Genomic DNA, 57,671 nt, shown 5'->3' with positions numbered 1-57,671 from the left:
CAACAGGCCATTCGCGACAGTGAAAACCGTGTGCGCTTCTCCGGTTATTCCACCACAACTTACAAGCTGTTCATCTTCATCGTGGCGGGCGTCATGGCGGGCATCGTTGGCGCGCTTTATGTGCCGCAGGTCGGCATCATCAACCCCACGGAAATGCGTCCCGACAAGTCGCTGGAGATTGTCGTGTGGGTCGCCGTCGGCGGTCGCGCAACGATCATTGGGCCGGTGATTGGCGCGGTGTTCGTCAACTGGCTCAAGAGCTTCACGACTTACCATTACCCGGATTATTGGCTGATCATTCTTGGTGCGATGTTCGTCTTCGTCGTGCTCTTCATGCCCAACGGCATCGTAGGCCTGCCCGCGCAGCTCAAGGCGCTGTGGGCGAAGCACAAGCACCGCTTCATTAAAGCCGAGCCCAACGGCGACACCGCCAAAGCATAACTCAAATTTTAAAAACACATGTCTGAAACTGAGGAACACAAAGACAAAAAGGAGTTCGTCCTGACGGTTGAGGGGCTGAACAAAAGCTTCGACGGCTTTCAGGTGATCAAGGACCTGAATCTCTACATCGACCGCGGCGAGCTGCGCACCATCATTGGTCCTAACGGCGCTGGTAAAAGCACGTTTCTGGATTTGATTACCGGGCGCACGCGGCCCGACTCCGGCATCATCGAGTTCGGTCCCGACCACAAAACTCAGCTCACCAAAATGCAGGAGTATGAGATCAACCGCCTCGGCATCAGCCGTAAGTTTCAGACACCCACGGTTTACTCGCAGCACACGGTTTACGAGAACCTCATGCTTTCGCTGAACTTGAAACGCAGCGTCTTCGCCACCTTGTTTTACCGCGAGAGCAAAGCCGACAAGGAGCGCATCAACGAGATTTTGGAAACGATCCGTATGACCGAGAAAAAGAACCTCATCGCGGGTTCGCTTTCGCACGGTCAAAAGCAGTGGCTGGAGATCGGCATGCTGCTGGCGCAGGACCCCAAGCTCTTGCTTGTGGACGAGCCTGCCGCCGGCATGACCGACGAAGAAACCGAGCGCACCGGCGAGCTGCTGCTCAGCCTCGCGGGCAAGCACAGCTTAATCGTCATCGAGCACGACATGGTCTTTGTCCGCCAGATCGCAACGAAGGTTACCGTGTTGCACCAAGGTTCGGTTTTGCGCGAAGGCACGATCGACCAAGTGCAAGCCGACCCGAAAGTCGTCGAAGTTTACCTGGGCCGTAGCGCCGCTCGCGGCGACGAAGAGGAGAAGGCATCATGAGCGTCGAGACCGCAGAACCCGCAACCGACACCGTGCTCTCCGTGCGCGGCATGAAGGCCTACTACGATCAGTCGATCATCCTGCGCGGCATCGATTTGGATGTTCCGGAAAAGAAGGTCGTCTCACTGATGGGCCGTAATGGCGTCGGTAAAACGACGACACTCAAGTCGATCCTGGGCCTCGTGGAATCGGTCGAGGGCGACATCATCCTCGCTGGCAAAAAGCTCAATGGACAGGCCCCGGAAAAGCGCGCGCGCCAAGGCATTGCCTACGTGCCGCAAGGCCGCCACATCTTCCCGACGCTGACGGTGTGGGAAAACCTGCAAACTGCGATCGTCGTCCACGGCGACAAGGCGCGCGAGCAGCTGGACTTTGTTTACGAACTGTTCCCGGTCATCAAAGAGATGGGCAAGCGCAAAGGCGGCGTGCTTAGCGGCGGCCAGCAGCAGCAGCTCGCGATTGCGCGCGCGCTCCTCACGTGCCCGAAACTCCTGATCCTAGATGAGCCCACGGAGGGCATTCAGCCCAACATCATCGATCAGATCGAGGACACCATCAAGCTGCTCCGCGACTCCGGCCGCATGAGCATTCTGCTGGTGGAGCAGTATCTGGACTTTGCCAAATCGGTGAGCGACGCGTTCTACGTGATGGACCGCGGCATGGTGATGGCCCAAGGGGACATCGCCGAGCTCTCCGAAGAAATCGTTACGAAATACCTGACTGTTTAAGTTGCTATGCTGAAAAAAGTTTTAATCGCAAACCGCGGCGAAATCGCCTGCCGCATCATTCGCTCTTGTCAGAAACTCAACATCCCCACGGTCGCCATCTACTCGGAGGCGGACCGACACACGCCGCACGTGGCGATGGCCGATGAGGCGTTTTACATCGGGCCGGCCGCGGTCTCCGAGAGCTACCTGAAGGCGGATAAAATTCTCGAGCTCTGCCTCGAGCATGGCGTCGACGCCGTGCACCCGGGCTACGGTCTGCTTAGTGAAAACTTGCACTTCGCCAAGGCCTGTGAAGATAAGGGCATCAAGTTTGTTGGCCCCTCGCCGGAGCAGATTGATCAGTTTGGCCTCAAACACACCGCGCGCGATTTGGCCGAGGCGTCCAACGTGCCGATGCTCACGGGCACGGGTCTGCTGGAGTCGGCGGATGAAGCCCTCGAAAAGGCCGAGGCGATTGGCTATCCGGTTATTTTAAAGAGCGTCGCGGGCGGCGGCGGCATCGGCATGCGCGTGTGCGAAGAGCCGGGCATTTTGCGGGCGGCCTACGAGCAGGTGGAGCATCTGAGTATGGTGAACTTCGGCCAGGCGGGCATCTACGTGGAAAAGTTTGTCAGCCGCGCGCGCCACATCGAAGTGCAGATTTTCGGTAATGGCAAGGGAGGCGTCGTCACGCTCGGTGAGCGCGATTGTTCCTCTCAGCGTCGCAATCAGAAAGTGATTGAGGAGACGCCGGCGCCGAACATTTCGGAAGCCTTGAGAGACGGCCTGGCAGACGCTGCCCGCCGGCTCGCTTCCTCGATCAACTACCGCTCGGCGGGCACGGTTGAATTCCTGGTCAACGCCGAGACCGAGGAGTTCTATTTCCTCGAGGTCAACACGCGCTTGCAGGTGGAGCACGGTGTGACCGAAGAGGTGACGGGCGTTGACCTCGTCGAGTGGATGCTGCTCCTGGCCGCCGGTGAAGATCCGACGCAGGGCCAGGAAAGCATGCCGACCTCGGGCCACTCGATCCAGGTGCGCATTTACGCTGAAGACCCGCGCAAGGATTACCAGCCGTCCTCCGGTGTCCTCAACGAAGTCATCTTCCCGGAAGGCGTGCGCTGCGATACATGGATCGAGCGCGGCACGGACGTTTCGCCGAACTACGACCCCTTGCTCGCCAAGCTGATCGTGAAGGGCAGCGACCGCGCCGACGCGATTGCGCGCATGCTCGACGCGCTGGAGAAGTCGTCGCTCTGCGGCATCGAGACGAACCTCGAATACCTCGGCAAGATCGTGGCCGATGCGACCTTCGGCGAAGGCAAGATGACCACGGCCTTTCTCAAGACTTTTGCTTACGACACGACCGCGGTCGATGTCATTGCGCCGGGCACGCAAACGAGCATTCAGGACTACCCGGGCCGTCTTGGTTACTGGGATATCGGCGTGCCGCCCTCGGGCCCGATGGACAGCCTGGCCTTCCGTTTGGCCAACCGCGTTGTGGGCAATGAGCCCGGCGACGCCGCGCTGGAAATCACCCTCATGGGGCCGACGCTCAAGTTTAACCAACACGCCACGCTGGCGCTGACCGGCGCGCCGATCACGGCGGAGCTGGATGGGCTGCCCGTGCACCTTTGGCAGGCTTTTACGGTGGAGCCCGGCTCGGTGCTCAAGATCGGCAAGGCAACGGAGACGGGTTGCCGTTCCTACCTTGCGGTGGCAGGTGGTTTCAACGTGCCGGACTACCTGGGCAGCAAGTCGACGTTCGCTATGGGCCACTTCGGCGGCCATGCCGGGCGTACGCTTTTGCCCGGTGATGTGCTGCACCTCAACGAGGGCGCGACGACTTGCGAATCCCACGCGAAGTTGGAGGAATCGCTCATTCCGACCTATGAGAGCGAGTGGGAAATCCGCGTGACCTACGGTCCGCATGGCGCGCCCGATTTTTTCACGGAAGAGGACATCGATGTATTCCTCGGCTCGACCTTCGAAGTGCACTACAACTCCGCGCGCACGGGCATCCGACTCATCGCACCGCACAAGCCGAAGTGGGCGCGCAAGGACGGCGGCGAAGCCGGCCTGCACCCCTCGAATTTGCACGACACGCCGTATGCGATTGGCGCGATCAACTTCACTGGCGACATGCCAATTATCCTCGGGCCCGACGGCCCCAGCCTCGGCGGCTTCGTTTGCCCGGTCACGATTATTCAGGCCGATTTGTGGATGATCGGCCAGCTGCGGCCCGGCGATAAAATCCGCTTTACCTGCGTCTCGCAGTTTGCGGCCAACGAGCTGGAGGCCAAGCAGGACGCCGCCATCGAGTCCATGTCGACGGCCCCGGTCACGGCGTCGAAGCCCGAGTATGTGAAGCGCGGTTCGTGCATCGCCGCCACGCTCAGCGAGGACGAAAACCCGATGCAGGTCACCTACCGCCCATGTGGCGACAAATACCTGCTGATCGAATACGGGCCCATCGTGCTCGACCTCAATTTCCGCTTCCGCATCTACGCGCTCATGCGGTGGCTGCACGCGAACCCCGTGCCCGGCCTGATCGACGTGACGCCCGGCGTGCGCTCGCTGCAGCTGCACTACGATTCGCGCATCACGCCGCTGGACAAACTCGTCGCCACGCTGGTGGCGGCCGAGCAGGAACTGCCTGCAATCGAAGACATGGTCGTGCCGACGCGCGTCATCCACCTGCCGATGAGCTGGAACAACGAGATCACGCAGGAGGCTGTCCGCAAGTATGAGAAGTCCGTGCGCAAGGACGCGCCGTGGTGCCCGAGCAACATCGAATTTATCCGCCGCATCAACGGCCTGGATTCCGAGGAAGAAGTGCGCAAGACGGTCTTCGACGCGAGCTACCTCGTCATGGGCCTGGGCGACGTTTATCTGGGCGCGCCAGCAGCGGTGCCGGTCGATCCGCGCCACCGATTGCTGACCACGAAATACAACCCCGCGCGCACGTGGACAGCGGAGGGCACGGTCGGCATTGGCGGCGTTTACATGTGCATTTACGGCATGGATAGCCCGGGCGGTTATCAGTTGATCGGGCAGACGCTGCCCATCTGGAATCGCTACCTGAGCACCGGCCCCTTCGAGGAGGGCAAGCCCTGGCTGCTGCGCTTCTTCGACCAGGTGCGCTACTACCCGGTGGAGGAGGAAGAGCTCGTGGAAATGCGCCGCGACTTCCACTCCGGCAAGTTCCAGATCAAGGTCGAGCAGGAGGACTTCAGCCTGCGCGACTACAACCAGTTTCTCGCCGACAACGCGGAGTCCATCGCCACCTTTAAGGCGCGCCAGCAAAAGGCGTTCGAGGAAGAGCGCGACCGCTGGGAAGCCGCGGGCCAGAGCGCCACGGTGGACTCGTGGGACACCTCCGAGGCGGAGGAAGTCACGCTGCCTGATGGCCATGAGGCCGTGGCCAGCCACATCAACGGCAACGTCTGGAAGATCGTGGCGAAGCCGGGCGACAAGGTCGAGGCCGGCCAAACACTGGTCATTCTGGAGGCGATGAAGATGGAAATTTCTGTGCAGGCGACATTGACCGGCGAAGTCACGCAGTTATTCGTGGAAGAAGGCGCGGCGGTGAAATCCGGACAGCAATTGCTCGCACTAGCGCCAACCTAATTGCTTCGAGGAGGACGATGCGAGCAATGCTATTTTCTTAATTGTAACAAAATTTGTTTATAATGGATTTTTCGATACCCACATTACGCAAGCAATACGCCGATGGCGCGCTGACTCCAGGCGCCGTGGTGGAGCAGGTCTTGGCGCTGATCAAAGCCGAAGACCCCAAGATCTGGATTCATGTGCTCTCGCACGAGGAGCTGGCGCCCTACGTGGATGCGCTGGCGGGCAAGTCGGTCGACGATCTGCCGCTCTACGGCATCCCGTTTGCGATCAAAGACAACATCGATTTGGTCGGCGTGCCGACCACAGCGGCGTGCCCGGAGTTTTCCTTTATCCCGGAAAAGTCGGCCTTCGTCGTCGCGCGGTTGATCGCCGCCGGGGCCATTCCCATAGGCAAGACGAACCTCGATCAGTTCGCCACAGGGCTGGTGGGCACGCGTTCGCCCTACGGGATTCCGTCCAACTCGTTTGACCCGCGTTATATTTCCGGTGGCTCCAGCTCGGGCTCGGCCGTGTCAGTCGCCAAGGGGCTCGTGTCCTTTTCCCTTGGCACCGATACGGCGGGCTCGGGCCGGGTGCCGGCATCTTTAAACAACCTCGTCGGCCTCAAGCCGAGCCGCGGCCTGCTGAGCACCACGGGGCTGCTCCCGGCGTGCCGCAGTCTGGACTGCATTTCGATCTTCACCCTTAGCTGCAGCGACGCCAGCACGGTGCTCTCGGTGGCCGGCGCCTTCGATGCGGAGGACCCGTATTCCGTTGATTACGAGCTGAGCATCGCCGAGCCAAAGCGCGTTATCGGCATCCCACAGGCGGATCAGCTGGAGTACTTTGGCGACCAGGAAACGGAAGCCATTTTCCTCAAGGCCGTCGACATCCTGCGCGAGCTGGACTACGAGGTCGTCGAGATCGACTTCGCGCCATTCCAGGAAGCCGCGCGCCTGCTCTACCATGGCCCCTGGCTGGCCGAGCGCTACCTGGTGCTGCAGGACTTGATTGAGAAAACGCCTGAGCACTTGCACCCCGTCACGCGGGAAATTGTCTGCCAGGGCGGCAACTCGACGGCGGTGGATTTCTTCCGCGCCGAGTATCAGCTCAAGGCGTTCAAGCGCACAGCCGACGAAATCCTGACCACGGTCGACGCAGTCATGACGCCCACTTGCGGCACGGTTTACACGATCGAGCAACTGCTCAAGGACCCGATACAGCTCAACACGAACTTGGGCTTCTACACCAATTTCATGAACCTCTTGGACCTCTCGGCCATCGCGGCGCCAGTCGGGTTCCGCAGTGATCGTATTCCCCACGGCGTGACGTTCTTTTCGTTCGCCGGTGAAGATGCGAACCTGCTGGCGCTCGCCGGAGAGTTTCACGCGAAGACGGGGCTCAGCATGGGCGCGGGCAAGGTGCCCGTCCCGGCCTACACGCCCGCGATTGCCGACTCGGAAGACACCGGCACGCTGGTCGTCTGCGGCGCGCACTTGAGCGGCATGCCCTTGAACTACCAGCTCACTGAGCGGGGTGGCGTGCTCCTCGAAGCCACGGAAACCGAGCCGGTCTACCGCATGTATGCTTTGGATGGCAAAGTGAAGCGTCCGGCGCTGGTGCGCGTGCCCTCAGGCGGCGCAGCAATCGAGGTGGAGGTGTGGCAACTGCCCCTGGAAACGATTGGCAGCTTCCTGGCGGGCATTGGCGAGCCCTTGGGACTGGGGAAGGTCTTCCTGAGCGGCGGCCGCCAGTCGATGGGCTTCATTGCCGAAGCCCATGCCCTCGGCGACGCCGAAGAAATCACTGAGCTGAAGTCCTGGCGCAATTACATCGCCCGCGGCTAAGCAGATGAGGGCGATACCTTGAACCGACCGCCCCCCGCCTACACCTCGAACGCCCGCAGGAGGACGTCTTGTAGGGCGGCTTTAACGTTGTCTTTGCCCATGCGGATGTTGGAGCGGACGGTGGCGACGGCCAGCTCTGCGTCGCCGGCCAGGATGGCGTCCATGATCGCGAGGTGCTGCTTACTGCTATCGGCGAGGACCTGGGCGTTCGTGATGTCTTTGACGCGCAGGAACCGCAGGCGGGAATTGATGTCGCGCAGCATGTTCAGTATCTGCTGATTGCCCAACGCAATGACTAGGCTTTCGTGAAATGCTTCGTCGGCCTTGAACCAGTTTTTTTCAGGAAAGCCTTTGCGCTTGGATGCTTCCAGGTGCTGCCGCCAGGCGGCTTGTTGTTCGACAAAAGCTTCCTCGGGTGGCGGGTCCTTGGCCAGCGTTTCGGCCACATAGCTTTCCAGGGCGATACGCAGCTCGTAGAGGTCGTTAATCTCGCTGACGCTCCAACGCTTCACCGTGCAACCGACGTTGGGCTTGCGCTCGACAAGGTGAATTTGGCTCAGGCGGCTAAGCGCCTCGCGTATGGGGATTCGGCTTACGTTAAACTCTTTGCAGAGCTCGTCTTCTTTAAGCCGGTGACCGGGAGGGTATTCCCAGGCGAGTATGCGTCTCTCCAAGGTATTATAAACATCTTCACTGCGGTTACGGCGTGGGGTCTTGCTCCGGGATTGCAAAGGCATTACACTACAGATATTGTATACGATCTCGTTCGCAACGCAAAATTGTCCTTCTCGATGCTTCAACCAGGAGAAATTCCCAGCTCGATTCCTGAAGCGGTTAGCCGGCCATAATAAGCTGGCCGGCCCAAAGACCGCACTTCAAGGCCAACGATGGACTCAACAAGAAGGATCGGCGTCCCGAGCGAACCCATCAAGCTGTTTGTAACTGCTTGGCCAGTTGAGCGAGCCCTAGTGACTCCGCCCGGCTAAGCGGAGTGGCGCCCTCTTCGCAGGGCGCATTAGGCTGAGCACCCGCCGAGAGAAGGCGTTGGGCGATCTGGCTTATGACTTCGGCAGAAGCAAAACCACCCACGGCAAACCAGAGCGGCGTGTTGCCCAATCGATTCGGCGCGTCCGCGGGGCAACCCTCAGCGAGCAGCGCGTTGACGACTTCCAGTCGACCCGCAACGCAGGCGACGGAAAGCGGGCAAAGGTCGTCTACCGGAACCCGCTGTTGTAAAAGCGCGGGTTGATCGGCGATGGCATCTTTCAATGCCCCCAGCGAGCCCGATCGAATCAGGCTAAAGATGCTTTCCTCGGCCCCTGTGGAGAGCAGCCGTTCACGGATCGCGAGGACAGCCGGGTCGTTGATTGGGCGCGGATCATAGACGTTGAGCAGCTCCAGCGGAGTTTCGCCGAGCGGGTTGCGTTGATTGGGGTCGGCACCCGCTTCCAAGAGGTAGTCGACGAGTTCCGTGGCATACTGATAAACTGCCAGGTGCAAGGGCTTACGCGGTGCGGTGCATTCATCCACCGAAAGACCGGCCTGCGCCAGCAGCTTAGTGGAAGCGAGGTTCTTTCCTTGAAAAATCGCTGCTGGCCAAAGGTCGGCACCGAGGCTTTCCGGATGGGCCGCCAGCAGCGCTTGCGCCGCAGTGGTATCGCCCTTGCGCAGGGCCTCTTTCAAGCGGGTTTTAATATCGAGCGGTTCGAGCAGCGCCATCACTTCTTTCTCATCCTTAAAGAGCTCCATAACGCTGACTTGGCCAACGACTTTGCCATGCTGCTTCACGGTTGCCCGGATCGACGTGTCCAGCCACTCCCCTACCCGCTTGACCAGATAAGGTAACGCATCGGTTTTCCAATATGGATAGTTTTGCGCCGCGTGAAAAATGGGCGTGTGCCCGCCTACGCCGTCGATGACTTCCGCGCGGATGTTGATGTCCGCCCCCCGGTCGATCAGGACATCGAGGCACTCCATTTCGGCATACTCGGCAGCCATATGGAGCAACGTGCCACCCGCCAGACCGATGTTCCCATAGTCCATTTGCGGGAAGGTGCGCGTCAACAGGCTACGGTCTTGATCAATGAAGCGAGCAAGCACTTGGGCATCCCCTTTGTGAATGGCCCACATGGCAGGCGTAACCTGGTCGGCGGGCGGCATCCATGCACCGTGCTGCTCCAGCAGTTGGATACAGCGATGCTTCTTCTCGTTGCGGGCGCGCATGTAAGTTTTCAAAACGCTCAGCATTGGGCTGGCTGGCCCGTATTTCGACGACAGCGGCGAGAAAGTGAGGTCGCAACCATGATCAGCCATAAACTGGAACCCGTCCGGCTCCTGACATTCGCCATAAACGAGGACGATGGGCCCGTAGTCACTGCCATACTGGCCGTCGACATCCGCGCCGTGCTCGATGAGCAGCTCTGCCAAATGAGGAGCCGGGATCACCGTTTGCACCAAGGCGACATCCAGATCGTGCTGCGTGAACTCACCCGAAGCCAGAATTTCTCGAATGCGCGCTTCGTCGCGTTCCTTGGCAGCCTTGGGCAGGGCTTCCCATTCGTATTTCACGTTGGAAAGCTGGTCGGAGCCCCGGAGCATGGTCTCGACCATGTGCATGAGCTGCGCCCAGCTTTTGCAGCCATATTCATAGGCCAGCGCGTGCTGGTGCTCAGAGAGCGGTTTTTCGGGGGCCAGCTTGTGGCGGCGCTTGGCCTGCTTGCGCAGGTGTTCGGCGGAGGGCTTCACGGGAAGCCGCTTGCGTGGTGTGGACATAATAAACCCTTTCTGGTAAAACCCGGCGTCCGCTAAGACGGGCAGAAACGGTTTATGTAACTGTGTTTTGGATAAGGTGGGTTGAACCCTTCCCGCGGACAGGATGCGTCCTCAAACGCGGTTACGATTCAGCGCTTTCCAGCCGGTTGGGTCAAGGGCAAAGGGAGGTTCGGCTCAACCTATTGTCTTTCTACTCGCCCTCAATTGGCGCGATGACGGTGCGGATGCCAGCGTTGCGGTAGGCTTGGAGGTCGGTGTCACGAGCGTGGCTATCGGTGACAAGGACGTCGAACTGATTGACCTGCGCAAAGATGAACGGGCTCTTGCGGCCAAGCTTCGTCGAGTCGCAAACAATGCAGACGTGTTCCGCGCGCGGGAGCAGTCGCTCTTTGAGGACGGCTTGGCCGGGGTTGACCTCGCTCGCGCCGAACTCCGGGTGCAGGCCGTCTACCCCCAAGAAGAGCCACTTGATCGCAAAGCGTTTGAGGGCGTCCTCGGCCATGGCCCCTACGTAGGAGCGTGAGCGGTCCTCGTAATTGCCGCCCGTGCAAATGAGGTCGCACTGGCTGCGCCCGCCGAGCGCGACGACAACATGGTGCGCGTTGGTCAGGACCGTTAGCGGGATCTCCGGCAGATATTCCGCGATGAGCAGGACCGTCGAGCTGGCGTCGAGGAAGATGGTATCGTTGGGCTGCACGAGGGCCGCCGCCGCACGCGCGACGATAATCTTCTCCTCGCGGTTGACCCATTGTCGCGCTGGCAGGGGGAGATCGTGATGGGCGTCGGTGGCGCGGGTCGCCCCACCGTGGGTACGGATTACGCGGTTGGTCGACGCCAACTGCTCCAGATCCTTGCGAATCGTTTCCGGGGTCACGTCGAGCGATTTCGCGAGCTGAAGGCTGCGAACCGATCCCTCGCGTTCGATCTGGCGAAGGATGGTTTCCTGGCGCTGTTGGGGGGACATTTTACGAAAAAAGCTTCTGCCCAACATTAGAGCCCAATTGGGAAACAAAAGCAAATCGTTTGGGCTTTCTTGGGAAAATCTGAGTTTTCGCATTTGTTCGCTTCGTTTTGCAGCGAATTGGCAACACCAGCCAGGTCTTCTTTTGGGATTCGCAAGAATTTAAATTACATAACAAAATGAATATAAACGACTTGCAAAACTAATAAGTGCGTGTTTCGTTGTTAGTCGTTACCCTGCTTCAATCTCGAAAACCCAACCCATCCCCTCATGAATGAATACCTCGCCGAATATATCGGAACGGCAATTTTGATTCTTTTCGGCAACGGCGTTGTTGCCAACGTCCTGCTCGCCAAGTCCAAGGGACAAAATGGCGGCTGGATCGTCATCACGGTCGGCTGGGGCTTTGCGGTCGCCTGCGCCGTGTATGCAGTCGGCCGGATTTCCGGTGCCCACATTAACCCGGCTGTATCGGTCTCACTGGCTAGCATTGGCGCGTTTGAATGGGCCAAAGTCCCGGGCTACATCGCTGCCCAGATCGCGGGCGGCTTCACTGGATCAGTCTTGGTCTATCTGACCTATTTCGCACACTGGCGCGAAACCGAGGACGCCGGGCTCAAGCTGGCCTGCCACAGTACCTCGCCCGCCATTCGCAAGTTTGGCCCAGCCTTCATGACGGAAGTCATCGGCACGGCCGTGCTCATGTTTGGCATCCTGTCATTTGGTAAAATCGGCCTGGGCGGTGACGCCAGTGCGGACGCGTGGGAGGCCGCCGTTGGCACTTGGTTTGGCCCGTTCCTCGTTGGTCTGCTCGTGCTCGGTATCGGTCTTTCGCTAGGCGGCCCGACCGGCTACGCCATTAACCCCGCGCGTGACCTCGGTCCGCGCATCGCACACGCTGTCCTGCCAATTCATGGCAAGGGTAGCAGTGACTGGGCCTACTCTTGGGTGCCGATTGTTGCGCCCCTGATCGGCGGCGTAATCGGCGCACAGCTGTTCCACGCACTCGGTTTTTAAATCACCCCTAAATCTCGACCACGCAACCCTATGAAAAACGAACAATTCATCCTCGCCTTCGACCAAGGCACCACCAGCTCACGCTCCATCATCTTCGATCAGTCTGGCACGATTCGCTCGATAGCACAGAAGGAATTTCGCCAGATATACCCTCAATCCGGCTGGGTGGAGCACGACGCCATGGAAATCTGGTCCAGCCAAAGCGCAACTGCCGTGGAGGCACTATCGCGCATGGACCTTACCGCCGATTCCATTGCCGCCATCGGCGTGACGAACCAGCGCGAGACCACCATCGTCTGGAATCGCGAGACCGGCAAACCCGTTTACAACGCCATCGTTTGGCAGGACCGCCGCACGGCTGACTATTGTCGCGAGCTGCGCAACGCCGGCCATGAGGAGCGGGTGTCTCAACTGACCGGCCTGCGCATTGACCCGTATTTCTCCGGCACCAAGATCCGCTGGATTCTCGAAAATGTAAAAGGTGCCCGCGAGCTCGCCGAGCAGGGCAAGCTGCTCTTTGGCACCGTCGACAGCTGGCTCATCTGGCAACTGACCGGCCACAAGGTCCACATGACCGATGTCACGAACGCGTGCCGCACCCTCCTCTACAATCTCGAAACCGGTGACTGGGACGACGAGCTGCTAGAGCTGTTTGACATCCCACGCAACATGCTGCCCGAGGTGCGCTCGTGCTCCGAGGTCTATGGCAAGGTCGACGCGAAGCTTCCGCTCGGCGGCATCCCCATCGCGGGCGTCGCGGGTGACCAGCAAGCCGCGCTGTTCGGCCAGGCCTGTTTCACTCCGGGCATGGCAAAGAACACCTACGGCACGGGCTGCTTCCTGCTGATGAATACCGGCACGGAAATCCCGCGTTCCAAGAACAACTTGCTGACCACCGTCGCCTGGAAAATTGGCGACCGCACGGAGTATGCGCTGGAGGGCTCGGTCTTCATCGGGGGTGCCGTGGTGCAGTGGATTCGTGACGAGCTGCAGATGGTCCGCACCGCGCAAGAGCTGGATGAATTGGCGGCCACGGTGCCCGACGCCGGTGGACTGTTTCTCGTGCCCGCCTTCGCCGGCCTCGGCGCGCCTCACTGGGACCCCTATGCCCGCGGTGCCGCGCTAGGCATCAGCCGTGGTACGAACCGCGCGCACATTTGCCGCGCTGCGCTGGAAGCCATTGCTTTCCAAAGCGCCGATCTGATCACCTGCATGGAGAAAGACTCCGGGCTAAACCTGAAGGAGCTCCGCGTCGATGGCGGTGCCTCGCGCAGCGACCCACTCTTGCAGTTCCAAGCCGACCTACTTGGCAAGCAAGTCGTCCGCCCGAAAAACACCGAAACTACCGCCATGGGGGCCGCGTATCTCGCCGGTCTCGCCGTTGGTTATTGGAAGAGCCGCGACGACATTACCAACAACTGGCTCGTGGACGAAAAATACGATTCGGAGCGCGACCCCAAAGACATGGACACCCTGCGCCTCGGCTGGAACAAGGCCCTCGAACGCGCCAAAGCCTGGGAGGAATAAAACCGGCCCGCTGGCAACCCAACCCCCAACACCCCACCCATGAAAAAACATCTAATTCCCATGGCCTGCCTGGCGACATTCGTCGGCAGCGCCGCCGCCGACGACCAGGACTTCTTCACCCGCGATCACATGCTGGGTGACTGGTATGGCGTGCGCACCGACCTCGAAGACGAAGGCGTGAGCTTCGACTTCAACAACACCTTCGATTACTACGACGACATCGCCGGCGCCCTCGCCAGTGGCGGCACGTATTTTGGACGCGCCCGCGCCACGATCAACCTCGACCTCGACAAACTCGTGGGCTTGCCAAACGCCAAAGTCTCCGTGGGTGGCGTCTCGCAATATGGCAAAAATTACAACCGCAGTCGCTTTGGCGTGTTGACGAATCCCAGCTCGATTGAAGGCGTCGATACCACGCGATTTGCGAACATCTGGTTCGAGCAATCGCTCTTCGATAACTTCGTGACTTACCGTGTGGGCAAGGTCGACGGCGTGGGCAACTTCGGTGCGCAGCCCTACGGCGGCACGTTTATGAACGATGAGCTCGTTTACATTCCCAACTTGCTCTTCGCCGCCGGTTTGCCGTTTGACCCCGCGCAGCAATTGGGTGCGGTGGTCACGCTGCGTCCGTTTGAGGACACCGACGCCGCTGGCCTGTATTTCAAAGGTGGTGTATTCAACTCGAACAATCTGAACGCAATCATCTTTGACGACATCGGCACGGACTTTACCTGGGACGGCCCGGTTGCGATCGCTGGCGAAGTTGGCTACGATTTTGGCGACGAGTATCCGGGCTACGCCAAGGCTGGTCTGCACCACAACTTCGGCACGTTTGACGAGGTCAACTCCGCCAACCGCAGCCGCGGCAACACCTTGTTTTACGCCAACGTCGGGCAGACGATTTGGAACCTCAACGATTCCGGCGAACGTCATGTGGACGCCTCGTTTTCGCTGAACTATGCGCCGAAGGAAGAGGTGAATGTTTACCACTTTGAAACCACGGCGATGATCCGCGCAATTGGCCCGTTTGAAGCGCGGCCGATTGACGAAGCAGGCGTGGGACTCATCGCCGCTTGGCTCAGCGACGACTATTCAAACTCGCTCGCCGCGCCGGGCTATGATTCGTCCGGCAACGAGTTCACGGTCGAAGTCACTTACAAGGCGCGCGTGACGCCATGGTTCACCGTGCAGCCGGATTTCCAGGTGGTCGTGAACCCCAACGGCAATGCCGCGCGTGATCCCGTTTACCTCGTCGGCGTGCGCAACGTCATCGATTTCTAAGACTCGCCTCATACACGATCATTCAATCAACAACGAAAGATTCTCATGAATCGCAATAGCTCAATCAACCGCATCCGCAACGCCAGTGAGCCGTTCGATGTGGTCATCATCGGCGGCGGGGCATCCGGCCTCGGTGCCGCAGTCGACGCCGCCGCCCGCGGCCACAGCGTCGCGCTTTTTGAACAGGCCGACTTCGCCAAAGGCACGTCCAGCCGCTCGACCAAGCTCGTGCACGGTGGCGTGCGTTACCTGCAACAAGGCAACGTCTCACTCGTGCTCGAAGCCTTGCGCGAACGCGGCCGCCTGACCCGCAATGCGCCGCACCTCGTACACTCGCAGTCGTTCGTGATCCCGAACTACTCCTGGTGGGAGGGCCCGTTTTACGGCATCGGCATGAAGGTCTACGACCAACTGGCCGGCAAGCTGGGCCTCGCGCCTTCGCGCCATTTAAGCCGCGAAGAAACCATCAAGCAGATCCCGACCGTGGAGCAAAAAAATTTGATCGGCGGCGTCATTTACCACGATGGTCAGTTCGACGATTCGCGCCTCGCAGTCAACCTCGCGCAGACGGCTTCCGAGCTCGGCGCGGTCATGGCCAACTACTGCAAGTGCGTTGGCTTGATGAAGGAAAACGACGTCGTGTCCGGCGTCATCGTGAACGACATCGAAACCGGCGAACAACACGAAGTGCGCGCCCGCAGCGTGATCAACGCGACCGGCGTTTTCGTCGATGACGTGCGCCGTATGGATGACGCCAAAGCATCGAACATCGTGGCCGTCAGCCAGGGCATTCACATCGTGTTGCCCAAGGAATTCCTGCCGGGCAACGCCGCGATCATGATCCCAAAGACCGCTGACGGCCGTGTGCTGTTTGCTGTGCCGTGGCACGATCACGTCGTCGTCGGCACCACCGATACGCCGCTGGACAGTCACTCGCTCGAACCGCGCGCCCTGCAAGAAGAACGCGACTTCGTGATGAGCCACGCGCGTAAATACCTGGCCAAGGACCCAACCGATTCCGACGTGCTCAGCATCTTCGCTGGCCTGCGCCCGCTGGTGAAAGCCGGCGATGGCTCCGACACCGCCGCTCTGTCACGCGACCACACCATTATGGTCAGTGGCAGCGGACTCATCACGCTGACCGGCGGCAAGTGGACGACCTACCGCAAGATGGCCGAGGACGTCATTGACCAGGCTGAAACGCTTGGCGGGTTTGAAAGCAAACCATGCCAAACCAAGGAGCTGCAAATCCACGGCTGGACTCAGGCATCGATCAAGGAAAGCAACCTGAAGCCCTACGGTGCTGATGCGCAACCGATTCGCGAGCTGATGAATGCCGACGTTACTTTGCAGGACAAAGTTCACCCGGCGCTCAACGTCACGAAGGCCGAAGTCGTCTGGCACGCACGGCACGAAATGGCGCGCACGGTGGAAGACGTCCTCGCCCGCCGCACGCGTTCGCTCCTGCTCAATGCCAAGGCTTCCATCGAAGCGGCACCCGCCGTCGCCGAGATCCTTGCTCAAGAGCTGGGCCAGGATCAGGCATGGCAGGCCACGCAGGTCACCGAATACCAAGCGTTGGCCAAGGGTTACGTGTTTGCGAACTAGCCGTAATCAGTCGGCAACGGACGGATAAATCTTCGCCCAGTCGTTCTTCATATCCACAATCAGCCAGCCGCGATCAGGGCCTTCGTCAAGGCCGCGGTTGAGCTGGCCGACGTGCGACTCCCGGTCGTAGGCCCACTCGCGTTGACTGTCGTTGTGGTGGACGAGCATGCCGAAGCGAGGGCCCTCCCCCGTGGTCGTGTATTCCAGCATTTCAAAATCGCCGTCGGAGTTACCCGCGGCAAAGATCGGGCGACGACCGATAAACTGATAAATGCCCACCGGCTTGCCCGCCTTGTCGTCGATCAGTGCGATCTCGGGCTCTTTGACGAGCACGCCTTTGCCATCGCGGACTTCGTATTTCGCCTTGAGCGTGGTGCCGACAACTTGCTCCGGCGGGATGCCGTAGGTTTCCTCAGCAAACACACGGATGAAATCCACGCCGCCACCGGACACGATAAAAGTCTTAAAGCCCTTGGCTCGCAGGTAGGCCAATAGCTCCAGCATCGGCTGGAAGACCATCTCTTTGTAAAGCATGCCCGTCTTGGGGTGCTCGGCGGAGTCGAGCCACGCACGCGCGGCCTGCTTAAATTCCGCGCCCGTCATATTGCTGTGGGCCACGAGGGCCATCTCGACCAGCGCTTCTTCCTTGGCCGAAAGCGCTGACTTGTAGTCGCCCTTCAACACTGATGCATACGGCTCCTGGGTCTGCCACTCCGGGTGATCTGGTGCCATTTTCTTGATCTGATCGAAGATGAAAATCAGTTGGAAATAGACCGGTCTTTCCGACCACAGCGTGCCGTCATTATCGAAGACGGCGATGCGCTCATCTCGCGGGACAAAGTCCGGCGACTTCGGATCAGTGACCTTCTCGACGAAGCCGATAATCTGTTTCTTAGAGTCAGTTTTATTCCACGAGGGCAACGGGTCGGCGCAGAGCGCAACCGCACAAAAGAGAACGGCTATCAGGTATTTCATAACGGATAAAAAAATGGCCGCAGTCCGAAGACTGCGACCGTGGTTAAAACGAATTAGTGGCCGGTCATATTGGCTTCGATCTGCTCCTGAATTTTAGACAGGTTAAAGGAGCCGGCGGTCTGGCTGGGCGGGTAGTCCGCCATGCTCTGGAGGAACTTCGCTCCCATGCCCTGCATCGGCACGAGCACATAGGCGCGCTCGAGGAGCCAGTCGTAGTAAGTGTTGGAATTGTGCTGGGCCTTCTCGAATGGATCGCGGCGCAGGTTGAAGATCAGCGGCACGCGCAGCTCGACCCACGGCTCCATCCACACGCCGAACTTCTCGCCACGGTTTTCGAGGAAGACAGCCTTCCATGCGTCATAGCGCATGGCCACGATGGCACCGTCGTCGTTGACGTAGAAGAACTCTTTGCGGGGCGATTCTTCGACCTCGCCTGTGAGGTACGGCAGCAGGTTGTAGCCATCGATGTGGTTGCGGTAGGAACGCCCATTAAGGTCCACACCGTCGAGCAGCTCTTGTTTAATCTCCGTGTTGCCCGCAGCAGCGGCAAAGGTCGGCAGCCAGTCTTCGTGCGAAGCAATGCCATTGAGCCACTCGCCTTCACGGAAAGTTCCGGGCCAGCGAACGAAGCAAGGCACGCGGTAGGCGCCCTCCCAGTTGGAATTCTTCTCCCCGCGAAATGGCGTGGTGCCGGCGTCGGGCCAAGTGTTGTAGTGCGGGCCGTTGTCCGTGGAATACATGACGATGGTGTCGTTAGCAATGCCGAGCTCGTCGAGAAGAGCCAGCAGCTCGCCCACGTGCATGTCATGCTCGACCATGCCGTCGGAATACTCGTCCTGGCCGGAAATGCCACGGTGCTCTTCCTTCACGTGCGTGCGGAAGTGCATGCGCGTGCCGTTCCACCAGCAGAACCAAGGCTCGCCGGCGGCGTTCTTGCGCTTGATGAAGTCCTTGGCCAGCGCGAGGGTTTCCTCGTCGATGGTTTCCATGCGCTTCTTGGTGAGAGGGCCGGTGTCCTCAATGGTCTGGCCGCCCTTGCCGTCCGAGAAGGACTTGATGACGCCGCGCGGGCCAAATTTCTCAATAAAAGTTTGGCCGTCGGCCATGACCATGTCCGCCGGGTAGTCTGCATTTTCCGGTTCTTCCTCGGCGTTGAGGTGGTAAAGGTTGCCGCAAAACTCGTCAAAGCCGTGCATCGTCGGCAGGTGCTCATCGAGGTCGCCCTGGTGGTTTTTGCCGAACTGCCCCGTGGCGTAGCCCTGGCTCTTGAGGACAGTGGCCATGGTGCAGTCGGTCTTCTGCCAGCCTTCCTTGGCGCCCGGCAGCCCAACCTTGGTCATGCCCGAGCGCACCGGCACCGAGCCGCTGATGAAGGCCGCGCGACCGGCGGTGCAGGATTGCTGACCGTAATAGTCCGTGAAGCCGATGCCTTCGCTGGCGATGCGGTCGATATTTGGCGTCTGGTAGCCCATCAGCCCGTGGCTGTTGTAGCTGATATTGGTGATCCCAATGTCGTCGCCCCAGATAACGAGAATATTCGGTTTTTTCGCGTCTTGGGCTGATGCGCTTAGCGCAGTTAAGCCAGCGCACAACGCCAGCAGTAGGGGTTTCATTTTCATAGCAATGTAACGTGTAGGGTTCGTTTGGCCCCGCCATTATTACTAACTAAACGATAGATTCGACCCTAAAATACGCACATAAGCATTATTCATGCTGTTTCTAACTAAAACCACCTAAAACAGGCCTAAAAAACATTCACCATCCAGCCGCAGGATCGCTATTTTTCATTTCATATTGCAATTGCTGAGCGCATTCGGCAGGCTAAAGTATTCATTTAATCCGGTTTTCGCGGAACTGACTTCGACTATTCGAATCTAAGCAACACATGCCGTCCCAGAGTCCCAATCGTCTGCGCCACGTTGCCATCATCATGGATGGGAATGGCCGCTGGGCGCGTCAACGCGGGCTCCCGCGTATTGAGGGCCACCGCCGGGGCGTGGACAATGTCCGCCAGATCATCCGCGTGGCGAAAGATCTGGACTTGGAGCATTTGACGCTGTTCGCCTTTTCCGTGGAGAACTGGCAACGTCCGCCGGACGAGATTGCCTCGCTGATGGATCTGCTGGAGCTCTTCCTGAAGCGCAACCTCAAGGACCTGCTCAAAAACGAAGTCCGCCTGAACGTCATTGGCCGTCCCGAGGAGCTGCCCGAGCGCGTGCAAAAGCCGCTGCAAAAGGCCCTCGACGAGACTGCCCATTTCACCGAACGCCAACTCAACGTGGCGCTCAACTACGGCTCCCGTACCGAGGTGCTCGACGCCGTGCGTGCCTATTCCGAGGCCGTCGTCGCGGGCAAGGAAGACCCCGGCAACCTCGACTGGCCGCACTTCGAGAAGTACCTCTACACCAAGGGCGTCCCCGACCCCGACCTACTGATCCGCACCTCCGGCGAAAGCCGCATTTCCAATTTCCTGCTCATGCAATGCGCCTATTCGGAACTTTACTTTAGCCCGGTCTTTTGGCCGGAATTCGGCCGCGAGCACTTCATCGAAGCGGTCGAGTCTTACCAGCAACGCGAGCGCCGCTTCGGCAAGACCGGCGAGCAAGTCCAGCAACCATCGGACCACGCGATTGCTAATTCGTGAAGGCGCGCATCCTCAGCACCGTCGGCCTGTGGTTAGGCATCATCCTGGTCCTGGTCATCTTTAAGAGCTTCGGTGGCCTCGTGCTGCTCGCGGCAATCACCGCGCTCGCGCAATACGAGCTCTACAACCTGCTCGAAATCGGCGGCAAGGCGCGCCCGCTCAAGGTCCTGGGCCTCGTGCTCGGCGTCTGCGTGATCCTCGCCTCGTATTTTCTGCCCGTCAGTGGTGCCATGGAAGCGCCGGCCATCGCGCTGATCATCCTGTCGCTCTCGCTGCTGTCAGCACCCAAGATCGGGCAGACCTTCATGCCGACCCTCTTCGGCCTGGCTTACCTGCCGTTCCTGCTCCAGTTCTACGGCCTGATGCTCGCCGAGTGGGGCTCGCTATTCCTGCCGGTATGGGTGATCGCCGTGGCGAAATTCTCCGACGTCGGCGGCCTGCTGGTCGGCAAAAAGTTCGGCAAAAACAAGCTCGCGCCCGCCATCAGCCCCGGAAAAACCATCGAGGGCGCGATAGGCGGCGTCATTGCCTCGGCGCTGGTGGGGATCATCCTTTCGCTCGCCTTCAAGAGCCTGATCCCGTTCGACATGCCGATCTTCAAAACGATTTTCATCGGCGCAGCCATCGGCGCGATTGCGATCATCAGCGACCTGCTGGAATCCCAGCTCAAGCGCTGGTCCGGCGTCAAAGATTCGGGCAACGTCATCCCCGGCATCGGCGGCGCCTTCGACCTGATCGACAGCCTCGTCCTTTGCGGCCCCGTGGCGTTTCTGCTGTTTAAATACGTGTATTGAGCTGAACACGATTTAGCCTCATTTCAGAACACGTCGTAATGTAGGGCTCGCGCTTGCGCGACGCCGCCATTGCCTCTTAGCCAGCAGGATGCGGCGGCGCGCAAGCGCGAGCCCTACATTACGACGTGACCACCTAATGCGCCCAGATTACAATCTGTGCGAGTCAGTGCATCCCACGCACTCTCCCCTCTACAGCTACCTTTGAAGCGCAGAAAAAAACCGTTGCCACCGGGCGCTGACTACTGATCCTCTGAAACCGCATGGCTGCAAAGAACATTGTATTACTCGGGGCCACGGGGTCCATTGGCGAAAGCACGCGACGCGTCGTCGCCAAGCACCCGGACAAGCTGAACATCGTCGGCATCGCCGGGCGTAACCGCTGGAAAGAGCTGGCCGAGATCGCCCACGAGTTCGATGTGAAGCACGTCGCCATTTTCGACGAGGCAAACTGCCGCGCCGCCGAGCAGAGCGGACTCTTCCCCGAGGGCACGACTTTCTATCCGGGGCTCGAAGGCCTCACCGCCATTTCCTGCCTCGCCGAAGCGGATATGCTCGTCACCGCGATCGTCGGCACGCTCTCGCTCAAGCCCACCCTCGCCGCAATCGAATGCGGTAAAGACGTTGCCCTCGCGAGCAAGGAAATCCTCGTCATGGCGGGTAAGGTCGTCATGGCCGCCGCCAAGGCCAAGGGTGTGCGCATCCTGCCGATGGACAGCGAGCACAACGCCATTTTCCAATGCCTTCAGGGCGAGCGCGATATCGACGTCGCCAAGCTGATTTTGACCGCCTCAGGCGGGCCGTTCCGCGAGTTTACCGCCGAGCAAATGAAGTCGGTCACCAAGGCCGACGCCCTCAAGCACCCGAACTGGGACATGGGCCCGAAGATCACCATCGACTCCTCCACCATGGCTAACAAAGGCCTGGAAGTCATCGAGGCGCATTGGCTTTTCGGCAAGGGCCGCGACCAGATCCAGGTCGTCGTGCACCCGCAAAGCATCGTCCACTCGATGGTGCAGTATGTCGACGGCTCCATCCTCGCGCACCTGAGCCCGCCGTCGATGACCTTTGCGATCCAGCACGTGCTGCTCTATCCGGAGCGCGCGGAGGGCGTGGACGCGACCGTTGACTTCACGAAAATGCTCAGCCTCGACTTCCGTCCTCCGAACTACGAGCTCTTCCCCTGCCTGCGCCTCGCGATGGAAGCCATGGACGCCGAAGGCATTGCACCGGCCGTGTTTAATGCGAGCAACGAGATCGCCGTCGACGCCTTCATGGCGGATAAAATCGGCTACTGTGACATCCCGCGCATCATCGAGCAGACCCTAGCCGCCGTCCCCGCCTGCGACCCGCAAGGCCTTGACGAAATCCTCCACGCCGACGCCGAAGCGCGCCGCCTGGCCCAGACGTTTTTCACCAGCGTTCACGCGTAGCGGCAACCTGCGGTTGCATCCATAGATTTGCGCATTGCGCAAATGGGAAGTAGAAGCGGCCTCTTACCGCTTTGCCGACTCCAACTGACAAAACTGCTCGAAGCCCTTCTAGGTTCTCCGCCGCCAGAGTGACAACGGCTGAATGCATGACCTACACCGATCCGACCTATATTGGACAGCTGGATCAACAGAGGCCAAAGCCAACGGAGAGTCGCCTTATTAAACATTTGATTTGGCTACAGGCCGTCATCAAGCCGTGCATACACATGAGCATGAGAGCGACCAGCCGAGTGATTAAAGCAGCTAATCATGTCGGCAAAGTGTATGCGAATCCGCGAATAATGAGCGAATCACGGATTGACGAATCAACCGTTAGCTAACAAGATTGGTAAGTCGCTACATTAGCGCACATACCTCTCAAAAAGTTAACCAACTCCCCTGATATGCACACTCCCCTTCCCCGCTGGAAAGCGGCTATTGGGGCGCTGGCTGGGCTTTGCCTGGGCGCCCCGACTTACGCGACGATTGACGTCACCGGAGATCAAACCATCTGCCAATCGGGCAACACGATCACCGACACCCAAGTCGCCATTAATAACACCGATATCGCCCGTGTAACCGGTGGCGACCTGACCCTGACTGCCGGCCCCTCCATAAACCTCTCCGACAGCGGCAGCTACATTCAAACCGGCGGCAACGTCGATGCTGCTGGCGAAGTGCAGATCAACCGCAACGTGGCGACTGGCGACGTCGTCTTCGAAATCCACGGTGGTAAATTCAACACCGCGGAAAACACCGGCGTCCACCTGACCATGCCCTATGCGGCCAACAGCAATGGCGGCACGACCGGCACGGCGCTCGTTACCGGCGGTGAGCTGCACCTGGACCGCCTGAGCCTGTCCCACGTGGGCGGTGCCAACAGCGGCACCTCCTACAGCTTCACGCAAACGGGTGGCAAAACCGTCTTCCGCTCAATGAATCTTGGCACGGTCACCAGCCCCGCAGCCGTGAGCGTTGAAATCTCCGGCGGCGAGTTCCTTGACGACCATCAATGGCACAGCAGCACCGTCGACCAGGCGACCTTCCATGTGAATGGCTCAGGCGCGACCACCATCGATTTCACCGGCAACCTGACCACCACCAGTAACGCCACGCTCAAGTTCACGATTGATAGCGGCGGCGTTACCCCGATCGAACTCAACGCGGGCGCGGGCGACTCACTTGCGGGCACGGTTGACCTCGACCTCAGCGGCGCAGCCCCGACCAACGGCGCAACCTTCACGCTATTTGCGGCGGACAGCGGCGGCGATATTTACAGCGGCCTCAGCCTCGACTCCGCCGACGCCAGTGACTGGTCGCTACAGGTCAATGGCAATAACCTGGAAGCGGTTTACAACGGTGCTCCGCCACCGGTTACCACCATGGAGGTCTTTGCCACGTACCGTGACCAAGCCCTCAAGGCCGACGGCTCGACACGCCATATTTATGAGAACACCACCCGTATCGGTAGCCGTGGCTCGGCGCTGGAAAACTGGGTTGTGGTGATCCCGATGGAGCTGCCCAACCTCAACGGCGGCTCGATCCAGAGCGCCACACTGGAGGTCAGCTTCAGTGGTGCGTCCACCGCAGCGGACACCAACCTCGACAACATCGACCTCTATGGCAGCACGCTGTATGACTACGTGGGCACCGTTGGCGACCCGCAGTTTTTCGTCGACGGCGAGAACCCAACCAACCCCAACGCCACCCTGCTCACGGACAACATCCTGACGCATGCCGATGTCGTCGCGGACAACTTTGGCTGGCGCGTCTCGGCCGATGTCAGCAGCTACCTGTCCGGCTTTTACGCAAGCGGCGCCCAGCCCGGTGCGTTCGTTTACTTCATCCTGACCAATGACCATGCACCTACCGGCGGCTTCCAGTACATCGTCTATGACACCGCCGATGGTGGCAACGCGCCGAAGCTATCGCTCGAAGTCGCTGGCAGCCAAACCGTGGGCACCAACTACGGCACAACGAGCAGCATTACGCACAACGGCGTCACCTGGACCTTCGCGAGCCCCGTTACCCACGGCACGTTCATCACGGGCGATTACTGGGTCGTCGGCCCCGTCACGATCACCGACATCAGCAACAGCCTCAACGACCCCGCCTACACCCCGCGCGCCGGTCAAAACGGCTCAATGATCAACCCGCTCAGCAGCGGGCAGGATCGCTCGGAGCAAGGCTACGATGACGGCATCGGCAGCTATAACTCGGCGCTCAACGTCGGTCGCCCCGGCGGTAATGCGCTCTCGGCAGGCAACCCGTTGACGGTCCCCGTGGACAGCACGCTGATCTCATCGGTGAGCTGGCTCTATAATTCCTCCAGCGACTTCGAGCCTGGCACGCCAAGCTTTAACGGCGGCACTGGCACGCCTCGCCCCGTTACCCGCGCGGCAGGCGTCCTGACCGTCCTTGAGAGCGCCCCGGCGGACTACTCTTTCCGCCCGCCCTACACCGGCACGGATAAAACCATCAGCCACAACCTGAGTGACCTCGACACATCCGTCCTTGGCAGCCTTGCCCCCGTCGGCAGCAACGTGCCCGACCCGGCCGCCGTCGAGTCGCAGTTTGCCAAGCCGTGGATCGACCACGTCTTTGAATACCTCGGTGCGTTCGTCCACCCGAGCGACCACATGGAAAATTACGGCCAGCACCTCGCACAGGATATCAACGAGGCCGCGCTACTGCTCAATATGGACTACAGCCAGCTCTCGGGATCACCCGACAAGCAAGGCCTACTGATCGGCTTTACCCAGCTCGGCATCGACCTCGCCGGGATCGCGGACAACGGCGGCGGCTGGCGTGCCAATGGTGGCCACGGCCTCGGCCGCAAGCTACCCATCCTCATGGCGGGCATGCTCCTGGATGATCAGCACATGAAAGACGTCGGCATCTGGGGCCAGGGCGACGGCCTCGGCAACGGCGGCACGGAGTTTCAGGAATTCCAGAATACCTTCTACGTCGACCAGGCTACGATCGATCTGACCCAAAGTGGACTCAATCCCAACGAAGGCGACTGGCCGAGCAACCACCCCAGCGCCGCACCCGGCGGCCAGTGGGAGCCCGACTACCGCAATGTGTGGGACGACGACACGCAGACCGTCATCAACGAACACACGCCTTACTACCAGGCGGACCTCGGCCTGCCCGAGTGGGGCATCCGCCACAGCTATCGCCCCAAGTCCGACAATGGTCACCTGCTCGCCAACTACCGCGCGATCAATGGCAGTGTCTACCCAGGCATCGCGCTCGTGGTTGAAATCCTTGGCGCCAACACGCTCTGGAACGACGATTCATTCCTCGATTATGCCGACCGCTACATGGACTGGACCAACGGCGGCAACACCAGCGGCAATCAGTTGCCGCAATTTGTCGAAGACATGTGGGCAGCCTATCGTGATGACTATGGCCCCGTCTGGCCAGCCACCGGCGGCGGCGGCGCGGGAACCGGCCAAATGCTCAACGTCCCCGTCCCCGCTGACGGCAAGCATTACGACAGCTATGCGGAGCTGGAATTCGTGTGGCCAACCAACCACGGCGAGGGCGACGTCTGCCTGTGGAAGGACGACAAGCACGCCGCCCTCTCCATCACCATCGATGACAACAACGTCGGCGACAATTCATTCTGGTCCAGCATGAGCGCGCAGTTCGGCTGGAAGTTCACCTGGTTCCTGATCGTGCATGACTCGATGTGGGATGTTTATAACGACGTCACCGGCGATAACGTCGGCTATGCGGGCGACGCCTACCTCGACTGGAAGCCCATGTATGACGCCGGGCATGACATCCAGTTGCATGGCTCCTGCGGCCAGCTTAACAGCCTCTCCGCGCAGGACTACCTCACGCAAAGCCTGCTCAGCCTCGACCACCTGGAGAGCGAAATCGGCAACGTCATTTCCACCTATGCCTATCCTTGCGGCGACACCGGCACCAATGACGAATACAAGGAAGCCCTGCGCGGCTACCTGATCTCCGCCCGTGGCACCAGCGGTGGCTCCACGCCGATCCACCAATGCGACTTCATGGAGACGAACAGCCTCGGTGCCCTCAAAACCTACAACGGCTTCCTCAACGCAACGGGTGTCCTGCGCCTCGAAGACAAGCGCAACTTCGACTACTCGCAGTGGCGCGGTTGGGGCGTAATGCTCTACCACAACGTTGACAATGCCGGCACCGACGAGGCCGACATTGAGGCCGCATTCCAAGCCATTAAAGACAACGAGCATAAATACTACGTGGACACCTACACCGCCGTCGCCCAATACGCGCAGCAACGCCTGACCGCCACGCTGACCATCGACAGCGTCTCCACCAACGAGATCCGCTTCACCCTCGTCGACGAGATGAACGACCAGCTCTTCTATCAGGCGCTGACCGTCAAACTCCGCACCAACGGCTGGACCGGCGTCTCCGCGATGCAGGATGGCTTGTCCGTCCCGGCGCAGCTCATCCAGCACGAGGGCAACACTTACGCCCTGGTCGACGCCATGCCCGACGGCGGCCAAGTGATCGTCAGCGCGCAATAAGGCATCCTCACCCGCACGATTTCACACTCAGCGTAAAATCGTCACCACCCAGACCGCCAGCAGTACGCTGGCGGTCTTTTTTGTGTGATTAGTTCAATTGAGGGCAAGCGCCCCTCCCCACTCACGCTACGGAAAAAGACACGATCCACCACCACCTACCGTATACCTCGGCCTGCCTGCCCTGTCGATATACCCGCTCGAAAAATCTTAATTCCTGACAAATTACCGCTTGCCTACCGCATTTCTACCTAAACGATAGTGTCCGTGGAATCACCAACATCTCCCTCCGATCAAACGTCGAACTGCCCCAATTGCTCGGCCATCGTCGCCACGAATATGCTCATCCCGATGGGCGACACGCAAGTCTGCCCGAACTGCCGTGAAGACTACGTGCAACGGCTGAAGGAAGGCGGCTCGCCATACGGTGACAGCTTGGACGAGGAGATTCGCCAAGAGCACATTAAGCACGAAGCTTCGATTAAATCCGTGGGCACCCTCTACCTGATTGGCGGAGTGCTGATGGTGCTCAGTGGCTTTGGCATGATGGCGGGCGCAGCGGCAGGCAGCAGCGGCGGCGGCGATTTCGGCCCGGAAGCAGCCGGCTTCATGATTGGCATGACGATCTTTTACCTGGTCATCGGTGTGCTGATGGTCTTCCTCGCTTTTGGCATCCGTAAGCTGAAAAGCTGGGTGCGCATTCCGGTCACAATTCTCTCTGGCCTCGGCCTGCTCAACATTCCGATCGGCACGCTAATCAACGGCTACATCCTCTACCTGGTCTGGTCCAAGAAAGGGAAGATGGTCTTCTCCGATGAATACAAACAGGTCATCGAGGCCACGCCGCACATTAAGTATAAGACATCGATCATCGTTTGGATCATACTGATCATCATGGTGCTTCTCTTGGTCGGTGCCTTGGTGGCAGCATTTGCGGGGGCTAATTAACGCCTTTTATTTTCCTCTAACGGACAGATGGCGGCGGTTGTCATGTAGGGCTCGCGCTCGCGCGACGCCGCCCCCGCTCAGGGACGCCACCTAATGCGGCATCGCGCAAGCGCGAGCCCTGCATGAGGACTGATATAGCGGAACGAAATCGCCACTGAAAGAGAACGGCTATTCGGCTTGTCTTGGCCACTCTTCAGAAAATGCCCGTCAGCAATAACGGGCGTTACGTCCATTAAATCTCTTTTAATAAAATATCCTTCTCACTCTCCGCGCTCTCCGTGCCTCCGTGAGAAACCACCCACGCCTCGCTGGCTCCTCATCCTTTCTTGACCTGAGCATCGCCGTGGGCCTCGATCTTCCAGTTAAAACCCACGCCTCCCTGGCCGTGCACTGCCTCACCTTTCGCGCATTGACGAGCTACTCGCCCGCGCACCATTCTGGCACACAACATGCGCGACGGGCAAGACATGCAACCTAAGCGATCAATCGCACTCATCGGGATGGCGGGCGCCGGCAAAAGCACCGTCGGCAAATTGCTGGCGCAGGAGCTGCAATACGCCTTCGTCGACACCGACGACCGGATCCGCGAAATCAACGGCACCAGCCTCAAGGGCATTATCGACCAAGTGGGGCTCGCCGCCTTTAAGCAAAAGGAAGCCGAGGCCGTGCTCACCCTGCAGGCGGACGCGACCGTCATCGCCACCGGCGGCAGCGTCGTTTACTCCGCTGAGGCGATGCGTCACCTGCAGACCTTCGCGACCATCGTGTGGCTCAAGCTCAGCCATGAGACGATCAAGGCCCGCATCGGCAACCCCGCAGAACGCGGCCTCGTCGTGCAGCCCGGGCAAACCATCGACGCCCTCTTTAACGAGCGTGAACCGCTCTACGCTAAGTACGCCGACGCCACCATCGACGCCGAAGCCCTGAGCCCCGCCCAAATCGCCGCCGCCATCCGCCAGGCCGTCAACCACGCCTAGCTCGGCCTCCCCGGCCAACCGAAGCAATCCAGCAAACGGAAGCAGCCGAGCCAACCGAAGCAGCTGGGCCAAAATAGCGTTTCCTTATGCTGTATTTGGCAAAAGACTACTGCTGCTTTTTCAAAAAGCCTAATGCTGTGTTTTGAAAAAGCCCTATGCTATGTTACTCCAACAACACTACTGTTGTTTCCCCAACACAGCTACTGTTGTCGAAGCAACACAAGTGGTGTTGTTTTTGAAAACGAGGGGCGGGTTTTTTGGGAACACGTGTTCGGTCTTTTTTGGAGCAAGCGATTGAAACTTTGCGCCTTGCATTGACTGGAGATGAACCGTCGCATCGCGACGATCCCTTGGGGCATACCAAAACCGGGGGTTTAAACCCCAGTCTAGGAATGAGCGATCCCTTCGGGATCAATCCTGCGAATATTAAATCTATCTACGCCAGCCTACGCTACCGGCCTCTTTATACACGCCGTTCCAGGATACGAGGTCTTAGAAGCGCAAAGCTACAAGACACCAGCATTAGACGCCCCCCCAACCTACGTTACGCCAGCCTTCGATGCGTTATCCTATGCTACTCCAGCCTTTGAACACGCCATCCCAGGCTACGACAGCTTAGGCATGCAGGCTAGCGACACCGGCCTTAGACGTCCCAGCCTATACTACGCCAGCCTTCGATGCGTTATCCTATGCTACTCCAGCCTTTGAACACGCTATCCTAGGCTACGACAGCTTAGGCACGCAGGCTAGCGACACCGGACTTAGATGGGCCCAGCCTATGCTAAACCAGCCTTCGACGAGGCGATCTAAGTTCCGCTGACCTACGCCACACCGCCCCACCACATCTAATCAGTCAAACCGACCCACCACATCTAATCAACCGCACCTAATTCACCTGCTATGTGCCGAAGGCACTAATTAATCATAGACGGGGGTTTTAACCCCCGGCCAACCAAGCCCAATAATTTTCGTCGCAATGCGACGGATTATTCGTATCACAATGCGTATGGCGAGCACCCTGACCCACCTTCTCTACCATTGCATTTGGAGCACCAAAGAACGGGCACCGCTCATCTCGCTCGAAGTAGAACAAAGTGTCTGGCGTGTGCTTTCCGCAACGGCCCGAAACAATGGCATGGTGGCGGTTCGTATTGGGGGTGTCGAAAACCATGTGCATGCACTGATTCACATTCCGAAAACACTTTCGCTGGCCGAAGCGATGAAGCTCCTGAAGGGCGGATCTTCCAAATACATCAACCGAGAGAATATCCTCGGCCCGAATCGTCGCCTAGCATGGCAGGATGGCTATGCGGCGTTCACCGTGAGCCGGTCAAGCGAGAGCGATGTCGTCGAGTATATTAGCAACCAGCGCGAACATCACACAAAGCGCTCATTTGAAGATGAATACACCGCATTTCTCGACAAGCATGGCATCGAATATGAGCGGGACTATGTCTTTGATTAGGTGTGAGGTTCTTGCCTGCACGGAATACATCAATGCAACCGGGGATTGAACTGTCGCATCGCGACGATTCCTTGGGGCATCCTGGAATCGGGGGTTAGAAACCCCCGTCTATGAATGATCGATCCCTTCGGGATCAAAAGGGCTAAGATTTTGGGCCAATGCGATGCGACCCCAAACAACGCTAGGTTCAATGGGGCGAAGTCTGCGGGCAAATGCAATGCGGGCCAACGCTTCGCCCAGGTCTGGACCGAGGGCGACACCGCGCTCGTCTCGTTCGAGCATTTCTTTAAGTATTACGTGCGCCCGGATAAGTCCCGCTGGCAAATCCACATCCGCACCACGATGCCCCTCCGCCGCGAGGGCGACGGCTGGAAAATCATCCAAGAGCACTCCTCGCCGATACAAGACATCCCGCGCGCGACGCGCATCCCGTCGGCGACGGGTAGTTAGCGCTTGCGGGAGTTGGCGCGAACGCAAATACCATGTATCTCACTGCCTGAAATCTACCCGCCTTCCATCGGCGTCGGGGACATCATAGACGCGCGAATACGCTGATTGAGCATCCTCGCTTTTAAAAACTAATTCGAACGTGTGGTAACCATCCTGACCATTCTCAAGGCAGTCGTTTACACGCGCGAGGTTTTCTGGCATAATCGCACTGATGACATCAGCAAGGTTGCCCACTGCAATCTCGGGCACATTGGCGGAAGCATTGTTTGTGACGATGATCCGAATGTCGGCAATGTCCGACTCCCCGACATCAATGTGGTAATGGGAATTTGCGACTGAAGCCTGATACTCCGTCCGGATTGCTTGACCAGTTGACTCATCGTAGTGGCTCAATATTACCTTCTGCTGCTCATTCAGCGCCTGAATAAGCATGTCCAAATGGTATCGCTTGCCTGCCGTGACCTCACGTAGCCCTACGATTTGAGAAGCGAACGAATGAAAACCTTGTGGATTGCCCACTTCGAAGGGCAAAAGGAACCCCACTGCTGTGTTCGTTCCAGCGTTTGCCACCAGAGCAGACAGTACTAGTAAAAGAAGAGCACAAACGGACCTCATAGGATCATCAGACCTCACATAGTCATGGGGGTTTCAATGATGATTCCTTAGCACCACCTCGCCGCCATCGGGTACGGCGTAGACCATGGCTATCGCGTGCCGTCGTGGTTGACGATCCAGGCTTTGGTGGGTTGGCCGTTTTGCTCGGCGATGAGGGTCCACGCCACGAGCAGGAAAAGGGGAAGAACAGCGCTTGATAATCGCATTTGCCCAATGAAATGATGCCGGTGCCAAAGGCAACCGCGGAAAGATGCACTCAAGCGGGGAAGAGGATGAAGCGAGGCGTGGGACGGGGCCTAATCGACGACTCTAAGGTAGCGGCCGATATCCCTATCGGCCAGAGCATGAAACCAATAGATCGAATTGGTCCGCGCTAAGCCATATCCGCGAATTGTGACTTCATGGAAAGCATCTGTTTTCGGCCTACATTGTGGCCGATGAGGACATCGGCCGCCACCCTAGACAGATCTATTAATACCCTACCCTCAGTTCGATTCGTAGCCGACGAGGCCGTCCAAAGACTGGCGGTTGTTTTTCTCCCGGTAGGCGGACATTCCGTCGGGGCCTTCTTTCTCGCTGGCAAGGCGGAGGGTCTGGCGGTCTTCCTTGTAATCATACAGCGGGACGCCCCAGCCACAGGAGTCGCTGATGCGCTTGACGTCGACCACGATGATGGCCCGCGCACCGGCGATTTCCTCAAACTGCGGTGCCAGCTTTTCGTACTGCTCGCTGCCGAGCTCGTGCACCGCGCCTTGGCCGTGGAAGCGCATGATTTTAGGCCCGCCGTCGAAGGCGCAGAACATCACGCAGATGCGGCCGTTTTCCTTGAGGTGGGCGATTGTCTCAACGCCGCTGCCGGTCAGGTCGAGGTAGGCGACCTTTGTTGGACCGAGGATACGAAAGCTGTCCATGCCTTTGGGCGAACAGTTGACCAGCCCGTCGCCCGAGAGCGGCGCGGTGGCCACGAAGAACATTTTCTGATGCTCCACCCACTGGCGGATCTTGTCATCAATGGCGTCGAATACTTTGCCCATGGCGATAAAAGTTCGGAAGGTTGATAAGGTTCGTAGAGTTCGTATGGTTGGCGCGCAATCTGGCGTTCAAGCGCGTAACAAAAGCATAGACTCAACTTTCGGGAGATCGCAATCTCTTACCTTACGAACTTTACAAACCCCTCGAACCCTTCGAACCTTACCCCGGCATGAAATACATCAGCACACGCGGACAATGCGACGAGACGACTTTTACCGAAGCCGTGGCCACCGGCCTGGCGCCCGATGGCGGGCTCTACCTGCCCAAGACGCTGCCCGATATCTCCGGTAAGCTCGCCAGCTGGCGCGGCCTGAGCTACCCCGACCTGTGCTTTGAGTTCCTGAAGCTCTTCGCCACCGACATGCTCGAGGACAAGCTGCGCGCCATCGTGAAGGACTCCTACAAGAAGTTCTCGCGCAAGGAAGTCGCCCCGCTGTCGAAGCTGGACGATCACCTGCAGGTGCTGGAGCTGTTTCACGGCCCCACCCTCGCCTTCAAGGACTTCGCACTCCAGTTGCTGGGCAATCTTTACGAGGAGCAAATTTCCCGCACCGGCGACGCGATCAACGTGCTCGGCGCGACCTCCGGCGACACCGGCTCGGCCGCAATCCACGGCCTGCTCGGCAAGAAGGGCGTCCGCATTTTCATCCTGTATCCGCAGGGCCGCGTGTCCATGCTGCAGGAGCGCCAGATGACGACCACCGCCGCGCGCAATGTCTACCCGATCGCGATCGAGGGCACCTTTGACGACGCCCAGGCCATGGTGAAGGACGCCTTTGGCGACGCCCCGCTCAAGGCCAAGTATAACCTGTCGGCGATTAACTCGATCAACCTCGCACGCATCCTCGCGCAGTGCGTTTACTACGTGTGGGCCTACAACCAGATCGATGACGCCGCCCGCGAACGCGGCGTGAACTTCATCGTGCCCACGGGCAACTTCGGCAACGTCATGGCCGGCTGGATGGCGAGCAAGATGGGCCTGCCCGTCGATGGCTTCCGCGTCGCCACCAACCAGAACGACATCCTTTGCCGCCTGTTCAACACCGGCCTTTACGAAATCAGCGATGTCGAGCCCAGCGTCGCGCCGTCGATGGACATCCAAGTCGCGTCGAACTTCGAGCGCTTCCTCTACTACAACGTTGGCCAGGATCACGCCAAGGTGCGCGAGGTGATGGCCGAGTTTAAGAGCAAGGGCAAATACCAGTTCGACGACTTTGACCGCGACACCTTCTCGGCCTCCCGCATGGACGATGGCGAGATCAACACCACCATCGAACACGTCTTTGCGAAATACAAATACGTCGCCGATCCGCACACCGCCTGCGCATTTAAGGACCTCGACGAGTCGAAGACCAACATCGTCCTGGGCACCGCGCACCCGGCCAAGTTCCCCGAAGTGATCGAAAAGGCCCTCGGCCGCACGCCCACTGCGCCTTCACTGGAAGCCATTAAGCACGAGCCTATCGTGAACTATTTGCTGCCCGCCGAAGGCGAAGCGCTCGCGGAGTTCTTGAAGGAGCACGCCAAGGGCAGCTAGAGTTATCAATTTTCAAATGTCAGTTGTCTATTGTCATTGAAAATTGAGAGATGAGCGACAACCAAGCAGGCAAATACGATGGCTGTGTCTTTAAACGCGGAATGCGGAACACGGACATCATTGCCTTTCGGTGCGTGGCGGATTTGCTGCATCCGTGGGTGAAGGGGAAGTTCGCGCTGGATGTCGGTTGCGGCTCGGGGAGGTCCACGACTTTTCTCTGTGAGCTTGGGGCCGATGCCTATGGCGTCGACACCGACGAGCGATTAATCAACGAAATGCGGGAGCTGAGCACGCCGTTTGGTAACCGCCTTGCGTGGGTAAAAGCAGACGCGCCGCTGCCCTTTCCACCCGCTAAGGCGGACCTCGTTTTCTCCAGTTGGATGCTGCTCGAACTCGGCAGCCAACAGCAGATTATTTCGGTGCTCAAGGAATGCCGCCGTGTGCTCAAGGACGGCGGGCGCGCGGTGTTTGTCGTCAACACGGCGGAGTTTTATGCGGGCGATTGGGTGTCGCTCGATGTGAGCTTCCCCGAGAACCAGGCACCGCTGCAAAACGGGCAAGCCGTCAAGGCGCGTTTACTGCCCGAGGGCTTCGTTGTGTCCGACTACTTTTGGAGCGAGGAAAGCTACGTTCACTTTTTCACGCAAAGTAACTTTGCCGTGCAAAGTGTTCATAAGCCACTCGGCCTGGACAGTGACGGCATCGACTGGAAGGACGAGCGCCACACCGCGCCCTATGCGGTGTATGAGCTGGTGGCGAAGTGATGAAATAAAAAGGTGGCGGCCGATATCCTTATCGGCCAGAGCATGAAATCAATAGAAGGAATCGGTCCGCGCTAAAGCGTATCCGAGAATTGTGGCTTATTAGCCAAACACCGTCATTGGCCTACATCCTGGCCGATAAGGACATCGGCCGCCACCTGAGTTAGATAGATTGAGAACCTTCAGCACGCGGCGGCTTGTCTAGAGACTGCGCCCTACCCTTGCTTGTTCGATTGAGGCAAATCATCAATTGGCGCTATTTCGAAAAGTCACCCAACAAGCACCACCTCCGAATAAAATCATGCTGGCCGCCACCCGGACCCAGAACAAGTGATCCACATGGTTATTTGGAGCAATGAAATCAAAAATATAGTTAGCGAGCACGCCTGCGACGAAGCCAAACACTAACCCGCCAACCAAGGCCACAACGATCTTCGAAGTTTTAGACATCAGGTAAGTTATGCACGCGGGTGGGCGCGTTTGTGGGCTTCCTGGAGGCGTGCAATGCCGACGTGGGTGTAGATTTGCGTCGTCGATAAACTGGCGTGGCCGAGGAGCTCTTGCACGACGCGCAAGTCGGCGCCGTGGTTGAGCAAATGCGTGGCGTAGCTATGGCGCAACTTGTGTGGCGAGAGGTCCATGGGCAGGTCGGCCAGGGCAAGGTATCGCTTGAGCGTCAGTTGCACTTGGCGGATGGAGATGCGTTTGCCCTTTTCGCTGACGAGGATGGGAGCGTCGCGGTGGGTGGCAGGGGCAAACTCGCGACGAAATTTTTCCAACACCGCCAGCGCCACTTTGCCAATCGGACACAGGCGCTCCTTGTTGCCTTTGCCAATCACGCGCGCCACGCCGGTGGAATCGATCATGCCGTAGTTGAGCGAGACGAGCTCGCTGACACGGAGGCCGGCGCCGTAAAGCAGCTCCATGATCAGACGGTCGCGCCAGGCGGCGAATGCTTCGATGGACTCATTGTCCAAGAGCCGCATCGGGCCGTCGAGCAAGGTCTTCATTTGCTTTTCGGTGAGAAACTTCGGCAGCGACTTAGGCAGCTTGGGCAAGGTGATGCCAGCCAGCGGATTGGCCTGGGCCCCGCGTTCGCGACGCCATTGGAAGAAAGTCCGCAGGCCGGAGAAGTGGTTGTGCACCGTGCGGCGCGAGAGGTCGCGCTGGGACTCAATCAGGTAACCGCGCACCTGAGCCGGAACGACTTTTTCCCAGTCGCCCTGCCAACCGGAGCGCCGCAGGAAGTCCGCAAACCGATTGAGCGCCGCGCCGTAGTTGCGCACCGTGTAGGCCGACATGCGACGCTCGCGCTCCAGGCAATTCAGGAACGCAGCGATGTCGGCGGCCTCGGGCCGGGGCGCTTCGTTGGCGGTTTCTCCCATGCCGCTATGATGCGCGGGCGTGCAGCAGAATCAAGCTACATCCGTGGACCCGTGCTTGAATAATCGATCATTTTTATTACGGTAACACCATGAAGAAGCAGGTTCGCGACGCGGTGGATGAGGTGAGCAAGGGAGTATCCGAGGTGGGCAAAGGCGTCACCAAGGCCGTAACGAAATCCACGCACGCGGTCACCCATACCGTCGGTGCCGTGGGCCGTACCATGAAGAATATTGGCGCGACCGTGTTGGGCGTGGTCGAGGCACCGATTGCGCCGTTTATCGAGCGCGCCAAGCCTGGATCGGCACCCGGCATCGAGCATTACCTAAACAAGCAGGAAGCCGCCGAGATTCCCGTTACAATCACCTGCCTCGACTATGGGCCCGAGCTTTACGAGGTCACGGAAATTGACGACTTAAAGGAGTTTCTCGCCAAGCCCAAGCCCGATGGTGCACACGTGCGCTGGCTCAACGTGGACGGCCTCAACCCGCACACGGTCAACGAGCTGCGCGAGCATTTCAACTTCCACACGCTGGCGGCGGAAGACGTCATCCAACCGCTGCAGCGCCCGAAGTGCGAAGTTTACGAAGGCTACCTGTTTATCATCGCGCGCATGATCCAGATCACCGAGGGCAAGCTGCGCAATGAGCAGGTGAGCTTTTTCAGCTTTGGCGACACGATGCTGACCATTCAGGAAATGCCTGGCGATGTGTTTGACTCCGTCCGCAAGCGCATCGAAACCAAGGGGCCGCGCTTCATGGCGAACGGCTCAGACTACCTGCTCTACGCGCTGATGGACTCCGTGGTCGACCACCTGTTTCCGCTCATCGAAGGCTATGGCTCCGCGCTCGAGGACATGGAGGAAGACATTGCCTCCAACCCCCAGCCCAAGGACCAGCGTAAGCTGTTTGCGATCAAGCGCGACCTCTCCCAACTGCGCCGCACACTCTGGCCAATGCGCGAAGTGATCGACGCCGTTTACCGCGACGAATCCGGTGCCATCACCGATCCAGTGAAGACCTTTATGCGCGACGTTTATGATCACGGCATGCAGGCCATCGACATCGTGGAAACCTACCGCGAAACCGCATCCGGCCTCAACGACCTCTATCAAAGCTCCGTCGGCAACAAGATGAATGAGATCATGAAGGTGCTCACGATCATGGCGTCGTTCTTTATTCCGGTTACGTTTGTGGCCGGGGTTTATGGGATGAATTTTCAGCACATCCCCGAGCTCGATTGGCAGTATTCGTATTACGTATTCTGGGGCGTCTGCCTGTCCATGACCGGCGGCTTGGCCATCTACTTCTGGCGTAAAGGCTGGATCGGCGGCGGCTAAGCAGCTTCCGGCTGCACCGGAGAGATTTGCCCTTTGGGCAAAAGAGTAGCTCCAAGGAAAAGGTAGGGCGCAGTCTCCAGACAAGCCGTGCGGTGGCGTGGCCGCTAACCCATCTATTAAAGGTAGCGCGGACCGTCTCGGTCCGCAAGGATTGAGGAAAAAACAGAAGGTTCGAGCAACGCGCTTTGCGCCAATCAGCCCTCACGAACGGATGATTCATTCCGCCACTGCTTGCGGACCGAGACGGTCCGCGCTACCTCAAATGGCCCCCCACCACCCCTAAATTCCCACTCCCGGAATGCGCTTGCGGATAGTGAAAAGTTGGTGTTGGCTAATACCTATGCTCAACGACGTGGTCGAAGTCGAAATCAAGGGCGTCATGCCCACCTCCAATGGATGCGCAGTCTTTCTCGGCAGCGAGGTAAAGACCTTCGTGATCTATGTGGATCAAGGCATCGGCAATGCCATCTCCATGACGATTAACCACGTCAAAAAAGAGCGCCCCCTCACGCACGACCTGATCGACAGCATCTTCCAAGGCTTCGGCGTATCCGTCGAGCGCGTGGTGATTAATGACGTCGACGAAGGCACCTTTTTCGCGCGTCTGATCCTGGCCATGGAGAACGAGCTGGGCACGAAGATTGTCGAAGTCGACGCTCGCCCGAGCGATTCGATTGTTCTAGCCCTGCAGGCCGAAAAGCCGATCTACGCCGCCCAACGCGTCATCGACTCGGTCGAGGACATGACGGAGATCCTGGAAAAAATCCTGAAACAACAGGAATGATGGGACAAAGTGAACAAATTAAAAATTAAAGATTAAAGCGCATCTCAATGCTGGTCTTTAATTTTTAATCTTTAATTTTTAATCTTCATTGAAACCACTTCCTGACACTTTAATCCCCAAACAGCCGCCGACTGCGCTTGCGCCGATGCAGGACGTGACGACGCGCGCGTTCATGGCGATCGTCAATAAATTTGGACCGCCGGATTATTTCTTTACCGAGTATTTTCGCGTGCACGAACACTCGCGGCCGGAGACGCACATTCTCGACTCCATTGACAACAACCCGAGCGAGCGGCCCGTCTTTGCGCAGCTCATCGGGGAGGACATCGAGCACATGCAGCGCACCGTGCGCCTGCTGCTCGAACACCCCATCGCCGGGATCGACCTGAACATGGGCTGCCCGGCACCCAAGGTTTACAAAAAAAACGTCGGCGGCGGCCTGATGCGCGATCCGCACAAGGTCGACCAGCTACTCGGCGCGCTGCGCGAAGTTTGCCCGGGCCGGTTCACGGTCAAGATGCGCATCGGATTTGCCGACATGGAGCACTACGAGGAAATCCTCGGGCTGATCAACAAGCACGATGTCGACCTGCTCAGCGTTCACGGGCGCACGGTTAAGGGCATGTATCGCAGCCAAGTCGACTACGACGCGATTAAGCTGGCGGTGGACTCCGTCGCCTGCCCGGTCATGGCCAACGGCGATGTGTCATCCGTCGACAAAGGCCACTGGGTGCTGCAGCACACCGGCGCGCGCGGCCTGATGATCGGTCGACACGCGATCCGCAATCCTTGGATTTTCCGCCAACTGCGCGAAAGCTTTGCATCGCAAAGTGTTTTTCAGCCGACCTTGGGTGACGTCCGCGAATACGTGGACCTGCTCTGGGAGGAAACGCGCAAGAGCCGCCACGACGACAACCGCCACGTGGCCTACATGAAGAAGTTCCTGAACTTTGTCGGGCAAAGTGTCGACCCCGAGGGAGCGTTCCTGCGGACCGTTCGCCGCGCACGCACACCGGAGGATTACTTCCGCATTTGCGACGAACACCTCGTGGACGACGGGCGCGACAAGCTGCCCTTTTCCCCCGAGCCCTACCCCGGCCTAATCGCCCGCCCGAGCCGCGAAGGCCCCACCGGACCGTCCGCCAGCCAGGTCGGTGAGCTGGAAGAGTGTAACTTGGACAACGCGCTATAAGCTGGACTTCACGTGATGGCCGACAAGAAACGTACCATGCTATCGCAACTCATGAGTGGCGTCGCCATTGGGCTAGTCGTCGGATATCTCGGGCTGGCGCTGTTTGCAGTGTTCTTCTCCAACGGGATGATTTTTCCTGCGCCGGAGCCAAGCTACACCGATTCCGAAAAACTGGTCCGCATGAAGATCAGCAACGACCGAGAGATCGTTGCTGTCGATCTGGAAAACCCGGGCGCGGAATACACCATCCTATACAGCCATGGCAACGGCGAGGACCTTGGCATGATCCGGCCGTTTTTAGACGATTTGCGTAATCACGGTTTCGCCGTGTTCGCCTACGACTACCCCGGCTACGGGCTGAGCACCGGGAGCCCCTCCGAGCAAGGCGCGCACGAGGCGGCCGCGATGGCCTATCGCTACCTCGTTTCGATCAAGCAAGTCGACCCGAGCAAGATCATCCTCTTTGGGCGTTCGCTGGGCAGCGGGCCGAGCTGGAAGCTCGCGGCGACACAACCCGTTGCGGGAATGATCATCGATGGCGGATTCGCGAGCACCTTTCGCTGCGTGACAAAATACAAGCTGCTGCCGTGGGACGTCTTTGACAACCTCGCGCTCGTTGGCGCAGTCGACTGCCCCGTGCTGCTCATGCACGGCAAGCAGGACCGCACCGTGCCCTTCCACCATGCGCAATTGCTGAACCAAGCCTACCAAGGGCCAATCTCGACGCTGTTTATCGACGAAGCCGGGCACAACAATTTGGTTGAGTCTGCCGGTCCGGCCTATTGGGATGCCATCGACACTTTCACTCAATCACTTGCCCAACCCAAATGAGTAAAACCGCACTGGTCATCCTGCACGAAGGCTTCGAAGAAATGGAAGCCATTGCCCCCATCGACATCCTCCGCCGGGGCGAGGTCTCCGTGACCGTCGCTTCGCTGACCAAGGAAACGTTGGTCGTGGGCCGCAACCAGATCAAGGTCGACGCCGATGTGGACTTCGACCAAGCCATGCTGCATGAATACGACGTCATCGTGCTGCCAGGCGGCCCGGGGGTGTATAAAACGCTCCGCAGTGACATGCGCGTGCGTAAGCTGATCCAGCGTCAAATCGAGGTCGGTCGGCGCGTTGCAGCCATTTGCGCGGCCCCGCTCACGTTGCTCGACGCTGGTTTACTCGAAAATGTCCAATACACCAGCCACTTCTCCTCGACCGAAGAGCTCCCCGAGCGTGAGGCTGGCAAAAGCGTGGTTAGCGACGGACTCATCACCACTTCACAGGGGGCCGGCACGGCAACGGCGTTTGCACTCACCGTGCTGTCGCAACTAACCGATGAGCAAACCGCGCAGGAAGTCGCGTCCTCCATCTGCCTGAGTGCGCCACAGTAAGCGCCGACATCTTTATTCGTTGTGTGGGAAGAAGAATATCCTCTACCGGGTTACCAAACCCAGACTGAGCGCTATGTAGCGGCGCAAATCATTGGCCTCGGCTTGTTGTCCAGCTGGTTATTCGCGGGAGACTTTGTCGGCGGGCCGGCAATCTGCGCATCGGTGGCCGCAATTTCGGTATTTTTCTACTTCATCTACAGCAAGGAAGGCGCAGTCTCCACGCGAGCCAATCGCCGGTATTTCCGCCGCTGGCTGATGCCGCCCATTGCGTTGATCGGTATCTGGATCGCCGGGCAGTTTGCCCCTGCCGTCCAGGAGATTTCCATCGGCGACCGCATCCTCTATGCTTTCGAAGATCCGGCGAGCGGCGGCCCGGTGAGCGGCATTCCGCGGGAGAGCTGGATGAACATTCTCTACCCGGTTTGTGTGATGATCAGCATGGTCGGGCTGATCGCATTTACGCTCAGCCAGCACGCGATCGCCGTCATGCTCCGGTATCTGACGCGCAGTGTGCTGATCCTCGCGGGCATTGGATTAGTCGGCGTGATTTTCCGCTGGAAAAAGATCCTGACTTTCCTGACGCCCGCTCAGCCGGATTACTTTTCACTGTTTCCCTCGGGTGATCAATGGGCGGCCTTTGCGCTGTTCTGGATGATCGTTTCGTTCGGCGTTTTCTTCCACTTGGGCAAGCGCGCCAGCCTGTTCTCGCAACGTGGATTCTGGCTGAGTCTCGGTTGGATAATCCTGGCGGCGTCCATCTATTGGGCGGGTTCGGCAGTGCACCACTTCCTGCTGGGCGTAGGCCTTGGGCTGCTCATGGTCAGCTCGGGTGTCGCCTATGTGATTAAGAAAAAGGCCGCTGCCATGATGCTGGGCCTCGCACTGGCCGTGATCGGGCTGGGTCTAGCCGGTGGCAGTTTCTACTATTTTGCCAATGAGTTTTTCCTGGCCCAAAGTGATCCCACCCGCGCTCCGTTTGGCATCCCGTGGGAAACGCAACTAGCCCTGTGGCGCGACGCCTGGACGCTCTTTGAGCAACGCCCGGCCTTTGGCTGGGGTGCTGGCAGCTTCACCGACGTGTTCCCCTTCCATCAACAGGTAGACCTCGGACGTGGTTTCTACGCCACCCCGCATTCCGATTTCCTGGTCGCACTCGTCGAATACGGTCTCGTCGGCATGGCGCTGTGGCTCGTATTCCCGCTCTCGCTGATGATCGGCTTTGCCCGGATGAAAAGTCATCGCCGCCTGAGCCACTACCTTTGGGGTGCTGCGACGTTGCTCGCGATCCTGTCGCTGGTCAGCCAACCACTGACCTCGCCCGCTAATTTCGTCAGCCTTTGGTTCGGCATTGCAGTGGCTTTCAAGTGGTCGCAAGCCGCCGCCCAAGCCGTGCCGACAACCCCCGTTGCACGCGTATCGGTTTTCCCGATGCCGCAGAAAGCAACCGAGGGCACCGAAGGCGAGGAAGGTGCCCCTGCCGAGCCCCAACGCCGACGCTCGTCATCGCGCCGGCGATCCTCCAAGCGCCGCAGCCGCCACTAGAGTTTTACGGACACCTCGTGCCCGCTGTGTTCCTTGTCTCCGCCGGGCGTCAGCAAAGGCGTGGAAATGTAGCCATTGGCCGGGTTGCGCACGTGCTCCAGATAGGTCGCCGCGCCTTCCTGATCGGTGTTGTCGGAAACAATGAGACAGCCGGGACGCATCTTTGGCTCCAGCAGCTTGACGATGTCCACATACATGCCCTTATCGCCGTCGAGGAATAACAGATCCACCGGACCGGGCAAGGGATTGAGCAGTGTTTGCATGGCGTCGCCGACCCGGAAATCGATCAAGTCGACGAGAGCAGCATCCGTTAGGTTTTGACGAGCAACGTCGGCCTTCTCGGCAATGAACTCTGTGGTAATCACCTGCCCTGCGCCGTTGTCACGCACCGCCGCGGCGAGGTAGATCGTCGAAATCCCAAAGGACGTGCCGAACTCCACGACGGTCTTCGCGCCGGAACTGCGGATCAGCGAATAGAGCAAATTGCCGAAAGGCACATCGATCGGCATGTATTGGTCTTTCATCAGCGTGAACCGCTCCAGTGGCGTCATTGCGCCATCGGACTTCGCAGGGCGTTGAGCGGGTTGCAAGTTTGCGCGTTTCGCATCGGCGTCGGCGTATAGTTTCGCCAAAATATCAGAGGCGGGGGATCCAGTAAGGGTGCACTTCATCGTCGTTGTGTTAGGTTGATGATATTTGAAATGGTATTTCGCAGTTTACTTATGCCACGGAATTGAATTTAGTTGACTTAGTTAACCAATGAAACGGCACAAAGTTGACAAAATCAACAATAATTCCGAGGAAATTTCGGAAGAGGTTTTCGAGTCGATCCATAAGCTGATGCACCTGATCCGCTCGGAGCAGTATCGGGTGCTACGCGACAGCCCGTACAAACTTACCCACATGGAGGGCAAGATGCTGGGCTACTTCTACCATCATGCCGGGGCCAGTCTGCGTGATCTCGTTGCCCATACCGGGCGCGACAAAGGTCAGCTGGCCCGCACCATCAAGACGCTCAAAGAGCAAGGCCTTCTCCAAGCCGAAGCCGACCCGGACGACCGTCGCAGCCAGCTTCTCTCGCTCACCGACGAAGGTCGTCGGATCCATGAATCCCTCATCGGGCGGTTACAACGCCTAACAAAAATCGCTGTGCACGACATGAGCCAGGCCGACTGCGAGCACCTGCTGGCGCTGCTGGGCAAGGTGCGTGATAACTTGGAGAACGGCGAGGCCTAGCCGGAGAGCAGATATTCAGAGCGAAACGACGTAAGGCCAACTCTTCGAAAAACTCAAATAGCAACTTGTCGGCAACGTGCCGCTGCATCCAGAGATTTGAGGGTTGCCCAAATGTGTGTGGTTAATACCGGTAACTGCATGCTCACGAAGAAAAGACTGCTCTCGATTCTCACCATTTTCACGTGCATCCTGTCCACAGGCTGCAAAAACGGCGAACAAGACTTGGAGGCAGCACTTGATGTCGCCGACATCGCAGCTGGAGTAAGCGACGATGACCCTTCAGGCAGCTTTAGCGCTGGCATGGCCACAGACGACTTGGCAGACATGGCCGAGGAAGACGATGATAGCTCGGACGACGACGCTACTGAGGAAAAAGCAGACACTTCAGACGCTTCTCAAAAAGCTCACCAACCAACATTGCCCCCCGCTCAAATGCGCTAAAAAACCGCGCACCCATCTGGATGCGCGGTTTTGAAAAATTTGCCCCTTCGCTCATTGCCGCAATGCGGCAATCGCGATGCGTCAGCATCGAGGGTCCTAGGGCTGCGCCCTAGTCTTCGAGCTTGGTGACGGCGATGTGGAGGTCGCGGAGCTGCTTGTCGGTTGCCGGTCCGGGGGCCATGGTCATCAGGTCCTGACCACGCTGGGTCTTCGGGAACGCAATGACTTCGCGGATGGACTTGGCGTTGCCGAGGATCGCGGCCAGACGGTCAAGGCCGAGCGCGATGCCACCGTGAGGCGGGGCGCCGAATTTGAAGGCCTTGATCATGTAGCCGAAGCGCGACTCGATCACTTCCTGCGGCATTTGGAGCACGTTCTTGAAGACGCGGTCCTGCAGCTCGGGCTGGTGAATACGGATCGAGCCACCACCGATTTCCGAGCCGTTGAGCACGACGTCGTAGGCTTGCGAGCGGCAGTTTTTGGTGTCCGTGTCCAGCTTGTCGATGTCTTCCGGGTGCGGAGCCGTGAACGGGTGGTGCGCGGCGACATAGCGGCCTGCCTCTTCGTCAAAGAGCATGAGCGGGAAGTCCACGACCCAAAGGAAGTTGTATTGGCTTTCCGAGATCTCGAGCTTGCCGCGCTTCTTGAGGAGCTGGGCGGACTCGAGGCGGATGCGGCCGAGGATCGAGCAAGCCTGCTCCCACTTCGAGGCGGCGAACAGAATCAGGTCGCCGTCTTCGATGCTGAGCTTGGTCTTGAGCGCGTTGAGCTCGTCTTCGCTGAAGAACTTGATGATCGGCGAGCGCCATTCCTTGACGTCGTCGCCACGGACGACGATGTAGGCCAGGCCCTTGGCACCGAGGCTCTTGGCCACGTCTTCCATCGCCTTGACTTCGCCCTGGGAAATGTCGCCGAGGCCCTTGGCGTTGATCGCCTTGACCACGCCGCCGCCCTTGATGACGGAGGAGAACACCTTAAAGCCGGTGTCCTTGAGGTCTTCAGAGAGGTCGACGAGCTCCATGTCGAAACGGGTGTCGGGCTTGTCGACGCCGTAGCGGTTCATCGCGTCAACGTAGGTCAGGCGCGGGAACGGCGTGGGCACATCGACGTCGAGCACGTCCTTCCACATCTTCTGGAGCATGCCTTCGATCAGCGCATACATATCTTCGCGCTCGATGAAGCTCATCTCGATATCGATCTGAGTAAACTCGGGCTGACGGTCGGCGCGAAGGTCTTCGTCGCGGAAGCAACGGGCGATCTGATAGTAGCGCTCCATACCGGCCACCATCAGCATCTGCTTGTATTGCTGCGGGCTCTGGGACAGCGCGTAGAAGTCGCCCGGGTTCAGGCGGCTCGGCACGAGGAACTCGCGCGCGCCTTCCGGAGTCGACTTAAACATGGCCGGCGTCTCGATTTCGAGAAACTCGTTGTCGGCCAGGTAGTCGCGGCAGGACTTGGTCGCCTTGGAGCGGATGGTCATCATCTCGCGCATCTTTGGGCGGCGCAGGTCGAGGTAGCGGTACTGCAGGCGGAGGTCTTCATTGACCTTCTCAGCCTTGGCGTCTTCCAGCGGGAAGGGCAGCGTCTCACACATGTTGTGGACGATGACTTCGCGCGCGGAGACTTCGATCTCGCCGGTCGGCAAATTCTTATTAACGGTCGACGGCTCGCGCAGTTTGACGATACCCGTGACCTGAATGACGGACTCGTCCTTGAGACGGCCGGCGATTTCATGGATTTCCGGGTAATCGGGGTGGAACACAATCTGGGTCAACCCGGCGCGGTCGCGCAGGTCAACGAAGAGAACGCCGCCGTGGTCGCGAACCGACTCAACCCACCCAATCAGGGTGACTGACTCGTCCGCGTTGGCTTGGTTCAACTGGCTGCATGTATGGGTCCGTTTCATGGGAAAAGCCCGCTAAGTAGGCAGAGACCGCCGCCCATTGCAAACAGATTCCGGCCCGAGGGAACGAACGGGCAAAAAACGTCGCATGTCATTTGCATTTCCCTGTCTGCAGTTCATCCTGCCCATATATGCGCGCTAAAAGTATTTTTCTGTCACTTTTTCTCAGCTCCCTGGCGGTGCAATCCTGGGCCCAAAGCCCAACCGGCGGCACGACCTTTCTGGACATCATTTCGCCGCAACAAGAGCTCGGCTTCACGCTGAGCCAGAACTACGAGCACGCCTTTTCGACCGACCTGAAAAACGGCTTCAATGGCGATGTCTCGAGCGACAGCTTTACGACCGGCCTCGAATACGCCAACAACTGGCGCACGGGTTTCGTCCGCGCGGGCTTTGGTTACAACTACACCGACTGGGACTGGAGCGGCCCCAACTACATCACCAACACCCAAAAACTTTCCCTCCAGGCGATCAGCGGGCAGCGCTTTGACGGCACAGACTGGGGTGTTTTCGGGCTGCTCGGCGGCTCACTCGGTGCGGAAACCAGTGGGGCCAGCCTGGGCGACGGCTACTCCTACCGGTTTGGCTTCGGCGGCACGTATTACTGGGGCAAGCGCAATTCCGTCAGCCTCGGCGTGATGGTGATCGGGCAAACCGAATACGACCTCAAGGTCCTTCCCTTGCCCATCCTCAACTGGCAGATCACCGACCAGCTGAACCTGCGCACTTTCAATGGCTTCACCCTGACCTACGACGTCTTTGGCGACAATCAGACCAACGTCGACTTCACCACCCAATACGAGAGCGACACCTTCCGTTTGAAGAACCAAACCATCCAGCCCGGCCTGACTGGCGATCCGATTGTCGATAAGGATTCCGTGGTCGTCTCGGTCGGTGTGACCCAGCGCTTCCTGAAGTCGCTCTATGTTCGCGGCTACGTCGAGGGCATTGTTTACCGCGAGTTCGACTTCCGCTACAGCCGCAACAATTACCGCACGATCAAGACCGATCCCGGCGTCGCCATCGGCCTGCAGGGCGGCTGGAATTTTTAGACGCAAACCGGCGTTGCCAACCATCCCGTTTTAGCCTGCCTTGTTGGCGATGACCAAGACCGAGCGCGCAGCCTACGTGGATCAACGCCTTGAGGAGCTCTACCCCGAGACGCCGATCCCCCTCGATCACAAAGACCCCTATACCCTGCTCGTGGCGGTGCTGCTCTCGGCACAGTGCACGGATAAACGCGTCAACCTGACCACCCCTGCCCTCTGGGCGCTCGCCGACAACCCCGCCGACATGTGTCGCCAAAGCGTAGACGCGATCAATGCCATTGTCCGCCCCTGCGGTCTGGCCCCACGCAAGGCCAAGGCGATTCACGGCCTGTCGGAGATTTTAATGGCGCAACACGGCGGACAAGTCCCGGCCGATATCGATGCGCTGGAGGCGCTGCCCGGCGTCGGCCACAAGACGGCGCAAGTCGTGATGGCACAAGCCTTTGGTGTGCCGAGCTTTCCGGTCGATACGCATATCCATCGCCTGGCCCAGCGCTGGGGTCTGACGACCGGCAAGAGCGTCGCCCAAACGGAAAAGGACCTGAAGCGCATCTTCCCCGTCGAGCGCTGGAATAAACTGCACCTACAGATCATCTACTATGGGCGGGAGCACTGTACCGCGCGCGGCTGCGATGGAACCATCTGCCCGATTTGCACGACGCTCTACCCGGAACGCAAGCGTCCCAAGGCCACGCACAAAGCGTAAACATTTGGTAAAGTCGTAACCATAGGCTGGCAGCAGGGTTAGGTTCTGGGAATCTGCGCCGATCACCCTCAGTGCAAAGAATTGCCATTTTTCGCGAAATTTGCATGCTAAGAACCGTGAAATCTCCCCTCACCGCCAGTGTCGTTGCCTTGGTGCTTGCTGCCTCGGCAGCCCGTGCGGACATGATTATTGATGGCTTTACCAACGCCACCAATGATCGCTTTACGAACGACGCCAGCTTCATCGCGGGAGCCTACAACCTCTCTGCGATCGGCAAAAGTGGCAATCGCTGGGGCACGCTAATCAGCAGTAATGTGATTATCAGCGCGAACCACTTTCACCCGACAGTTGGCAGCAGCATTACTTTTTACGCGACCAATGATCCTGGCGGCGCGACCGCTTCGCGCACCATCGTGGCCGAAGAGCGCTTGGGCAACACTGACCTGTGGATCGGCATCCTGAATGAGCCCCTGCCCGGCACCTACCAGCCGTTAGCGTTTACCGACGTCACGCTGAGCAGCTCACTCCAGTTCAACCAATCAGATTTCGCTGATGCGGAGATTTTCATGGTGGGCAAGTCGCCGACGTCTCCCAACGTAGCGCTGGATACCGGTCTGGGCAAAAACCGTATGTCGTCGTTTCAGAGCAGCATCACCGTCAGCGGAGCGACGGGGCCCACGATTATCGCGCTTGAGGATATCGCCACCGATTCGGACTACGTTAGCTACGAAGCATACCTGCAAGATCAGGATTCCGGTGCCCCCATGCTCATGGACATCGAAGGCGAGCTAACCATCATCGGCATGAACTGGTTTATCGGCTCGACCGACATTGACCCCAGCCCCATCAGCGAAGACAGGCGCAACCTCACCGGTTTCTCCTATGTCGGCAACTACGGCTCGGACATTCAGGCCATCATCACTGCCTATAGCGGCGTTAATGTCCCCAGCGGATATGGCAGCTGGGCCAGCGCAAAATTCGGCTCCAGCGACCTAACCCAATTCCCGCCCAACGAAGACGCCGATAACGACGGCCTCAGCAATTACGAGGAATACGCGCTCAACTTCGACCCATTGCTCAGCGATCAGCACACCGCGGGCACCTATGCCGTCGTCAATGACGCAGGCGACGATTTTGGCGAGCTCACCATCATCCTGCAAGAGTCCGACAACGACCTGAACTACACCGTCGAAACCGGCAGCGACCTTATTGGCTGGGACTCAACCAGCGTCACCTACACCGGCAGTTGGTCGACGGGCAATGCATCCGTCGCCGCGTTGCAATCTTCCACGGACAACGGCGATGGCACGTGGACCCTTACCCTGCGCGACCCAACGATCATTACCCCCGGCAATCCGCGATTCATGCGCGTGGGCTTCGACGACAATTAAAGCCGCACACACGGGCAGGATGCCTTCGCGTGCTATGTCGCTTCGCGCCACTCACCTTCGAGCATCACCACGGTCGGCGTTTCCGGCGTGCCGCGCTCGTTGCGATGCAACTGCGCCAAGACCAAGTCCACGCCGGCTCCAGCAATTTTATCATAGCAGGTGCAAATGCCGGGCGCGAGGCTGTCCTCATCCCAATGCAGCGTGTAGGTGCGCTCGACGTTCGGGAAAGCTTTTTGCCGCCAGGCAACGAAATCCTGGTTCACCCGGAGCGTCGTCAGGATCGCATCCGGCTGCTCAAGCACTGTTCCCTCATCGAGTTGAGTCTTAAGCGGGCCATCGCAATACAGAATGGACTTCTCTGCCAACGCGGGCGTCGGGTGCAATTTGCTAAAACCCGCCGTGAGCAGAAAATGCAAGCGCTCATCCATGCCGCGGTTGACCACAAAGAGCGGTCGTCGCACGCCGTCTTCACTCATGCGATTCATGCAGCGCCACAGGCTTCGATAATAGTCATGACCGGCGCGATGTAGCGCGGGCTCCCACTCCGCCATGCCCACAATCGCACAGGCAAAGCGCGACCAATCCCAATCCAGCGACATCTTATGCCGCTCCACTTCCGGCGCAAAGAGCACCCCGGAAATCCCGCGTGTATGCAGAATTTTCTGCAGGCGCTTGGGCGACATCTTATTTGGCGTCAGCCAAAAGGACTCCAGCGAGCAACCAAGCTGCTCAGCCCGTTGCAGCGCCCCGCGATAAACCAACTGGCTAAAGTCCGCCTTCGACGCCTGCTCCGAGCAGCACCACACCCAAGCGATGACTTCCTTGGCCCGGGGGCTCTGGCTCCGGCGAATCTGCGCCATCAGTGAAGCCAGCCGCGGGTCGGGCTTATAGCCAAGCTCATCGGCCAGTTCCCGCACACGCTTGCGCGTCTTCTCCGATACCGACGGATGATCGCGCAAGGCATAGGACACCGCGCCGATGCTCAGCCCCGACGCCGCTGCCAAATCACGTATCGTGTGCGCTTTTTCCTTGGCCATAAAAGTGCGTTATCAATCCAGCCCTGAGGGCGTTTAGAAGACAACGCCTAAAATTCATCAAAGGCAAGCTGCCCCGGCTCCACCCCCAGTGATGCCAGCATTTTCGTGCAGGCCTTAATCATCGTTGGTGGACCGCAAAGGTAGAACTCCACCGCCCGCACATTCGGGTGATCCTGCAAATATTCCTCCAGCACGACCTCGTGGATGAAGCCCGTGCTCCCGGTCCAATTGTCTTCGTCGAGCGGATCGGAAAGCGCGAGGTGGAAGTCAAAATTCGCGTGCTTCTCGGCCAGGTTCTCGAAGTAGTCCGCGTAAAAAATCTCCTGCCGCGAACGCGCACCATACCAGAAGCTCACCTTGCGCGCCGTATGATCGTTCTCGAAGAGTTGGGTCAAATGAGCCCGCAGCGGAGCCATGCCCGCGCCCCCGCCGATGTAAATCATTTCCTTCTGAGTGGGCTTGATGTGGAAGTCGCCAAAGGAGCCAATCGCCGTCACTTCATCTCCTGGCTTGAGGCTAAACACATAGCTAGAGCCCACGCCCGGCGGGCAGTCCTGCCCGGGCGGCGGCGTCGCGATGCGCACGTTGAAACGCAGTTGCCGATCGTTGACGTTGCCCGCGAGCGAGTAGTTGTTGCGACGCCCCGACTCAGGGTTGCTGACCTTCAGATCGAAGACACCCTGCCGACGCCACACTGCGGCATACGGCTCGGGGATGTCGAAGTCGGCAAAACGAATTTCCTCATAGGCCGGAATATCGAGCTGCAAATAATCACCGGGCGTGAAGCTGATTGGCTCATCTGCACTCATCGGCTCCAACACCAGTTCCTTGATGAATGTCGATATGCTCTGGTTACTGACCACGCGCAGTTGATAAGTCTTTTTCGCGCGCGCTCCCACGCCACCTGATCGCTCGACATTGAGCCACAGGCGACCGCCACGCTCCTCGATGGGATACGTGGCAAGGCCCCGGCAAATCGGCGCACGCGCGGGCGAGCCGTCCTCCAGATTGAACCGGCCATTGTGCTTGGGGCACTCAATCATTTTGCCCTTCACCAGACCATCGCCCAAGTGCGTATTGCCATGCGTGCAAATGCCGTCCGTCGCGTAGAGCTGGCCCGCATCATCCCGGTAAAGGGCGAAGGTGCGGCGCTCGTGATCGAAGCGGATGACATCCTCTACATCGAGATCCGCCGCCGCACAAACTTCCAGCCAGCCCTCGTCGTCAGGCTTCGCTGAGGAGCGATGACAATTCTCCGGCACGCGTTCGCTTGGCTCAGGCAGCTTGCGCTTAATGTGATAGGCCGGGTCTTCCGTCTGCCGAATCACGGCGGGGATAATTTCCAACCACGCCGCAAACAGGCTCGGGTATGGCTCGGGCATATCGTGCTTCACCACCTCGTGCAGCGCGGGGAGTTGATGGTAAGGCACCAGCGGAAACATGTGATGCTCCACGTGGTAGCCCATGTTCCAATACAGGAATCGGTTCACGCGGTTCATGTAAACCGTCCGGCAGTTCAGCCGATGATCGAGCACGTTTTCCGCCATGCCCGCGTGCTGCGTGATGCCGTAAATCGTCATCAGCCAACTGCCAAACAAATGAGGCAACGCGAGGAAGATTGGCAACATACTTTGCGTTGCAAAGCTTAGCATCAACACCCCCGCATAGATCGCCATCGCAATGCGTGCGCGCAGGATGACTTTGCCATGTTCGGACTCCGGGATGAACATTTTTTCCTCGTCCAACAGCTTACCGCGTACATGCCCGAGCTCCTGCTTAAAATACTTCGGGTAACGCTGAATGCCCAGAAACGCCTTCCCAATCGCAACCAGGTCCGGCGGGCGCGGCACCGCGATCTCCGGATCGCGCCCCACGATGATGGTGTCGCTATGGTGCCGGGTGTGGCTCCAACGCCAACGCGTGGAATTGCGCATCACCATGAAGCTGGAGATCTCGTAAAGTGCATTGTTCATCCAGTCGGTTTTGAACGCCGTGCCGTGGCTCGACTCGTGCCAGCGCGAGTCGGAGGTCGACGCATACAAAACCGCGTAGGCCAGGTAGGGAATCATCGCCCAATACGTCGGCCAAAGCAGCCAGGTGAAAAACCCGCAGACGAAGATCAAACCAAACCAAATGATCGTGTCGCGGATGGCCGGGCCGTCACGCCGCTCCAGCAGCTTGCGCATCGTCGCGCGTGGCACGGGGCACTGATACCAGTCCGCTTCGGCAAGGCCGCGCTCGACGGCGCGCGCCGCGTTGTCGCCGACCAGGCTGTAGTCGAGTTTTTCGGGTGGGCGCTTCAGGGTCGCGGCACCGTGGTGATCATCGTAAGACATAGAAAACGGGGGTTAGCGTCTCAGAACAGCCTTACTTATAGCCGAAAACAGCGCCGCTTGTCTTCTCGCTTTGCGGCGTAAAGTTTGCATATTTTGTCCTGTGCTCGAAAATCTGAAAATCAAGCCCGAGTATGATGGCTTCATTTTCCTGGCGGAGTCGGTGCGCAATCCGCCAGCCCTGCGCGCGCATCACCACGTCGAGCTAGAGGTGAATCTCGTCATCGACGGCGAGATATCTTATGTCGTTGGCGGAAAGCGTTTTACTTTCAAAAAACGCGAGCTTCTATGGCTGTTCCCCGAACAGGAGCACCAGCTCGTCGACCGCTCGGCGAACGCCAAATATTACGTCGCTGTCTTTAAGCCACAAATGATCGCTGATGCCTGTCGCGGCAAACGCTACGCCGCGCTCAAGCAGCAACAGTTATCAGAACCGGGCATCGCCCATACACGACTTGCACCGGAAGCCTTCGACCTGATTCGCCACTCCATGCATGCGGCGACCGAGGACGGTATCGACCCCGACATCCTCAACCGCGAACTCGGGTATGGCGCGGGTTCGAACTTTCAGTTTCACCACCGCGACCCGGATTGGCTCAACGCCAGCCTGCGCAACCTGCTGCTCCTGTGCTGGCGAAACCAACAAAGCGAAACCGCTCCCGGGCGCGAAACGCACATCCACCCGGCCGTGCAACGCGCGCTGGAAATCATGAGCGAGGAAGCAACCCCCGACGAACTACCCGAGCTCGCCGCGCAGTGCGGAGTCAGCGCGTCCTACCTGAGCCGCAAGTTCCGCGAACAGATCGGCGTGCCGCTCACGCGCTACCGTAACTCCGTGCGCCTGAGTCGGTTTTGGGAGGCCTACCACCGACCGCAAAACCAGTCCGTGCTCGAGGCAGTATTCGCCGCCGGCTTTGGCAGCTACGCGCAGTTTTACCGCATCTTCACCGAGGCCTACGGTGCCGGCCCGCGCGAGGTCATTTAGCGCAACTACAATCGCGAAACAAAGAATTGAAGGCGGGGCTTCACCTACGACAGACAAACTGGTCGCAACACGGTTCTTACCGCGGTCCAAACCGCCACGATTAAGCCATCTATCGAGTGCTTGCCAAACGAGCTATGCCGCCGCAAGCTAGCCCCTTCCCCCGTCATGAAACCAAACATCATTGTCTTTTTCACCGACCAGCAACGCTGGGACACGCTCGGCCTTAATGGCAACCGCGCGGGCCTCACGCCCAACTTCGACCGCTTCGCGCGGCAGGGCACATTCTTCAAGCACGGGGTCACACCTCAGCCCGTTTGCGGCCCTGCACGCAGTTGCCTGCAAACCGGACAATACGCGACGACGACCGGCGTTTACACCAATGGAATCGACCTCGGTCAAGAGTCACCCAAGCTGGCCGAGCTCTTTAACGACGCCGGTTACCGCACGGCCTATTTCGGCAAATGGCACCTCTCGAACAACACCGGCAAGCAGGCCGTACCCAAGGAGAATCGCGCGGGCTACCAGGATTGGCTCGGGGCCAACACCGTCGAGACCACCAGCGGCCCCTACTCCGCCCGCCTCTGGGACACCGACGACAATGAAGTCCAGCTGCCGGGCTATCGCTCTGACGCACAGACCGACGCCATGATCCGCTACCTTGGCGAACGCGCGGCCGAGCCCGAAGACACCCGCCAGCCGTTCCTTCTTTTTCACTCCTACATCGAGCCGCATCACCAAAATACAGACGACTCCTACCCTGCGCCCCATGGCTATGAGGAGCTCTACCGCGACACGCCGCTGCCCCCCGATTTGCAAAACCTCGGCGGCACCGCGCCCCAGCACTGGCCCGGCTATTGCGGCATGATCAAACGCCTCGACGAAGCCCTTGGCCGCCTAATGGATTCGCTGGAGTCCACCGGCCTGATCGAGAACACCATCGTCGCCTTCATCAGTGACCACGGATGCCATTTTAAAACCCGCAACGGCGAATACAAACGCACGCCACACGAAGCCTCGATCCGCGTGCCGTTTGCCATCTGGGGGCCGAAGTGGAACGGCGGCGGTGAGCGCCTGGAAGCCGCTAGCCTCGTCGACCTGATGCCCAGCCTGCTCGACAGCGCCGGCATTGCGATCCCCGACAGCGTGGAGGGCCGTTCACTGCTGCCCCTCACTCGCAACGACACCGCAGGCTGGCCCGCCGAGACCTTTGTCCAATTCGGCGACCACAACACCCCGACAGGCCGCTGCATACGCACCAATCGCTGGAAATACGCCGTCACCGCGCCCGAGGAATACAACGGTGCCAAGGATGCCCCGATTTATGTGGAATCGCACCTCTATGATTTGCAGACCGACTCTTACGAGCTCGCAAACCTCGTCGACAAAGAAAGCCATGCCCCCGTCCGCGAGGAAATGAAGCGCCGCCTGCTCGACTACCTGCAACGCATCGAAAAGCAAGCGCCCGAAATAAAACCGGTGAAACAACACCCCGGCGGTCAGCGCACCATCGAATACCCGAACTCTCAGCGCGTCAGTTTTTAACGGCAAACTGCCAGACTAGGGCCAACGGACATTCAACTTTCAGTAAATTTGCCCCAACGGGGCTACGCAACTATAGCCCAGGGTTGGCTTGAGGCCGCAGAGCGGCTGAACACCTACCCTGGGAATACGAATACGTAAATTGCCTATCCCAACGGGATTGCGCAAAACGACATCTTGCGCAGCCCCGTTGGGGCTGGGAGATAAGCGAGCATCCGGTTTCCCAGGGTAGCGCTTCCCGCAAGCGGTTCGCTTTAACCCTGGGCTATTGATGCGTAGCCCCGTTGGGGCAGTATTTGCAGCAATCAAGATATAAAATGAATGTCCGTTAGCCCTAGGGTCGCGGACCACCGCCGCCGGGACCCCCTCCAGCAGGACCGCCGCCGGGACGTCCACCACCGCCAGGCGGGCCACCTCCGCCGGGAGCCATGCCATAGTCGTCAAAGTAGTCCAGCCCCACAGCCTGTACACTGCCATCGAAAAACCAGGCCAGGCGCACATCGCCATGCACTGGGTAAGCCGGCGTATCGCCTGCGATGCTTCCTTTTACAAATGGCAATTGCTGATCCGCCTCCACAAAGCCCCAATCTTCCGTATCGATCACGGAGTAGCTCTTGGGCTCATCACCGTTTCCTTCGGTGCTTCCCCAAGGGCGCAGCGTCCTTTCCCTTTTGCCCAGGCCCATTTGCATGTTGAGCATGAAGGCCACGATATCGCGCCGGTCGTGCCCCTCCATGGCCGCCTCCGCTGCCGGGGTTAAGAAAGCCGGCGACAGCGTGCGCTCAGTCGAGTAATTAGACTCCAGATACGGCGCGAGCTGCGTCGCTAATTGACCTCCGCCTCCTGCGGTCGGGTCGTAAGCGGTTCGCTGTGGCGGCGAAAGTGGACCCGGCAACAGGTTGTTATTATCGTTCTTATACATGAGGACCGCAGCACCCACCGAACGCATCTGCGAGGTCGCCGCCGAGAGGTTCGCCATGTTCTTCACGCGCCCAAGCGATGTCATGATGATAGCCGCCAGGATGCCAACAATTGCGACAACCGTCAGTAGCTCGATCAAGGTGAATGCTCGCCGATTAGACATGATTGGAGAGAAAATATATTAGCAGAGAGACTTCCAATCATGAGAAACGCTTCGTCATAACTCCAGAAAAAAGCCCCAATATTAAAGGGTTATTCATTAATGAATTATTAACTTTTCTGCCACGAATTTGACGCGAACGTGACTGTTTCGCTTGTAAAAATCTGCTACAGGCGAATCCTCCCCTAAACGTCTCACTTACTTAACTTACTACTGACATGACCGAAGAAACGCCAGCGTCCGCTCTGGAAAAAATGCTCACCGACAACCAATCGTTTGCCGACGAATTGGCCCCCGGTCAGCTCGACAGCATTCAGCACGAGCAAAATCCCTACATCACCGTGCTCACTTGCTGCGACTCACGTGTGCGTATCCGCGCTTTCCTCGCCGACCCCCACCCGACGGACAACGTCTTTGTGATCCGCAACATCGGCAACCAACTTGCCGTGACCAGCGGCTCGGTCGACTACGGGGTGCGCCATCTGAAAACCCCGCTCCTGCTCATCCTCGGTCACACCCGCTGCGGTGCGATCAAGGCCGCCAGCACCGACTACCGCAAGGAGTCACTGCACCTCGTGCAAGAGCTCAACGGCCTGCACATCCCCGTCCGCGACATCGACCCCAAGGGGGACCCCGACCGGGAATGGCTCAAGGCGGTCGAGCGCAACGTGCATTACCAAATGGACCTCGCCGCGCAGCGCTACTCGGCGGACATCACCGCCGGCACGCTCGCGATCATTGGCTGCGTTTACGACTTCGCCAACCTTTACCACAAGGGCGTCGGCCGCACGATTTTAATCAATGTCAACGGCGAGTCCGACCCGACCAACTTCACCCAGTCCGACCTCATTCGCAACCTGCCCAAGGGCTTGGTCGACGCCGTACTGGCCTAAAAAAATACTTGGCGACGGCGCAGGCACCCAGGTCACCCTAAAAAACCCTACCGCCCAAACCACGGCCTTCATCCTCGACCGCTAACCAAAAATTACCGCGTTGGCAACCGGGCCACCGCCGACCTCGACGAGCTGGAGCTGCCCGCTGGCGAGTTCTATTTACAACTCTTCGGCGGTAAGCACTTCACGCCGAGTGCTCTGGAAGTGAAGGCACTGGAGCTGGAGCGGGTAAGGTAGTGGGGTATTGGAGTTTGGTCGCCGAGAGCGTAAAGTGCAGGCGCGGCGACACGCAGTTGCCTACCACGTCCGGTTCGAAACTTAATGTTAAAAATCAGCAAGGATTTGATCGCTAGTGAGAATTCTGGTCATCAATCGTTCTGTATCTTGATATGTATATTTTTTGCCGTTTTCCTTTCGCAAGAAATCAATCAGTTCTGAGATTTCTTCTTCTTCTTTAATTATTAAATACTTAATGTCGTTAGCACCAAACTCTAGTTTCAGATTCTTTAAGGTCTCATTTGCCTTTTTCCTATCTGCTTCGGTTTTATATTGATCCATCGCTATGAACGGTTCGTGCGAGTCATCCAGCTCTGGAATATAGCGCCACTCTCTTTCGTCTGAAAACCTGTAATTCTTGGTAGTGATTCCTTTT

At 58.8% G+C, this 57,671-nt stretch carries 48 protein-coding genes (2 of these 48 only partly in view); 33 read left to right on the top strand and 15 right to left on the bottom strand.

Going from position 1 to position 57,671, the window contains the following annotated elements:
- The 5 genes from urtC to atzF form a co-directional block, all read left to right on the top strand.
- Window positions 1-441, top strand: the 3' portion of a protein-coding gene (urtC, locus tag O3S85_RS16240; protein ID WP_269541771.1) for an urea ABC transporter permease subunit UrtC. It extends 690 nt beyond the left edge of the window; only the last 441 of its 1,131 coding nucleotides appear in the window; its start codon lies beyond the left edge, outside the window; the stop codon is at window positions 439-441.
- An 18-nt stretch (window positions 442-459) separates the two neighbouring features.
- On the top strand, window positions 460-1,269 hold the full coding sequence (gene urtD, locus O3S85_RS16235; protein ID WP_269541770.1) for an urea ABC transporter ATP-binding protein UrtD: 810 nt from the start codon (window positions 460-462) through the stop codon (window positions 1,267-1,269).
- Window positions 1,270-1,301: 32 nt separating this feature from the next.
- Window positions 1,302-1,997 carry an urea ABC transporter ATP-binding subunit UrtE gene (gene urtE / locus O3S85_RS16230; RefSeq protein ID WP_343218961.1) on the top strand — a complete coding sequence of 232 codons (696 nt, stop codon included), beginning with the start codon at window positions 1,302-1,304 and terminating at the stop codon, window positions 1,995-1,997.
- Window positions 1,998-2,003: 6 nt separating this feature from the next.
- Window positions 2,004-5,606: an urea carboxylase gene (gene uca, locus O3S85_RS16225; RefSeq protein WP_269541768.1), complete on the top strand. Its 3,603-nt coding sequence runs from the start codon at window positions 2,004-2,006 to the stop codon at window positions 5,604-5,606.
- Between the two features lie 62 nt (window positions 5,607-5,668).
- The gene (gene atzF / locus O3S85_RS16220; protein WP_269541767.1) at window positions 5,669-7,438 is read left to right on the top strand and encodes an allophanate hydrolase; all 1,770 of its coding nucleotides are present in this window, start codon (window positions 5,669-5,671) and stop codon (window positions 7,436-7,438) included.
- A gap of 38 nt (window positions 7,439-7,476) precedes the next feature.
- Here the strand turns inward: atzF and O3S85_RS16215 are convergent, their stop codons facing one another.
- From O3S85_RS16215 to O3S85_RS16205, 3 genes are all read right to left on the bottom strand, one after another.
- Entirely contained in the window at window positions 7,477-8,175 is a 699-nt protein-coding gene (locus O3S85_RS16215; RefSeq protein ID WP_269541766.1) for a GntR family transcriptional regulator, read from the bottom strand.
- Window positions 8,176-8,365: 190 nt separating this feature from the next.
- Window positions 8,366-10,210 carry an ankyrin repeat domain-containing protein gene (locus tag O3S85_RS16210; protein WP_269541764.1) on the bottom strand — a complete coding sequence of 615 codons (1,845 nt, stop codon included), beginning with the start codon at window positions 10,208-10,210 and terminating at the stop codon, window positions 8,366-8,368.
- A 190-nt stretch (window positions 10,211-10,400) separates the two neighbouring features.
- Complete coding sequence (locus O3S85_RS16205; protein WP_269541762.1) at window positions 10,401-11,174, bottom strand: DeoR/GlpR family DNA-binding transcription regulator; 774 nt, start codon at window positions 11,172-11,174, stop codon at window positions 10,401-10,403.
- A 267-nt stretch (window positions 11,175-11,441) separates the two neighbouring features.
- Between O3S85_RS16205 and O3S85_RS16200 the strand changes: the two genes are divergently transcribed.
- Genes O3S85_RS16200 through O3S85_RS16185 form a run of 4 tightly spaced genes read left to right on the top strand, consistent with a single transcriptional unit; the run spans window position 11,442 to window position 16,604 of the window.
- Window positions 11,442-12,188, top strand: a complete 747-nt coding sequence (locus O3S85_RS16200) for an MIP/aquaporin family protein (protein ID WP_269541760.1) — start codon at window positions 11,442-11,444, stop codon at window positions 12,186-12,188.
- Between the two features lie 30 nt (window positions 12,189-12,218).
- Window positions 12,219-13,715, top strand: coding sequence for a glycerol kinase GlpK (gene glpK, locus O3S85_RS16195; protein ID WP_269541758.1), 1,497 nt, complete (start codon window positions 12,219-12,221; stop codon window positions 13,713-13,715).
- 39 nt (window positions 13,716-13,754) lie between these two features.
- Complete coding sequence (locus O3S85_RS16190; RefSeq protein ID WP_269541756.1) at window positions 13,755-14,996, top strand: carbohydrate porin; 1,242 nt, start codon at window positions 13,755-13,757, stop codon at window positions 14,994-14,996.
- Between the two features lie 45 nt (window positions 14,997-15,041).
- Window positions 15,042-16,604: a glycerol-3-phosphate dehydrogenase/oxidase gene (locus O3S85_RS16185; protein ID WP_269541754.1), complete on the top strand. Its 1,563-nt coding sequence runs from the start codon at window positions 15,042-15,044 to the stop codon at window positions 16,602-16,604.
- A gap of 6 nt (window positions 16,605-16,610) precedes the next feature.
- Here the strand turns inward: O3S85_RS16185 and O3S85_RS16180 are convergent, their stop codons facing one another.
- Together O3S85_RS16180 and O3S85_RS16175 are read right to left on the bottom strand one after the other, a co-directional pair.
- A complete protein-coding gene (locus O3S85_RS16180) occupies window positions 16,611-17,579 on the bottom strand; it encodes an HAD family hydrolase (protein WP_269541753.1) in 969 nt (322 codons plus the stop codon).
- A 53-nt stretch (window positions 17,580-17,632) separates the two neighbouring features.
- Window positions 17,633-19,198: an arylsulfatase gene (locus O3S85_RS16175; RefSeq protein WP_269541751.1), complete on the bottom strand. Its 1,566-nt coding sequence runs from the start codon at window positions 19,196-19,198 to the stop codon at window positions 17,633-17,635.
- 266 nt (window positions 19,199-19,464) lie between these two features.
- Here O3S85_RS16175 and uppS point away from each other — a divergent pair, with 266 nt between their 5' ends.
- From uppS to O3S85_RS16135, 8 genes are all read left to right on the top strand, one after another.
- Complete coding sequence (gene uppS / locus O3S85_RS16170) at window positions 19,465-20,223, top strand: undecaprenyl pyrophosphate synthase (RefSeq protein ID WP_269541750.1); 759 nt, start codon at window positions 19,465-19,467, stop codon at window positions 20,221-20,223.
- The gene (locus O3S85_RS16165; protein WP_269541749.1) at window positions 20,220-21,017 is read left to right on the top strand and encodes a phosphatidate cytidylyltransferase; all 798 of its coding nucleotides are present in this window, start codon (window positions 20,220-20,222) and stop codon (window positions 21,015-21,017) included. The genes uppS and O3S85_RS16165 overlap by 4 nt, the downstream gene beginning before the upstream one ends.
- A 260-nt stretch (window positions 21,018-21,277) precedes the next feature.
- Complete coding sequence (gene dxr / locus O3S85_RS16160) at window positions 21,278-22,447, top strand: 1-deoxy-D-xylulose-5-phosphate reductoisomerase (RefSeq protein WP_269541748.1); 1,170 nt, start codon at window positions 21,278-21,280, stop codon at window positions 22,445-22,447.
- A 443-nt stretch (window positions 22,448-22,890) separates the two neighbouring features.
- A complete protein-coding gene (locus O3S85_RS16155; protein ID WP_269541747.1) occupies window positions 22,891-27,018 on the top strand; it encodes a hypothetical protein in 4,128 nt (1,375 codons plus the stop codon).
- 264 nt (window positions 27,019-27,282) lie between these two features.
- Window positions 27,283-27,963, top strand: coding sequence for a hypothetical protein (locus tag O3S85_RS16150; RefSeq protein WP_269541745.1), 681 nt, complete (start codon window positions 27,283-27,285; stop codon window positions 27,961-27,963).
- Window positions 27,964-28,412: 449 nt separating this feature from the next.
- Window positions 28,413-28,940: a shikimate kinase gene (locus O3S85_RS16145; protein WP_269541743.1), complete on the top strand. Its 528-nt coding sequence runs from the start codon at window positions 28,413-28,415 to the stop codon at window positions 28,938-28,940.
- 1,006 nt (window positions 28,941-29,946) lie between these two features.
- Complete coding sequence (gene tnpA, locus O3S85_RS16140) at window positions 29,947-30,405, top strand: IS200/IS605 family transposase (RefSeq protein ID WP_269541742.1); 459 nt, start codon at window positions 29,947-29,949, stop codon at window positions 30,403-30,405.
- 114 nt (window positions 30,406-30,519) lie between these two features.
- On the top strand, window positions 30,520-30,855 hold the full coding sequence (locus tag O3S85_RS16135) for a nuclear transport factor 2 family protein (protein WP_269541740.1): 336 nt from the start codon (window positions 30,520-30,522) through the stop codon (window positions 30,853-30,855).
- Window positions 30,856-30,894: 39 nt separating this feature from the next.
- Here O3S85_RS16135 and O3S85_RS16130 read toward each other — a convergent pair whose 3' ends face one another.
- Together O3S85_RS16130 and O3S85_RS16125 are read right to left on the bottom strand one after the other, a co-directional pair.
- Window positions 30,895-31,425 carry a hypothetical protein gene (locus tag O3S85_RS16130; RefSeq protein WP_269541739.1) on the bottom strand — a complete coding sequence of 177 codons (531 nt, stop codon included), beginning with the start codon at window positions 31,423-31,425 and terminating at the stop codon, window positions 30,895-30,897.
- A 530-nt stretch (window positions 31,426-31,955) separates the two neighbouring features.
- The gene (locus O3S85_RS16125) at window positions 31,956-32,504 is read right to left on the bottom strand and encodes a pyridoxamine 5'-phosphate oxidase family protein (protein WP_269541738.1); all 549 of its coding nucleotides are present in this window, start codon (window positions 32,502-32,504) and stop codon (window positions 31,956-31,958) included.
- A gap of 167 nt (window positions 32,505-32,671) precedes the next feature.
- Between O3S85_RS16125 and thrC the strand changes: the two genes are divergently transcribed.
- Both thrC and O3S85_RS16115 read left to right on the top strand, forming a co-directional pair.
- Window positions 32,672-34,039 carry a threonine synthase gene (gene thrC, locus O3S85_RS16120; protein WP_269541736.1) on the top strand — a complete coding sequence of 456 codons (1,368 nt, stop codon included), beginning with the start codon at window positions 32,672-32,674 and terminating at the stop codon, window positions 34,037-34,039.
- A 50-nt stretch (window positions 34,040-34,089) separates the two neighbouring features.
- The gene (locus tag O3S85_RS16115; RefSeq protein ID WP_269541735.1) at window positions 34,090-34,803 is read left to right on the top strand and encodes a class I SAM-dependent methyltransferase; all 714 of its coding nucleotides are present in this window, start codon (window positions 34,090-34,092) and stop codon (window positions 34,801-34,803) included.
- Window positions 34,804-35,046: 243 nt separating this feature from the next.
- Here the strand turns inward: O3S85_RS16115 and O3S85_RS16110 are convergent, their stop codons facing one another.
- Together O3S85_RS16110 and O3S85_RS16105 are read right to left on the bottom strand one after the other, a co-directional pair.
- Entirely contained in the window at window positions 35,047-35,250 is a 204-nt protein-coding gene (locus O3S85_RS16110; RefSeq protein WP_269541734.1) for a hypothetical protein, read from the bottom strand.
- Between the two features lie 8 nt (window positions 35,251-35,258).
- Complete coding sequence (locus tag O3S85_RS16105) at window positions 35,259-36,185, bottom strand: tyrosine recombinase XerC (protein ID WP_269541733.1); 927 nt, start codon at window positions 36,183-36,185, stop codon at window positions 35,259-35,261.
- 89 nt (window positions 36,186-36,274) lie between these two features.
- Here O3S85_RS16105 and corA point away from each other — a divergent pair, with 89 nt between their 5' ends.
- From corA to O3S85_RS16075, 6 genes are all read left to right on the top strand, one after another.
- Window positions 36,275-37,522 carry a magnesium/cobalt transporter CorA gene (gene corA / locus O3S85_RS16100; protein ID WP_269541731.1) on the top strand — a complete coding sequence of 416 codons (1,248 nt, stop codon included), beginning with the start codon at window positions 36,275-36,277 and terminating at the stop codon, window positions 37,520-37,522.
- A 340-nt stretch (window positions 37,523-37,862) separates the two neighbouring features.
- Complete coding sequence (locus O3S85_RS16095; protein ID WP_269541729.1) at window positions 37,863-38,306, top strand: bifunctional nuclease family protein; 444 nt, start codon at window positions 37,863-37,865, stop codon at window positions 38,304-38,306.
- Window positions 38,307-38,394: 88 nt separating this feature from the next.
- Window positions 38,395-39,498 carry a tRNA dihydrouridine synthase gene (locus O3S85_RS16090; RefSeq protein WP_269541728.1) on the top strand — a complete coding sequence of 368 codons (1,104 nt, stop codon included), beginning with the start codon at window positions 38,395-38,397 and terminating at the stop codon, window positions 39,496-39,498.
- 36 nt (window positions 39,499-39,534) lie between these two features.
- The gene (locus O3S85_RS16085; RefSeq protein ID WP_269541727.1) at window positions 39,535-40,329 is read left to right on the top strand and encodes an alpha/beta hydrolase; all 795 of its coding nucleotides are present in this window, start codon (window positions 39,535-39,537) and stop codon (window positions 40,327-40,329) included.
- Entirely contained in the window at window positions 40,326-40,883 is a 558-nt protein-coding gene (locus tag O3S85_RS16080; protein WP_269541726.1) for a DJ-1 family glyoxalase III, read from the top strand. Before O3S85_RS16085 ends, O3S85_RS16080 begins: the two co-directional genes overlap by 4 nt.
- 21 nt (window positions 40,884-40,904) lie before the next feature.
- Entirely contained in the window at window positions 40,905-42,425 is a 1,521-nt protein-coding gene (locus O3S85_RS16075; protein WP_269541725.1) for an O-antigen ligase family protein, read from the top strand.
- Here the strand turns inward: O3S85_RS16075 and O3S85_RS16070 are convergent.
- Window positions 42,422-43,096, bottom strand: coding sequence for an O-methyltransferase (locus O3S85_RS16070; protein ID WP_269541723.1), 675 nt, complete (start codon window positions 43,094-43,096; stop codon window positions 42,422-42,424). The two genes, O3S85_RS16075 and O3S85_RS16070, sit on opposite strands and share 4 nt — an antisense overlap.
- Window positions 43,097-43,184: 88 nt before the next feature.
- Here O3S85_RS16070 and O3S85_RS16065 point away from each other — a divergent pair, with 88 nt between their 5' ends.
- Window positions 43,185-43,661: a MarR family winged helix-turn-helix transcriptional regulator gene (locus tag O3S85_RS16065; protein ID WP_269541722.1), complete on the top strand. Its 477-nt coding sequence runs from the start codon at window positions 43,185-43,187 to the stop codon at window positions 43,659-43,661.
- A 138-nt stretch (window positions 43,662-43,799) separates the two neighbouring features.
- Window positions 43,800-44,102: a hypothetical protein gene (locus tag O3S85_RS16060; RefSeq protein WP_269541721.1), complete on the top strand. Its 303-nt coding sequence runs from the start codon at window positions 43,800-43,802 to the stop codon at window positions 44,100-44,102.
- A 109-nt stretch (window positions 44,103-44,211) separates the two neighbouring features.
- Here O3S85_RS16060 and aspS read toward each other — a convergent pair whose 3' ends face one another.
- Window positions 44,212-46,008, bottom strand: a complete 1,797-nt coding sequence (aspS, locus tag O3S85_RS16055) for an aspartate--tRNA ligase (RefSeq protein ID WP_269541720.1) — start codon at window positions 46,006-46,008, stop codon at window positions 44,212-44,214.
- A 128-nt stretch (window positions 46,009-46,136) separates the two neighbouring features.
- Between aspS and O3S85_RS16050 the strand changes: the two genes are divergently transcribed.
- From O3S85_RS16050 to O3S85_RS16040, 3 genes are all read left to right on the top strand, one after another.
- On the top strand, window positions 46,137-47,057 hold the full coding sequence (locus O3S85_RS16050) for a hypothetical protein (RefSeq protein WP_269541719.1): 921 nt from the start codon (window positions 46,137-46,139) through the stop codon (window positions 47,055-47,057).
- Window positions 47,058-47,106: 49 nt separating this feature from the next.
- The gene (locus O3S85_RS16045) at window positions 47,107-47,760 is read left to right on the top strand and encodes an endonuclease III domain-containing protein (RefSeq protein WP_269541718.1); all 654 of its coding nucleotides are present in this window, start codon (window positions 47,107-47,109) and stop codon (window positions 47,758-47,760) included.
- Window positions 47,761-47,876: 116 nt separating this feature from the next.
- Entirely contained in the window at window positions 47,877-49,151 is a 1,275-nt protein-coding gene (locus O3S85_RS16040; RefSeq protein ID WP_269541716.1) for a hypothetical protein, read from the top strand.
- 32 nt (window positions 49,152-49,183) lie between these two features.
- On the opposite strand, the gene O3S85_RS16035 is transcribed toward O3S85_RS16040, so the two are convergent.
- Both O3S85_RS16035 and nqrF read right to left on the bottom strand, forming a co-directional pair.
- Window positions 49,184-50,188: a LacI family DNA-binding transcriptional regulator gene (locus O3S85_RS16035; protein ID WP_269541715.1), complete on the bottom strand. Its 1,005-nt coding sequence runs from the start codon at window positions 50,186-50,188 to the stop codon at window positions 49,184-49,186.
- A 47-nt stretch (window positions 50,189-50,235) separates the two neighbouring features.
- Window positions 50,236-52,524: an NADH:ubiquinone reductase (Na(+)-transporting) subunit F gene (gene nqrF, locus O3S85_RS16030; RefSeq protein WP_269541714.1), complete on the bottom strand. Its 2,289-nt coding sequence runs from the start codon at window positions 52,522-52,524 to the stop codon at window positions 50,236-50,238.
- Between the two features lie 100 nt (window positions 52,525-52,624).
- On the opposite strand from nqrF, the gene O3S85_RS16025 reads away from it, so the two are divergent.
- The gene (locus O3S85_RS16025) at window positions 52,625-53,506 is read left to right on the top strand and encodes a helix-turn-helix domain-containing protein (protein WP_269541712.1); all 882 of its coding nucleotides are present in this window, start codon (window positions 52,625-52,627) and stop codon (window positions 53,504-53,506) included.
- Between the two features lie 165 nt (window positions 53,507-53,671).
- Window positions 53,672-55,048 carry a sulfatase-like hydrolase/transferase gene (locus tag O3S85_RS16020; RefSeq protein ID WP_269541711.1) on the top strand — a complete coding sequence of 459 codons (1,377 nt, stop codon included), beginning with the start codon at window positions 53,672-53,674 and terminating at the stop codon, window positions 55,046-55,048.
- A gap of 331 nt (window positions 55,049-55,379) precedes the next feature.
- Here O3S85_RS16020 and O3S85_RS16015 read toward each other — a convergent pair whose 3' ends face one another.
- Complete coding sequence (locus tag O3S85_RS16015; protein WP_269541710.1) at window positions 55,380-56,129, bottom strand: type II secretion system protein; 750 nt, start codon at window positions 56,127-56,129, stop codon at window positions 55,380-55,382.
- Window positions 56,130-56,344: 215 nt separating this feature from the next.
- On the opposite strand from O3S85_RS16015, the gene O3S85_RS16010 reads away from it, so the two are divergent.
- Window positions 56,345-57,019 (top strand): carbonic anhydrase, encoded by a 675-nt coding sequence (locus O3S85_RS16010; RefSeq protein ID WP_269541709.1) that lies wholly within the window; start codon window positions 56,345-56,347, stop codon window positions 57,017-57,019.
- Window positions 57,020-57,343: 324 nt separating this feature from the next.
- Here the strand turns inward: O3S85_RS16010 and O3S85_RS16005 are convergent, their stop codons facing one another.
- A protein-coding gene (locus tag O3S85_RS16005) for an abortive infection system antitoxin AbiGi family protein (RefSeq protein ID WP_269541708.1) crosses the window boundary here: on the bottom strand, window positions 57,344-57,671 show its end. Its footprint extends 422 nt past the window's final position; only the last 328 of its 750 coding nucleotides appear in the window; the start codon falls outside the window, past its right edge; it ends in the stop codon at window positions 57,344-57,346.

Origin of the sequence: Cerasicoccus sp. TK19100, assembly GCF_027257155.1 — a bacterium.
GTDB lineage: Bacteria > Verrucomicrobiota > Verrucomicrobiia > Opitutales > Cerasicoccaceae > Cerasicoccus > Cerasicoccus fimbriatus.
This window is presented reverse-complemented; position numbering and strand designations above follow the sequence as displayed.

Coding starts and splice junctions, on each gene's coding strand:
- O3S85_RS16065 (WP_269541722.1), top strand. CDS start 43,185: ATGAAACGGCACAAAGTTGACAAAATCAACAATAATTCCGAGGAAATT.
- aspS (WP_269541720.1), bottom strand. CDS start 46,008: ATGAAACGGACCCATACATGCAGCCAGTTGAACCAAGCCAACGCGGAC.
- O3S85_RS16060 (WP_269541721.1), top strand. CDS start 43,800: ATGCTCACGAAGAAAAGACTGCTCTCGATTCTCACCATTTTCACGTGC.
- O3S85_RS16020 (WP_269541711.1), top strand. CDS start 53,672: ATGAAACCAAACATCATTGTCTTTTTCACCGACCAGCAACGCTGGGAC.
- O3S85_RS16070 (WP_269541723.1), bottom strand. CDS start 43,096: ATGAAGTGCACCCTTACTGGATCCCCCGCCTCTGATATTTTGGCGAAA.
- O3S85_RS16095 (WP_269541729.1), top strand. CDS start 37,863: ATGCTCAACGACGTGGTCGAAGTCGAAATCAAGGGCGTCATGCCCACC.
- O3S85_RS16145 (WP_269541743.1), top strand. CDS start 28,413: ATGCGCGACGGGCAAGACATGCAACCTAAGCGATCAATCGCACTCATC.
- O3S85_RS16185 (WP_269541754.1), top strand. CDS start 15,042: ATGAATCGCAATAGCTCAATCAACCGCATCCGCAACGCCAGTGAGCCG.
- O3S85_RS16015 (WP_269541710.1), bottom strand. CDS start 56,129: ATGTCTAATCGGCGAGCATTCACCTTGATCGAGCTACTGACGGTTGTC.
- urtD (WP_269541770.1), top strand. CDS start 460: ATGTCTGAAACTGAGGAACACAAAGACAAAAAGGAGTTCGTCCTGACG.
- tnpA (WP_269541742.1), top strand. CDS start 29,947: ATGGCGAGCACCCTGACCCACCTTCTCTACCATTGCATTTGGAGCACC.
- O3S85_RS16115 (WP_269541735.1), top strand. CDS start 34,090: ATGAGCGACAACCAAGCAGGCAAATACGATGGCTGTGTCTTTAAACGC.
- uca (WP_269541768.1), top strand. CDS start 2,004: ATGCTGAAAAAAGTTTTAATCGCAAACCGCGGCGAAATCGCCTGCCGC.
- uppS (WP_269541750.1), top strand. CDS start 19,465: ATGCCGTCCCAGAGTCCCAATCGTCTGCGCCACGTTGCCATCATCATG.
- O3S85_RS16135 (WP_269541740.1), top strand. CDS start 30,520: ATGATCGATCCCTTCGGGATCAAAAGGGCTAAGATTTTGGGCCAATGC.
- O3S85_RS16010 (WP_269541709.1), top strand. CDS start 56,345: ATGACCGAAGAAACGCCAGCGTCCGCTCTGGAAAAAATGCTCACCGAC.
- O3S85_RS16125 (WP_269541738.1), bottom strand. CDS start 32,504: ATGGGCAAAGTATTCGACGCCATTGATGACAAGATCCGCCAGTGGGTG.
- glpK (WP_269541758.1), top strand. CDS start 12,219: ATGAAAAACGAACAATTCATCCTCGCCTTCGACCAAGGCACCACCAGC.
- O3S85_RS16085 (WP_269541727.1), top strand. CDS start 39,535: ATGCTATCGCAACTCATGAGTGGCGTCGCCATTGGGCTAGTCGTCGGA.
- corA (WP_269541731.1), top strand. CDS start 36,275: ATGAAGAAGCAGGTTCGCGACGCGGTGGATGAGGTGAGCAAGGGAGTA.
- O3S85_RS16045 (WP_269541718.1), top strand. CDS start 47,107: ATGACCAAGACCGAGCGCGCAGCCTACGTGGATCAACGCCTTGAGGAG.
- O3S85_RS16205 (WP_269541762.1), bottom strand. CDS start 11,174: ATGTCCCCCCAACAGCGCCAGGAAACCATCCTTCGCCAGATCGAACGC.
- O3S85_RS16105 (WP_269541733.1), bottom strand. CDS start 36,185: ATGGGAGAAACCGCCAACGAAGCGCCCCGGCCCGAGGCCGCCGACATC.
- O3S85_RS16155 (WP_269541747.1), top strand. CDS start 22,891: ATGCACACTCCCCTTCCCCGCTGGAAAGCGGCTATTGGGGCGCTGGCT.
- O3S85_RS16210 (WP_269541764.1), bottom strand. CDS start 10,210: ATGTCCACACCACGCAAGCGGCTTCCCGTGAAGCCCTCCGCCGAACAC.
- atzF (WP_269541767.1), top strand. CDS start 5,669: ATGGATTTTTCGATACCCACATTACGCAAGCAATACGCCGATGGCGCG.
- thrC (WP_269541736.1), top strand. CDS start 32,672: ATGAAATACATCAGCACACGCGGACAATGCGACGAGACGACTTTTACC.
- O3S85_RS16110 (WP_269541734.1), bottom strand. CDS start 35,250: ATGTCTAAAACTTCGAAGATCGTTGTGGCCTTGGTTGGCGGGTTAGTG.
- O3S85_RS16050 (WP_269541719.1), top strand. CDS start 46,137: ATGCGCGCTAAAAGTATTTTTCTGTCACTTTTTCTCAGCTCCCTGGCG.
- dxr (WP_269541748.1), top strand. CDS start 21,278: ATGGCTGCAAAGAACATTGTATTACTCGGGGCCACGGGGTCCATTGGC.
- O3S85_RS16190 (WP_269541756.1), top strand. CDS start 13,755: ATGAAAAAACATCTAATTCCCATGGCCTGCCTGGCGACATTCGTCGGC.
- nqrF (WP_269541714.1), bottom strand. CDS start 52,524: ATGTCTTACGATGATCACCACGGTGCCGCGACCCTGAAGCGCCCACCC.
- O3S85_RS16180 (WP_269541753.1), bottom strand. CDS start 17,579: ATGAAATACCTGATAGCCGTTCTCTTTTGTGCGGTTGCGCTCTGCGCC.
- O3S85_RS16200 (WP_269541760.1), top strand. CDS start 11,442: ATGAATGAATACCTCGCCGAATATATCGGAACGGCAATTTTGATTCTT.
- O3S85_RS16215 (WP_269541766.1), bottom strand. CDS start 8,175: ATGCCTTTGCAATCCCGGAGCAAGACCCCACGCCGTAACCGCAGTGAA.
- O3S85_RS16035 (WP_269541715.1), bottom strand. CDS start 50,188: ATGGCCAAGGAAAAAGCGCACACGATACGTGATTTGGCAGCGGCGTCG.
- O3S85_RS16175 (WP_269541751.1), bottom strand. CDS start 19,198: ATGAAAATGAAACCCCTACTGCTGGCGTTGTGCGCTGGCTTAACTGCG.
- O3S85_RS16080 (WP_269541726.1), top strand. CDS start 40,326: ATGAGTAAAACCGCACTGGTCATCCTGCACGAAGGCTTCGAAGAAATG.